The sequence below is a fragment of the Neotabrizicola shimadae genome (assembly GCF_019623905.1).
GTDB lineage: Bacteria > Pseudomonadota > Alphaproteobacteria > Rhodobacterales > Rhodobacteraceae > Neotabrizicola > Neotabrizicola shimadae.
In genome coordinates this window covers 1,737,273-1,793,396 of record NZ_CP069370.1, presented here as the reverse complement: position 1 = coordinate 1,793,396, position 56,124 = coordinate 1,737,273, and the positions used below count along the sequence as shown (strand labels likewise).

General features: G+C 67.9%; 49 protein-coding genes (1 of these 49 cut by a window edge). 22 read left to right on the top strand and 27 right to left on the bottom strand.

The annotated features are described in order from the left end of the window. The first annotated feature begins 53 nt into the window (after positions 1-53). A complete protein-coding gene (locus JO391_RS08600) occupies positions 54-563 on the top strand; it encodes a CarD family transcriptional regulator (protein ID WP_220664124.1) in 510 nt (169 codons plus the stop codon). 45 nt (positions 564-608) lie between these two features. Here JO391_RS08600 and cobS read toward each other — a convergent pair whose 3' ends face one another. After that, entirely contained in the window at positions 609-1,355 is a 747-nt protein-coding gene (cobS, locus tag JO391_RS08595) for an adenosylcobinamide-GDP ribazoletransferase (RefSeq protein ID WP_220664123.1), read from the bottom strand. 78 nt (positions 1,356-1,433) lie between these two features. Between cobS and cobT the strand changes: the two genes are divergently transcribed. Next, positions 1,434-2,453 carry a nicotinate-nucleotide--dimethylbenzimidazole phosphoribosyltransferase gene (gene cobT, locus JO391_RS08590; protein WP_220664122.1) on the top strand — a complete coding sequence of 340 codons (1,020 nt, stop codon included), beginning with the start codon at positions 1,434-1,436 and terminating at the stop codon, positions 2,451-2,453. A 1-nt stretch (position 2,454) separates the two neighbouring features. On the opposite strand, the gene JO391_RS08585 is transcribed toward cobT, so the two are convergent. Beyond that, on the bottom strand, positions 2,455-4,326 hold the full coding sequence (locus JO391_RS08585) for a cation:proton antiporter domain-containing protein (protein WP_220664121.1): 1,872 nt from the start codon (positions 4,324-4,326) through the stop codon (positions 2,455-2,457). 33 nt (positions 4,327-4,359) lie between these two features. Further along, positions 4,360-7,410, bottom strand: a complete 3,051-nt coding sequence (locus JO391_RS08580) for a translation initiation factor 2 (protein WP_220664120.1) — start codon at positions 7,408-7,410, stop codon at positions 4,360-4,362. A 261-nt stretch (positions 7,411-7,671) separates the two neighbouring features. Between JO391_RS08580 and JO391_RS08575 the strand changes: the two genes are divergently transcribed. Continuing rightward, entirely contained in the window at positions 7,672-8,358 is a 687-nt protein-coding gene (locus JO391_RS08575; RefSeq protein ID WP_220664118.1) for an SIMPL domain-containing protein, read from the top strand. Positions 8,359-8,403: 45 nt separating this feature from the next. On the opposite strand, the gene JO391_RS08570 is transcribed toward JO391_RS08575, so the two are convergent. Further along, entirely contained in the window at positions 8,404-9,693 is a 1,290-nt protein-coding gene (locus tag JO391_RS08570; protein WP_220664116.1) for an O-acetylhomoserine aminocarboxypropyltransferase/cysteine synthase family protein, read from the bottom strand. A 289-nt stretch (positions 9,694-9,982) separates the two neighbouring features. Continuing rightward, entirely contained in the window at positions 9,983-10,519 is a 537-nt protein-coding gene (locus JO391_RS08565) for a DUF2239 family protein (protein WP_220664114.1), read from the bottom strand. Between the two features lie 59 nt (positions 10,520-10,578). On the opposite strand from JO391_RS08565, the gene JO391_RS08560 reads away from it, so the two are divergent. After that, entirely contained in the window at positions 10,579-10,914 is a 336-nt protein-coding gene (locus JO391_RS08560) for a GIY-YIG nuclease family protein (RefSeq protein WP_220664112.1), read from the top strand. Positions 10,915-10,916: 2 nt separating this feature from the next. Here the strand turns inward: JO391_RS08560 and JO391_RS08555 are convergent, their stop codons facing one another. Beyond that, the gene (locus JO391_RS08555; protein WP_220664110.1) at positions 10,917-11,369 is read right to left on the bottom strand and encodes an Lrp/AsnC family transcriptional regulator; all 453 of its coding nucleotides are present in this window, start codon (positions 11,367-11,369) and stop codon (positions 10,917-10,919) included. 72 nt (positions 11,370-11,441) lie between these two features. On the opposite strand from JO391_RS08555, the gene JO391_RS08550 reads away from it, so the two are divergent. Beyond that, the gene (locus JO391_RS08550) at positions 11,442-12,050 is read left to right on the top strand and encodes a LysE family translocator (RefSeq protein WP_220664108.1); all 609 of its coding nucleotides are present in this window, start codon (positions 11,442-11,444) and stop codon (positions 12,048-12,050) included. Here the strand turns inward: JO391_RS08550 and JO391_RS08545 are convergent, their stop codons facing one another. The 4 genes from JO391_RS08545 to JO391_RS08530 are packed head-to-tail and all read right to left on the bottom strand — an operon-like array spanning position 12,051 to position 16,439. Beyond that, positions 12,051-13,040, bottom strand: a complete 990-nt coding sequence (locus JO391_RS08545) for a GT-B fold glycosyltransferase domain-containing protein (RefSeq protein ID WP_220664106.1) — start codon at positions 13,038-13,040, stop codon at positions 12,051-12,053. A gap of 38 nt (positions 13,041-13,078) precedes the next feature. Then, positions 13,079-14,050, bottom strand: coding sequence for a glucokinase (locus JO391_RS08540; RefSeq protein ID WP_220664104.1), 972 nt, complete (start codon positions 14,048-14,050; stop codon positions 13,079-13,081). Between the two features lie 25 nt (positions 14,051-14,075). Next, positions 14,076-15,404 (bottom strand): GH1 family beta-glucosidase, encoded by a 1,329-nt coding sequence (locus tag JO391_RS08535; protein ID WP_220664102.1) that lies wholly within the window; start codon positions 15,402-15,404, stop codon positions 14,076-14,078. Between the two features lie 3 nt (positions 15,405-15,407). Continuing rightward, complete coding sequence (locus JO391_RS08530; RefSeq protein ID WP_220664495.1) at positions 15,408-16,439, bottom strand: substrate-binding domain-containing protein; 1,032 nt, start codon at positions 16,437-16,439, stop codon at positions 15,408-15,410. A gap of 230 nt (positions 16,440-16,669) precedes the next feature. Here JO391_RS08530 and JO391_RS08525 point away from each other — a divergent pair, with 230 nt between their 5' ends. Beyond that, positions 16,670-18,298, top strand: coding sequence for an alpha-amylase family glycosyl hydrolase (locus JO391_RS08525; protein WP_259444862.1), 1,629 nt, complete (start codon positions 16,670-16,672; stop codon positions 18,296-18,298). Positions 18,299-18,304: 6 nt separating this feature from the next. Here JO391_RS08525 and JO391_RS08520 read toward each other — a convergent pair whose 3' ends face one another. The 6 genes from JO391_RS08520 to ssb form a co-directional block, all read right to left on the bottom strand. After that, entirely contained in the window at positions 18,305-19,486 is a 1,182-nt protein-coding gene (locus JO391_RS08520) for a cytochrome P450 (RefSeq protein ID WP_220664100.1), read from the bottom strand. Continuing rightward, positions 19,483-20,403 carry an EamA family transporter gene (locus JO391_RS08515; RefSeq protein WP_220664099.1) on the bottom strand — a complete coding sequence of 307 codons (921 nt, stop codon included), beginning with the start codon at positions 20,401-20,403 and terminating at the stop codon, positions 19,483-19,485. Before JO391_RS08515 ends, JO391_RS08520 begins: the two co-directional genes overlap by 4 nt. Positions 20,404-20,474: 71 nt before the next feature. Continuing rightward, the gene (tpiA, locus tag JO391_RS08510) at positions 20,475-21,221 is read right to left on the bottom strand and encodes a triose-phosphate isomerase (RefSeq protein ID WP_220664098.1); all 747 of its coding nucleotides are present in this window, start codon (positions 21,219-21,221) and stop codon (positions 20,475-20,477) included. A gap of 159 nt (positions 21,222-21,380) precedes the next feature. Continuing rightward, the gene (locus JO391_RS08505) at positions 21,381-21,740 is read right to left on the bottom strand and encodes a HesB/IscA family protein (RefSeq protein WP_220664096.1); all 360 of its coding nucleotides are present in this window, start codon (positions 21,738-21,740) and stop codon (positions 21,381-21,383) included. Between the two features lie 78 nt (positions 21,741-21,818). After that, positions 21,819-22,172: an SUF system Fe-S cluster assembly protein gene (locus JO391_RS08500; RefSeq protein WP_220664094.1), complete on the bottom strand. Its 354-nt coding sequence runs from the start codon at positions 22,170-22,172 to the stop codon at positions 21,819-21,821. Positions 22,173-22,308: 136 nt separating this feature from the next. After that, on the bottom strand, positions 22,309-22,860 hold the full coding sequence (gene ssb, locus JO391_RS08495; protein WP_220664092.1) for a single-stranded DNA-binding protein: 552 nt from the start codon (positions 22,858-22,860) through the stop codon (positions 22,309-22,311). Between the two features lie 235 nt (positions 22,861-23,095). On the opposite strand from ssb, the gene JO391_RS08490 reads away from it, so the two are divergent. The 3 genes from JO391_RS08490 to JO391_RS08480 all read left to right on the top strand — a co-directional run bounded on the left by JO391_RS08490 (position 23,096) and on the right by JO391_RS08480 (position 25,749). After that, positions 23,096-23,692, top strand: coding sequence for a lytic transglycosylase domain-containing protein (locus JO391_RS08490; RefSeq protein WP_220664090.1), 597 nt, complete (start codon positions 23,096-23,098; stop codon positions 23,690-23,692). A 113-nt stretch (positions 23,693-23,805) separates the two neighbouring features. Then, positions 23,806-24,246, top strand: a complete 441-nt coding sequence (locus JO391_RS08485) for a hypothetical protein (protein ID WP_220664089.1) — start codon at positions 23,806-23,808, stop codon at positions 24,244-24,246. A 57-nt stretch (positions 24,247-24,303) separates the two neighbouring features. After that, the gene (locus tag JO391_RS08480) at positions 24,304-25,749 is read left to right on the top strand and encodes a cobyric acid synthase (protein WP_220664088.1); all 1,446 of its coding nucleotides are present in this window, start codon (positions 24,304-24,306) and stop codon (positions 25,747-25,749) included. Between the two features lie 3 nt (positions 25,750-25,752). Here the strand turns inward: JO391_RS08480 and JO391_RS21450 are convergent, their stop codons facing one another. From JO391_RS21450 to miaA, 8 genes are all read right to left on the bottom strand, one after another. Further along, on the bottom strand, positions 25,753-27,225 hold the full coding sequence (locus JO391_RS21450) for a calcium-binding protein (RefSeq protein ID WP_259444861.1): 1,473 nt from the start codon (positions 27,223-27,225) through the stop codon (positions 25,753-25,755). A 110-nt stretch (positions 27,226-27,335) separates the two neighbouring features. Beyond that, entirely contained in the window at positions 27,336-28,805 is a 1,470-nt protein-coding gene (locus JO391_RS21705) for a calcium-binding protein (RefSeq protein WP_220664087.1), read from the bottom strand. A gap of 156 nt (positions 28,806-28,961) precedes the next feature. Further along, positions 28,962-31,043, bottom strand: coding sequence for a dipeptide ABC transporter ATP-binding protein (locus JO391_RS08465; RefSeq protein ID WP_220664086.1), 2,082 nt, complete (start codon positions 31,041-31,043; stop codon positions 28,962-28,964). Between the two features lie 102 nt (positions 31,044-31,145). Then, on the bottom strand, positions 31,146-32,300 hold the full coding sequence (locus tag JO391_RS08460; RefSeq protein ID WP_220664085.1) for an ABC transporter permease: 1,155 nt from the start codon (positions 32,298-32,300) through the stop codon (positions 31,146-31,148). A 7-nt stretch (positions 32,301-32,307) separates the two neighbouring features. Continuing rightward, positions 32,308-33,390 carry an ABC transporter permease gene (locus tag JO391_RS08455; protein WP_220664084.1) on the bottom strand — a complete coding sequence of 361 codons (1,083 nt, stop codon included), beginning with the start codon at positions 33,388-33,390 and terminating at the stop codon, positions 32,308-32,310. Positions 33,391-33,499: 109 nt separating this feature from the next. Further along, positions 33,500-35,200 carry an ABC transporter substrate-binding protein gene (locus tag JO391_RS08450; RefSeq protein WP_220664083.1) on the bottom strand — a complete coding sequence of 567 codons (1,701 nt, stop codon included), beginning with the start codon at positions 35,198-35,200 and terminating at the stop codon, positions 33,500-33,502. Between the two features lie 280 nt (positions 35,201-35,480). Further along, a complete protein-coding gene (locus tag JO391_RS08445) occupies positions 35,481-36,290 on the bottom strand; it encodes an AraC family transcriptional regulator (RefSeq protein ID WP_220664082.1) in 810 nt (269 codons plus the stop codon). A 146-nt stretch (positions 36,291-36,436) separates the two neighbouring features. Next, on the bottom strand, positions 36,437-37,303 hold the full coding sequence (gene miaA, locus JO391_RS08440; RefSeq protein ID WP_220664081.1) for a tRNA (adenosine(37)-N6)-dimethylallyltransferase MiaA: 867 nt from the start codon (positions 37,301-37,303) through the stop codon (positions 36,437-36,439). Between the two features lie 171 nt (positions 37,304-37,474). On the opposite strand from miaA, the gene pyrH reads away from it, so the two are divergent. The 13 genes from pyrH (at position 37,475) to lpxB (ending at position 49,726) form a co-directional block, all read left to right on the top strand. Then, positions 37,475-38,206: a UMP kinase gene (gene pyrH / locus JO391_RS08435; protein WP_220664080.1), complete on the top strand. Its 732-nt coding sequence runs from the start codon at positions 37,475-37,477 to the stop codon at positions 38,204-38,206. An 88-nt stretch (positions 38,207-38,294) separates the two neighbouring features. Then, entirely contained in the window at positions 38,295-38,858 is a 564-nt protein-coding gene (frr, locus tag JO391_RS08430; protein WP_220664079.1) for a ribosome recycling factor, read from the top strand. An 81-nt stretch (positions 38,859-38,939) separates the two neighbouring features. Further along, positions 38,940-39,617: a polyprenyl diphosphate synthase gene (gene uppS, locus JO391_RS08425; RefSeq protein ID WP_220664492.1), complete on the top strand. Its 678-nt coding sequence runs from the start codon at positions 38,940-38,942 to the stop codon at positions 39,615-39,617. Further along, complete coding sequence (locus tag JO391_RS08420) at positions 39,614-40,399, top strand: phosphatidate cytidylyltransferase (RefSeq protein WP_220664078.1); 786 nt, start codon at positions 39,614-39,616, stop codon at positions 40,397-40,399. Before uppS ends, JO391_RS08420 begins: the two co-directional genes overlap by 4 nt. A 1-nt stretch (position 40,400) precedes the next feature. Further along, on the top strand, positions 40,401-41,582 hold the full coding sequence (gene dxr, locus JO391_RS08415; protein WP_220664077.1) for a 1-deoxy-D-xylulose-5-phosphate reductoisomerase: 1,182 nt from the start codon (positions 40,401-40,403) through the stop codon (positions 41,580-41,582). Between the two features lie 128 nt (positions 41,583-41,710). Next, positions 41,711-43,045, top strand: coding sequence for an RIP metalloprotease RseP (rseP, locus tag JO391_RS08410; protein WP_259444859.1), 1,335 nt, complete (start codon positions 41,711-41,713; stop codon positions 43,043-43,045). A gap of 76 nt (positions 43,046-43,121) precedes the next feature. Then, positions 43,122-43,262: a hypothetical protein gene (locus JO391_RS08405; protein WP_220664076.1), complete on the top strand. Its 141-nt coding sequence runs from the start codon at positions 43,122-43,124 to the stop codon at positions 43,260-43,262. Positions 43,263-43,566: 304 nt separating this feature from the next. Then, a complete protein-coding gene (bamA, locus tag JO391_RS08400; RefSeq protein WP_375155692.1) occupies positions 43,567-45,726 on the top strand; it encodes an outer membrane protein assembly factor BamA in 2,160 nt (719 codons plus the stop codon). A gap of 6 nt (positions 45,727-45,732) precedes the next feature. Then, positions 45,733-46,449, top strand: coding sequence for an OmpH/Skp family outer membrane protein (locus tag JO391_RS08395; protein WP_220664072.1), 717 nt, complete (start codon positions 45,733-45,735; stop codon positions 46,447-46,449). Positions 46,450-46,540: 91 nt separating this feature from the next. Further along, on the top strand, positions 46,541-47,008 hold the full coding sequence (fabZ, locus tag JO391_RS08390; RefSeq protein ID WP_220664071.1) for a 3-hydroxyacyl-ACP dehydratase FabZ: 468 nt from the start codon (positions 46,541-46,543) through the stop codon (positions 47,006-47,008). Between the two features lie 5 nt (positions 47,009-47,013). Then, the gene (gene lpxA, locus JO391_RS08385) at positions 47,014-47,811 is read left to right on the top strand and encodes an acyl-ACP--UDP-N-acetylglucosamine O-acyltransferase (protein ID WP_220664070.1); all 798 of its coding nucleotides are present in this window, start codon (positions 47,014-47,016) and stop codon (positions 47,809-47,811) included. Next, positions 47,808-48,614, top strand: coding sequence for an LpxI family protein (locus JO391_RS08380; protein ID WP_220664069.1), 807 nt, complete (start codon positions 47,808-47,810; stop codon positions 48,612-48,614). The genes lpxA and JO391_RS08380 overlap by 4 nt, the downstream gene beginning before the upstream one ends. Continuing rightward, positions 48,611-49,726, top strand: a complete 1,116-nt coding sequence (gene lpxB, locus JO391_RS08375) for a lipid-A-disaccharide synthase (RefSeq protein WP_220664490.1) — start codon at positions 48,611-48,613, stop codon at positions 49,724-49,726. The genes JO391_RS08380 and lpxB overlap by 4 nt, the downstream gene beginning before the upstream one ends. Before the next feature lie 20 nt (positions 49,727-49,746). On the opposite strand, the gene recG is transcribed toward lpxB, so the two are convergent. From recG to ctrA, 3 genes are all read right to left on the bottom strand, one after another. Further along, positions 49,747-51,834, bottom strand: a complete 2,088-nt coding sequence (recG, locus tag JO391_RS08370) for an ATP-dependent DNA helicase RecG (protein WP_220664068.1) — start codon at positions 51,832-51,834, stop codon at positions 49,747-49,749. Continuing rightward, entirely contained in the window at positions 51,831-54,245 is a 2,415-nt protein-coding gene (gene ligA / locus JO391_RS08365) for an NAD-dependent DNA ligase LigA (protein ID WP_220664067.1), read from the bottom strand. Before ligA ends, recG begins: the two co-directional genes overlap by 4 nt. A gap of 1,646 nt (positions 54,246-55,891) precedes the next feature. Further along, positions 55,892-56,124 carry the 3' portion of a response regulator transcription factor CtrA gene (ctrA, locus tag JO391_RS08360; RefSeq protein WP_220664066.1) on the bottom strand. The gene runs 478 nt beyond the window's last position, so only the last 233 of its 711 coding nucleotides appear in the window; its start codon lies off the right edge, out of view — the gene reads right to left on this strand; the stop codon is at positions 55,892-55,894.

Here is a 56,124-nt window from a genome sequence, read left to right as displayed (position 1 = left end):
GCGGTCGGTGACTTGTCGTCTGACGTGGGCGCGGCCTGTGAGGAAGTCACTGAATGACGAAGACCAAGAAGCCCGAGTTCCGTCCGAATGAATTCATTGTCTATCCGGCGCATGGCGTCGGTCGGATCATGTCGATCGAGGAACAGGAGATTGCCGGGTTCAAGCTGGAACTGTTCGTCATCTCGTTCGAGAAGGACAAGATGACCCTGCGCGTGCCGACGCACAAGGCAGTGGAAGTGGGGATGCGCTCGCTGTCCACGCCGGATGTCGTGTCGAAGGCGCTGGACACGCTGAAGGGCAAGGCGCGGGTCAAGCGGGCGATGTGGTCGCGTCGTGCCCAGGAGTACGAGCAGAAGATCAACTCGGGCGACCTGATGGCGATTGCCGAGGTCGTGCGCGACCTTCACCGCACGGATGACCAGCGCGAGCAGTCCTATTCCGAGCGTCAGCTTTATGAAGCGGCGCTGGAGCGGCTGACCCGCGAAGTGGCGGCGGTGTCCGGCGTGGACGAGGCCGGCGCGCAGAAGAAGGTGGACGACGTGCTTCTGAGCCGCGCCGCCTGAGATTTCGGTTACCTCGTGGAAGCGGCGCCCCTCGGGGCGTCGTTTTCATTTCAGCAGGCTGAGAAGCGTCGCCTCGGCGATCTGCTGGCTGGCGCCCAGGATGTCGCCGGTCTGGCCGCCGATGCGGCTGCGGGCCGCGCGCGCGAGGCCCGCGCACAGGAGCGCGGCAATCAGCGCGGCGGGCAGGGCCTGCCAGCCGGTGAGGATCAGCGCAAGTGCGAGGGCCAGGCAGGCGGCCAGCGCCACGGTGGCCCCGGCAGGGCGGCCGGTGAGCCGCGACAGGCCGGTGTCGCGCGCATTGGGCAGGGCGGCCATGATCGCGGCCATCGGCACGCGCGACAGGGCGCCCGCGGCGACGAGCACGGCGGCAAAAGGCCCGCCAGCGCACAGTGCGGCGAGGGCGGACCAGCGGGCTAGCGTTACCAGGATCAGCGCCAGCGCGCCAAAGCTCCCGATGCGGCTGTCCTTCATGATCTCCAGCCGCCTTTCCCGCGTGCGACCGCCCAGAAGGCCATCGGCGGTGTCGGAAAGGCCGTCCTCGTGCAGCCCGCCGGTGGTGAGCGCCTGCGCCACCAAGGCGGCGGCGGCGGCGGCGCCGGGACCGGCGCCAACTGTCAGTGCGAGCCAGGCGGCGGCGGCGCCGATCAGGCCCACCACGGCGCCGGCCAGGGGCCAGGCCCAGGCGGCCTCGGCCCCGCGCGGGGCGTGGTCGGGCAGCGGCAGGCGGGTCAGAAGCCCGAGGGCAGAGAGGATGTCGGCCATCCGGGGCGCGGCAGTGTCGCGCGGGGGCATCGGGGTGTCCTTTCCGGGCTGGCGGATCTTCTGCCCCTTGGGTAGCCAAGCCGGGACCGCCATTCAACGAGGACCACGATGCCCGCGCCCACCTTTGATAGCCTTTCCGCCTTTCGTGCCCTGCTGGACGCGCTGCCTGCACCGGATGCGGAGGCGCTGAAGGCGGCGTCGGCGCGCAACGGCATGCTGACCAAGCCGCCGGGGGCGCTTGGGCGGCTGGAGGAACTGGCGATCTGGGTTGCCGGCTGGCAGGGGCGCGAGAAGCCGGTGTTGGAGCGGCCGCAGGTGCTGATCTTCGCGGGCAACCACGGCATTGCCGCGCGGGGTGTTTCGGCCTTTCCGGCGGAAGTGACGGTGCAGATGGTGGCGAATTTCCGGGCCGGTGGCGCGGCGATCAACCAGTTGGCCAAATGCTTTGGCGCGACCATGGCGGTTCACGCACTGGAATTGGACCGGCCCACGGCGGATTTCACGCAACAGCCCGCGATGAGCGAGGCCGAGGCGGTGGCGGCACTGCGCACCGGATGGGATGCGGTGGATCCGGCTGCCGATCTGGTGGTGGTGGGCGAGATGGGCATTGCCAATACCACGGCAGCGGCGGCGATTGCTGCGGCGCTGTTCGGCGGGGCGGCCGAGGATTGGGTGGGCCGGGGCACCGGCGTGGACAATCACGGGCTGAAGCGCAAGGCGCAGGTGGTGACCGAAGGGCTGGCGCGGCACACGGGCCTGCTGGGTGACCCGCTGCAGGTGCTGCGCTGTCTGGGTGGGCGCGAGATTGCGGCCATGTCGGGTGCGATGGCGCGGGCGCGGGCAGAGCGGATTCCGGTGGTCCTGGACGGGTTCATCGCTTGCGCGGCGGCGGCGGTGTTGCATCGCGCGGCGCCGGGGGCGCTGGATCATGCGGTGGCGGGCCACCAGAGCGCCGAAGGCGCGCATGGCAGGCTGCTGGCGGCACTGGGCAAGGAGCCGCTTCTGGCGCTTGGCCTGCGGCTTGGCGAAGGGTCGGGCGCCGCTCTGGCGATCGGCGTGCTGAAGGGCGCGGTGGCCTGCCATTCCGGCATGGCGACCTTTGCCGAGGCGGGCGTGTCCGAGGGCTGAGCTATTCGGCCGCTTCCGAGGGGCGGCGGCCGTCTTCCAGCGCCTCGATCAGGGCGGTTTCCAGATCGCGGTCCAGCTTGCGCGCGCGGGCGACATAGGCTTCGTTCAGGTGGACCGGCTGGCCGGGCACCCAAAGCTCGGCCAGGTCCTTCATCGCGGCGCGGTCCACCTTGTAGTAGGTCTGGCTGATCATCGCGGCCTCGTAGTCCGAGAAGCCCGTATTTTCCAACACATAGCGGCCAGCGCGCACCGAGCTGTCGAAGGTTTCGCGCACGATGTCGTTGGCCCCGGCCTGGTAGAGTTCATAGACATGCACCCTGTCGCGGGCGCGGGCGACGATGTGCAGGTCCGGCCTGCGGCGGCGGGCAAAGCTCACGATGCGGGTGGCGTTGTCGCGGTCGTCCACCGCGACCACCAGCACATCCGCCTGATCCAGCCCTGCCGCTTCCAGCAGTTCAGGGCGCGAGGGATCGCCGAAATAGCCCTTCACGCCAAAGCGGCGCATGGTCTCTATGGTGGCCATGTCCGCATCCAGCACCACGGTGGACAGGCCCGCGGACCGCACCAGCCGGTTGACCACCTGCCCGAACCGCCCGATTCCGGCGATGAGGACACGGCCCCGCTCCTCGACCTTGTCGGGGTCGCGGTCGGGTTCGGGTGCGCGGCGTCGGGCCAGCATGTCGGCCACCAGGAACAGAAGCGGCGTGACCAGCATCGACAGGCTGATGACCAGCGTGACAGTATGGGCCTCTGACGGCGTCAGCACCTGTTCGGACAGGGCGGTGGCGGCCAGGACAAAGCCGAACTCGCCGCCCTGGGCCAGACCGAAGGTGAAAAGCCAGCGGTCTCCGCCCTTCATTCGGGCGAAGAGGGCAATGCCGAAGAGCACGGCGGCCTTGATCGCCAGAAGCATCAGCGTCAGGCCAAGGATCTGCACCGGCCGGTCCACCAGACCGGACAGGTCGATGCCGATGCCCACGGTGATGAAGAAGATGCCCAGAAGGAGGCCCTTGAACGGGCGGATGTCGGCCTCGATCTGATGGCGGAATTCCGAGTTGGCCAGAACCACCCCGGCCAGAAAGGTGCCAAGCGCCGGGGAAAGGCCGACCAGCATCATCAAGAAGGCGATACCGGCCACCAGAAGAAGCGAGACGAAGGTGGACATCTCTGGCAGCCGCGAGGCGTGCACAAAGCGGAACACCGGGCGTGACAGAAAATGGCCGCCAAGGATGATCGCCGCGACGATGCCAAGCGTCAGAAGGGCCGCGCCCCAGGGCGGAAGCGATTGCACCAGCGTCATCAGCGGCTCGGCCGCGGTGTCGGCGGTGTCGTGGCTGGTGGCGGCGGCCTCGCGCGGCAGGCTGCGCGCCAGAAGCGGCAGGGCGGCAAGGATCGGGACCACCGCCATGTCCTGCGTCAGCAGCACCGCAAAGCTGGCCTTGCCGCCCGGAGTACGCATCAGGCGCTTTTCCGTCAGGGTCTGCAGTACGATGGCGGTCGAGGACATGGCCAGGATCAGCCCGATGCCGACGGCGCCGTGCCAGTCGAAGCCAAGCAGGATCAGCGCGGCCGACAGGGCGGTGGCGGAGAGGACGACCTGCGATAGGCCAAGCCCCACAAGCGAGGCGCGCATCAACCAAAGGCTGCGAGGATCAAGCTCCAGCCCGATGAGGAATAGCATCATCACCACGCCGAATTCGGCAACATGCTGAAGCTCGGTGGTTTCCGCCCCGGCAAGGCCCAGGACCGGCCCAAGGACGATGCCGGCGGCAAGGTAGCCCAGCACCGAACCCAGGCCCATCCGTACCGCAACGGGCACCACGATCACCGCGAGCCCGAGGTAGAGCGTGGCGAGAAACAGCGTGCTTTCCATGACCGTCCCGGTTAGCGGTGCCCGCCCGCCGGATCAGCTTTTCGGCATGGACAGGGTAAAGGAGCGGCTGCCCTTCTTGTAGGTCAACTCGCTTTGCGAGATCGCGGCGACCCGCCCGCCATCGAGGGAGTCGCCAACCTTGACCTTCTTGTAGCGCCCAGTGGACATGCGGACCAGCGCATAGCGCTTGGATGGCGTGCCGTAGACGCCGATCAGGCTGGTCTTGGACAGGTTCAACGCGTTCACGAAGGTGGCCTTCTTCGCCACAACGCCCTTCAGCGCGGGCGAGCGATCACGCGAGGTGTCCACCTCGGGCTCTTCGTCGGCTTCGGGCGCGGGCTGCGCCTTGGCCTTGGCAGGGGGCTTTTCCGGTTTGGCCGGGACCGGCTGTGCCGAGGCCACCTGAACCTCGGGCTGCGGCTCTGGTTCCGGCTCGGGTTGCGGTGCGGGCTGGCTGACGGCTGCGGCCACCGCGGCCTCGACCGCGCGCGACATGTCCTTGGGCCGGGCAGCGGGTTTCATCGAGACCTGAACCGCAAGTTGGCTGGTCGAGGCATTCACGAGCGAAGCGTCGGCAACGGAGCTGCTGGACGCCATAGCGGCATCAATGGCCGATTCGGTGCGGGCGCGCGGGCGCAGGCTGGCGAACCGGCTGTCGGCGGCGGGGGCGAGCGAGGCGTCGTCCCCGGCGGCGGCAGCCGGCGGCGTCAGGTTTTCGGGCCGTTGCTTCGGCTTGAACTCGGCCAGGGCCGGGTCGCTGACAATGGTTTCAGGTGCGGGCACGGCAGTCGCGCCAGAGGCGATGGCGCCCGGGGTGGCGGCAGCCTGAGCTGCAGCCTGCGCGGCGGCGACTTCGGCGGCAAGCGCGGCGGCAGCCGCGGTGGCGGCCTCGGTCACGGCGGCGGGCCGTTCAGGCGGCAGCTTGGAGGGGCGGCCCGCGATCAGCATCACGCCATCGGGCGATAGGATGCCTTCCTTCGTGGGGACCAGAAGGCCGTTCGCATCGAACTGATACACGGTGCCAAACGCGGGCGGCGGCATCTGGAACCCGGGCGCGGCATCGGCCGTTGCCGAGGGGCCAGGAAGGGCGACCGGATCGGGCGTCAGCGGTGGCTGATCCATCGCGGCCAGGAATATCTCGTCCTGTGGCTCGCTGGCGGGGCTGGGCGCCGCGTCGGCGGCATCGCCGATCGGCGTTGCGGGAGCGGGTTCGGCCACTGCGGTTTCCGTGGCGGCTTCGGCGGGGGATTCGGCCGGCAAGGCGGCGGGCGCCTCGGCCGGTACGGCCTCTGCGGCAACCGCGCTGTCCGGGGCAGGCGCTTCAGGGGCGGCGGCCGTTTCCGCGGCGGGCGGCGCAAGATCTTTCGGCGCCTGACCGTCTGCCTCGGCCTCGGCCTCGGCCTCGTTCATCGCCGCGATCTCTTCAGGCGTCAGCTCGGGCTCTGGCTCGGCGCTGGCCACGGCCACCGCCGGATCGGCCGTGGTGTCGTTTTGAGAGACGTAAAAGCTGGACCAGGCCGCGACCGCGATCAGCAGCGCCAGAAGAACCGCTGTCAGGATCAGGCCCAGATACTTCGGCTTGCCCCGCGTGGGCGGCATCGGCTTTGACCCGAGCCCGGTTTTCGAGGCCTTGGGCGGGCGCGGGGGCGGCGTCGCGCCCTCGGCCGGTGGCGGGATCTCGACGCGGCGGGGCTTGCCCGCGCCCGGAATGGTGGGCGAGGTCACCGGCGCGCCAAGGCCCTTGACCGTGGCATCGGCGCGGGCCGCCGGGCGGGGCGCCGGTGTCGCTTCGGGCTTTGCCGTGCCCGCCGGGCGGGCAGCGGGCCGCTCGACCGGCGGGCGGAAGCTGCTCGGGCCGTCCGACAGGATGCCCCGCGCCGGCGGTGTTACAGGCTTGGCCGGTGCATCCGCAGCACGCCGGCTGGCAAAGGCGGCCAGCGCGGCGGGCGACGGTTCGGGTGGCAATTCGTCCTCGTCGCCGGTGGCGGGACGCCGCCCGGCAAGACCCGAAGGCAGGGCCGGTTCGGCCACGGCGCGGCGGGCGGGTTCGGCAGGGCGGGGGGCTGCCGCAACAGGGCGCCGCCCGGCAAGACCTGCGGGCATCGGCGGCACATCATCGGCGGCAACAGCTGGAGGCGCAGGCTCTGGCTCCGGCGCCACGTCCAGCGCCATCGGCGCTTCTTCCGCGACGGGTTCGGCGGCATCAGGAAGGGGAGCCGGCGCTGGCTGGGCCACAGGCGCGGCGGAAACCGGCGCAGTGGCACCAGCGGCCTGGCGCACGTGGAACTCGGGGATCGGCCGCGGGGGCGCCCGGAATGACGGGGGTTCGGGCAGCTCGTCCGGGGCCGGTTCGGGCAGGTCCGGCTCGGGCGCAGGCAGTTCCGCCGGCGGGGATGGAGGCGCTTCGACAGGTTCTGCCGGAACCTCTGCCGGTGTGGGCGCGGGCACCTCGGGCACTTCGGGCGCGGGCGGCTTCGGCGCGGGCTCGGGCGGCGGGGCAGCCACCACGGGTTCGGCCGGTTCGCTACGCGGGATTTCCCGCGCCGAAAGCAGGATTGGGTCCTGGTCGCGTTCGACCTTTTCGCCGGCCGACAGGATCGTGCCGGACACTTTGGTCATGCCGAACCAAGGCTCGCCCTTGAACTTGCCCTCATCGGGAATCGCCACGAAGGACACCGGGTTGAACCGGTGTTCGTCCGCAAAGCCCTCGGCCTCTTCCAGCGTGCCCTTCCAGACCACGGCGACCTGCACCATCGGTCCCTTGCCCCAGCTGTCGAACACCAGTTCTTCCACCGGGTAGGGCGTCTTGTCCTTCAGCGCGGTGCGGATCTGGCGGCGGCGCGTGTTGGCATCGGCACCGGGGGCCTCGACCTCGAGGTAGAGGATTTCGGTGTTCGGGATCACCAGCTTGGTGGTGATGCCCTTGGGCGAGAGGCCAAGCGCGGTGGAACGCATGTATTCCAGCGAGGCGTCGAAGTCGGGACTGCCGAAGGCGCAGTCGCCGACCGGCATCCAGCCCTTCGGCGTGCGATGCAGGAGACCGACACGGTCGTTGCTGAGGGTCAGGGCAAAGCTAGGTTTCATGGGCTGGCATTAGCATGGCGCATTAGGCCGGCGGGAGGCCCGCCAGCGGGTGCCGTCTTCCTACAGCAGCTTTTCGCCCAAGGAAAGGAAAGCCGCCGGATTCCGGCGGTTCAACGACGATTTCTGCGCTATTTCGGGGCGGTTGCCGGGCGTGGTGCAGACCGACGCGGTCCGGCCAGAGAAATTTTCGGCTCGGCGCCAAGACTCGGGGCGCGGTCTGCGTCATATCGGACAGAACGCGACCACATGAGGAAGATTCCGATGCGTATCCTTTCCATTTTGCTGCTTTCGACCCTGCTGGCGACGCCGGCGCTGGCCGAAGCTCCCTCGCGGCTGGTTACGGTGACCGGCGAGGGCACTGTCCAGTCCAGCCCGGACCTTGCCACGCTGTCCATCGGCGTAACCACGCAAGGCGATACGGCGGCCTCGGCGCTTGGTGCCAATTCGGCGGCGCTGGCCCAGGTGATGGACCGTCTGCGCGCCGCCGGGATCGAGGACCGCGACCTGCAGACATCGGATTTGTCGCTGAACCCGAACTGGACCAGCGACGAATCGGGCAATTCGCGCATCACCGGCTATGTCGCCTCGAACCAGCTGATGGTGCGGGTGCGGGTGCTGGCCTCGCTTGGCGCGGTGCTGGACGCGGCCGTGGCGGATGGGGCCAACACGCTGAACGGGCTGAGCTTCGGCCTTTCGGACCCGAAGCCGCTTCAGGACGAGGCGCGCAAGGCGGCGGTGGCCGATGCCATCGCGCGGGCCACGCTTCTGGTTGAGGCCGCGGGCAGCAAGGTCGGCCCGGTGGTTTCGATCACCGAGATCTCGGGCTTTGCCCAACCCATGCCGATGTTCCGGGCCGACAAGGCGATGGCCGGCGCTCCGGTGCCCACGGCGGGCGGCGAGGTCGGCGTGACTTCGCAGGTTTCAGTGGTGCTGGAAATCACCGAGTGACTTAGGGGCCGTCCCCGCACTTCGCGGGGACGGCCAGACCGCCGGTCAGGCGTTGGCCGCGGTCAGGGCCTGGTGCAGGTCGGCGATGATGTCGGCCGGATCCTCGATGCCGATCGACACCCGTACGACATTCGGCGCCGCGCCTGCCTTCACCTGCTGTTCGGGCGTCAACTGACGGTGCGTCGTCGAGGCCGAGTGGATGATGAGGCTGCGCGTGTCGCCAAGGTTGGCGACGTGGCTGAAGAGCTTCACGTTGTCGATCAGCTTGACGCAGGCGTCATAGCCGCCCTTCAGCGCAAAGGTGAAGAGCGCGCCGGCGCCCTCGGGGCAGATCATCTGGGCTCGGTGGTAGTAGGGCGAAGACTTGAGGCCCGCATAGGTGACAAACTCCACGCGCGGGTCCTGCTCCAGCCATTCGGCGACCTGCACGGCGTTCTTGACGTGCTTCTGCATGCGCAGGGCCAGCGTCTCGATCCCCATCAGGGTATAGTGGGCGCCTTGGGGGTTCATTGTCATGCCCAGGTCGCGCAGGCCGATGGCGATGGAGTGGAAGGTGAAGGCCATCGAGCCGAGCGCCGGGTGGAAGGCGAGGCCGTGATAGGCGGGCTCGGGTTCCGACAGCGAGGGGAATTTGCCCGAGGCCGACCAGTCGAACTTTCCCGAGTCGACCACGATCCCGCCGGTCACGGTGCCGTTGCCGGTGAGGTACTTGGTGGCCGAATGGACCACGAGGGTGGCGCCGAACTCGATCGGACGGCAGAGATAGGGGCTGGCCGTCGTGTTGTCGACGATCAGGGGCACGCCCTTGAGGTTGGCGATGTTGGCCAGCGCCTGGATGTCGGTGATGTAGCCGCCGGGGTTGGCGATGGATTCGCAGAAGATCGCCCGGGTGTTGTCGTCGATGGCGGCCTCGACCGCGGCGAGGTCTTCGGTGTCGACGAACTTGGCCGACCAGCCGAACTTGCGGATGGTGTTGGTGAACTGCTGGATGGTGCCACCGTAGAGGCGGGTGGAGGCCACGATGTTCAGGCCGGGGCCCATCAGCGGGAAGAGGGCCATGATCTGTGCCGCGTGGCCCGAAGAGCAGCAGACCGCGCCGGCCCCGCCTTCAAGGGCGGCCACGCGGGCGCCCAGGGCCGAGACGGTCGGGTTGGTCAGGCGCGAGTAGATGTAGCCGACCTCCTGCAGGTTGAAGAGCTTGGCGGCGTGGTCGGCGTCGCGGAAGACATAGGCGGTGGTCTGGTAGATCGGCACCTGGCGGGCGCCGGTGGCCGGGTCGGGCGCGGTGCCGGCGTGGATGGCGAGGGTGTCGAAGCCGGGCTGGCGGTCGGTCATTGTCCTGGTCCTCCCTGGGATTGCCGGGGGGAGGTTAGGGGAGGATGGGCCCGCGGGCAACCGGGTGCCGCGGGGGCAGGCGGCGGGGCGTCCGAGCTCGGACGCTTTTCCGATTCAAGGAAAATCAATGCTTTGCGCGTGCACGTTAAGAAAACGTTCATACTTCAGCACCGTGCCGGCGGGGAAGGATGTTCCCGCGCAGCGATGGGCGGCGGAGCATGAGGCAGTCGGCCTGCAGGGCGGGCCTGGCACGAGCGGGGAAGGCACAGCGCGGCGGCCTGAGTCGCTCTCAGCCGTCCAGGCCTGCTTCGGCCAAGCGCAGGGCATGGGCGCCGATGTCCGCCGGCAGGGGCGCGAGCGCGGCCCGGAACCCCGCCCCATCGGCGCGGAACAGGGCGCGGAGTGCCTCTTCATAGCCGGGCAGGTCGCCCGCGATGGCCTGGAGGAAGTGATAGGCCGCCTCGCGCGCGGCGCGGGCGCGGGCCTCGGGCGAGGGCGGGGCGCTGCGGGCCGCGTCCACCAGCCGGCGCAGGGTCGCCGAGGCGCCGCCGGGCTGGCGCGACAGCCAGTGCCAGTGATCGGGCAGAAGCGTGACCTCGCGTGCGGCGACGCCAAGCCGGGGCCGACCGCGACCGCGCGGCGGCGGGTCCCCCGGCGCAGAATCGGGGCGCAGGTCAAGATCGGCCACGCGGCCCGTGTCGTCGGCAAAGGCCAGAAGTGGAGCGTCGCCGGCAAGGTGGCGGGCGGCGGCGGTGACTTCCGCGCGGCTGCCCCGCGCCACAAGGCGCACGCCCAGGAACAGGGTGAAACCGGGATTGTTGTCCATATGCCTTATTTAAATCCGGGTAAAAATATGTCAACAGCGCCCCGCAACCGGAGGCCGGAATGGACAGGACGAATCGGAAGGTGGCCCGCGAGGCCGCGAAGGATGCCAAGCGGGATGCAGGGGTCTTTGCCTTTCGCGATGCGACGGGCGGGCTCTGGGTGGGCAAAAGCCCGACCCTGGCCAGTGCCGAGAATCGGCTGCGGTTCACGCTGCGCCAAGGCGGGGGAATGCTGCCGGCCACACTGAAATCGGCCTGGGCCTCAGCCGGCGGCGAGGGCTTCACCTTCGAGGTGCTGGACCGGCTGGACCCCGAAACGCCCGACCTTCTGCTGGCGGATGAGCTGAAGGCGCGGGCGGCAGACTGGCGCAAAAGGCTGGGCGCGGCGGCGATCTGACGTCAGGCGCGGTCGTCCTTGGGGCTGCCCATCACGACATAGGTGGTGACGGACTGCACCTGCGGCAGCACCCCCAGCACATCGGTGTGCCAGCGCTTGTAGGCGGCAAGGTCCGAGGCCTCGACCCGCAGGAGGTATTCCACGGTGCCGGTCACGTTGTGGCATTCGCGGACCTCTGGCGCGCGGGAAATGCCGCGTTCGAACGCCTCTTGCGCGGCCTTGGTATGGGTGTTCAGCCCCACGGTGACATAGGCGGTGAAGCCGATGCCCAGCTTTTCGGGGTTCAGCACGGCGCGGTAGCCGGTGATGACGCCGCTGCGCTCCAGGTCCTGTACGCGGCGCAGGCAGGCCGAGGGGGACAGGCCGACACGATCCGCCAATTCCAGATTCGGCAGTCGGCCATGGCGCGAGAGTTCACGCAATATCCGGTGGTCTTTGTCGTCCAGCTTCGTCATGGATTGCAGAAATCACATGAAAGCAGGTCAGTTTGCAATCCGGAGGCGCGGGATATGCGCGATTGTTGCGCGATGAATGATCTGCTGACTCATCCCGACCTTCTGATTGCACTTGTGGCCTATGCCATTGTGACCTCGATCACGCCGGGGCCCAACAACCTGATGCTGATGGCTTCGGGGGCGAATTTCGGCCTGCGTCGGACGGTGCCGCACATGCTGGGCGTAACCATCGGGCAGGGGGCGATGACCGCGATCCTGGGGCTGGGGGTGGCGGCGGCCTTCCATGCCTGGCCGCCGGGGCTGGTGATCCTGAAGCTGGTCAGCACGGGTTACATGCTGTGGCTGGCCTGGAAGATCGCCCATGCCGCCGCGCCGGGCGAAGGGCGGGCGGCGGGCAGGCCGCTGACCTTCCTGCAGGCGGCGGGGTTCCAGTGGGTGAACCCCAAGGCGGTGGCGATGTCGCTGACGGCGCTTGCGCTTTATGCAGGCGACGGCGGCCTTGCGGCGGTGGCCGGCGTGGTGGCGGTCTTCGCGGTGGTGAACCTGCCCTCGATCTCGCTTTGGGCGGCGGCGGGACAGGGGCTGCGGCATTGGCTGGCCGATCCGGTGCGGCTGACCTGGTTCAACCGGGCGATGGCGGCGGGTCTGGTGGCAAGCCTGTGGCCCGTGCTGCGGATGTGATCAGCGGAACCAAAGCTCTTCGCGTTTCAACGTGTTGCGGATCGTCTGTTCCTGACGCGGCAGGTTGGCGCGGTCGAAAAGCGCGCGGGCCTTTCGGCCGCGGTTCTGATAGACCAGCCGCTTGAAACCTTCGTGATCCTTCAGCACCTTCTTCACCGGATTGGGCGCGCAGATGCGTTCAAGGAAATCCACCACCGTGTCGCTTTCGCGGGCGTACAAGAGCGACAGGCTGCGCCAGTGGCAGGTGACATCGCCATCCAGCCCCGCAAGGCCCGGGCCGGGGCGGGTGCCGCCGAAGGAATGGATCACCAGTGGCAACACCACCTGGTCAAGCCATGGGTCCAGCGACTGAAGCACCAGTTCCGACGGCGGGTCGTCGCGGACCGTCACCGCCCAGTCAAGGAAACGTTGGCCGAAGGCGCGCGGGCTTTCGTGGAAGAACCAGCCCGCGTTGAAGTAGAGGTAGCGCCGCCAGTACTCGTCGGGCCAGTTGCGGTCGAGCGAGCTGTCGAAGTCCAGCCCGAAGCGGTCGTAAAGCGATTTCCAGATCTGGCTGTAGCCAGGGCCGTAAAGCTCGATCTGCGGCCAGGTGCACTCGCGCCGCATCGAGGCGGAGGGGCGGGCGAAGTCGATGTCCAGACTGTCCAGAGGGCCGTGGATCAGCGTGTCGGTGTCGAGGAAGAGAAAGGGTTCCTCGGGCAGAGTGGCGATGGCCTCGATCTTGTTGCCATAGGGGTAGCGGGCGCCGAAGGCGCGCGACGCGAAGGGGCGGATCTCGGCGCCCAGATCGGCCAGCAGGTCTCGGGTGGCCTGGGATCGGATGCGCGGATCCTCGGGCCAGAGCGGGCCGGGCTGCGGCTCGGCCAGGATGAGCCTGCCCCGGAAATCCGGGTTCGAGGCGGCGAGGGAGGCGGCGAGCAGGACGGCCTCGGCTTCGAGGCGGCCGCCCTGCACGACGGCGAGAATGTTGAAGGGGCGCGGGTCCGGCATGGGGGGAGCCTTGCAGGAAACGGCGGCGGGGGGAAGGGTCAGGCGCTTTCGGCCAGGAAGGCGGCGCATCCGGTCAGCGCGGCGAAGTCGTCTTCCACCACGGTGATGGAGAAATCCTTCACCAGAAGATCCACCCGGCGGTTTTCGCGGAAGGTTTGGGCCAGGCCGAAGCGGGCGAAATGCGGGGTCATGGCGCGGGACATGCCGCCGATCAGGAAGATGCCGCCATAGGGCAGGTGGATCAGCGCCTGGTCGGCCAGCACCTGGCCCAGGATGCGGGTGTAAAGCCGGGCGGCATGGGTGGCGATCGGGTCGCCCTCGGCAAGGGCGGCCAGGACTTCGGCAGAGGTCTTGGTCTGCGGCTGGCCAGCCTCGGCTGCGGCGAAGGCATGGAGATTGGCAAGGCCGCGGCCGGCGAGCACTTCCTCGACGCCGGCATGAGGCACCTCGCCACGGGAGGCGAGGAGGGATTCGATGAAGCGCAGGAGGCGGAAGTCCTCCTCGGTACGGACGGGCAGGTTGACGTGGCCGCATTCCGAGGGCGGCACGAGGCGGCCGGCGCGCGAGGGATGGTTGGGCGCGGCGTTGACGCCGGTGCCAAGGCCCACGACCAGCATCGAGGCGCCGGGGACGGCGGGGCCGGGGACGACGGTGCGCAGGTTTTCCGGCGCTACGTGGCCAAGGGCATGGCCCTGGGCCTGCAGGTCGTTCAGGAGCGCGACCTTCGTGGCGCCGGTGGCGGCAGAGAGCTTGGCCGCGTCCATCACCCAGTCGAGGTTGGTCATGGTGGCGACGCCGTCCTGCACGGGGCCCGCCGCGGCGACGCAGACGCCGTCCACCTTCGCGCCGGTGCGGTCGAGGTAGTCGCGCAGGATATGGGCGATGTCCTGGCCGCGGGCCTTGTACTCGGCGTTGGAAAAGCGCGCCACGCTGTCGGGCCGGACGCTGGTGCCTTCGGCCAGCGCAACGCGGGTGTTGGTGCCGCCGATGTCGGCGAGGATGGCGAGCATGGTGGCCTCCGGTGTCAGCTTGTCGTCAGTCGTTGCGCGCGATGGCCCGCGCGAGGGCGTGATAGGAGGATTTGGGTGTGCGGGCCAGCGTCTGGAAATCGACATGGACGAGGCCGAAGCGCTTTTCATAGCCCTCGGCCCATTCGTAATTGTCCAGCAGCGACCAGTAGAAGAAGCCCTTCACATTCGCGCCCTCGGCGATGGCCTGTTTCGTGGCGGCGAGGTGGGCGAAGAGGTAGTCCTCGCGCACCGCATCGGTCACGGCGCCGTCGTGCAGCTGGTCGGCGTTGGCCATGCCGTTTTCGGTGACATAGATCGGCAGGCGGCCCACCTGGTCGCGGGCGAGCCAGGTGAGGAAATGGCGCAGGCCGTCGGGGTAGATTTCCCAGCCCATCTGGGTCTTCGGCAGGTCGCCCGGCACGTCGCGGGTGGCGGGCCAGGGGGCGCCGGGGGCGGCGGCGACGCGGTGGCGGGTGTAGTAGTTCACCCCCAGCCAGTCGAGCGGCTGGCCGATGGTGGCCATGTCGTCCTGCCAGCCCGCGGGCATGTGGGGGGCGAGGCCCTCCAGCGCCTCGGCCGGATAGGCCCGCCGTGCGATGCCTTCGATGAACCAGCGGTTGAAGATCGCGTCCCAGCGGGCGGCGGCGGCCACGTCTTCGGGCGCGGGGCTGGCGGGCGTGGTGTGGTCGAAGTTCAATACTATGCCCAGGTTGGGTTGTCCCATCTCGCGCAGCGCCTGCACGGCCTGGCCGTGCGCCAGGAGGATGTGGTGCATCGCCCGGGCGGCGGCCCGGATGTCGCGCAGGCCCGGCGCGTGGATGCCCATGAAATGGCTGAGCCAGGCCACGCACCAGGGCTCGTTGATGGTAGCAATGGCCTGGACGCGGTCGCCCAGAGTCTTGGTGATCGTTGCGGCGAAATCGGCGAAGCGCTGCGCGGTGTCGCGGTTGGCCCAGCCCCCCTTGTCGGCCAGAGCCGAGGGCAGTTCCCAGTGATAAAGCGTCTGGAAGGGCTTGAGGCCGCGCTCCAGCATCCCGTCGACCAGCCGGTCGTAGAAGGCCACACCCTCGGGGTTGACCGTCACGCCATCGGGCATGACGCGCGCCCATGAGGTGGAGAAGCGGTAGGCGTCGAAATGGCCCTGCGACAGCAGGTCCAGGTCCTGCGGCCAGCGGTGGTAATGGTCGCAGGCGACGGCGCCATCCTCGGCGCGCACGACATTGCCGGGCGTTGCGGCAAAGCTGTCCCAGTGGCAGGGGCCGCAACCGCCGAAGGACGTGCCCTCGATCTGGTAGGCGGCGGTCGCGGCTCCGAACAGGAAGCCCTCGGGGAAGTCGAAGCGCGAAAGGGTCAAGTGTCAGTCCTTGCGGGGGGCCGGTCCGGTGGACTGGCCGATGATGAGTTCGGCTTCAAGCAGGTGTTCCTGCGGGCCGGACCCTTGGCGCGCGATGAGCGACAGGAGCATTTCGGCCGACAGGCGGCCCGCCTCGCGCACCGAAGAGCGCGTCGCGGTGAAGAGGGGCACCTCGCCGCCGTTGGGCAGGTAGCTGAGTTCGTCGTCGTGGATGATGATCGATACATCGCGGCCGACCACGAGGCCGAGGGATTCGACCGCGCGGCGCACGCCCATGCCCGAGATCATCGAGGCGACGAGGAAGCCGGTCGGCGGCACGGCCAAGGCCAGCATGGCCCGTGCAGCCGAGAAACCCGCGAGTTCCGTCATCTGGTCCTGGAACATCAACTGCGGATCGGGCGCGATGCCGCGCGCCGAGAGCGCATCGAGATAGCCGGTGCGGCGGCGAATGGCGAAATCCATGAACTCTAGCCCGTTCACGAGGCCAATGCGGCTGTGACCAAGGTCCAGGAGGAATTCGGCCGCGCGCTGGAAGGCGCGGCGGTTGTTCACGTCTACCCAGGAATAGGGCAGCGTCGTGCCGGTGGCGCGGCCATGCACGACGAAGGGCAGGCCGATGTCGTTCAGCAGCGGAATGCGCGGGTCGTTCAGGCGCGGGGCGTGGACGATCACGCCATCCACCGTGCCCCGCGTCTTGAGCGCGCGGTAGGTCTGTTCCTCCTGGTCGTCGGGCACGACCGACAGCACCATGTCATAGCCGTTGCGCGAATAGACCTCTCCCGCACCTGCAATGAAATCGGCAAAGATCGGGTTGACGATCTCGTGCCGGGTGGCGACGGGAATCACATGGCCCACGGCAAGCGCGCGGCCGGTGGCCAGGCGAATGGCGCGGGTGTTGGGCTGATAGTTATAGCGCCGCGCCGCGGCGAGAACCTTCTCGCGCGTCGTCTCGTTGACCTCGGGATAACCGTTCAGCGCGCGGCTGACGGTCGTGGGCGATAGCCCGAGCTTGGTCGCGAGTTCCTTCAGGTTCATTGTCACGGTTCAAACCGATTTGGCGTGCCGGGGCCCTGTGCTGGGCTTTCACGGGTCAAAAGGGGTTTGAAGATGTCTCTTCCTCCCGATGACTGGCGTAAACGTTATAGATCGGGCTGGCAATCGAAGAATCGGCACCTGCACCGGCAGAGGTTGATCCCGGCTGCCTGATCTGCGACCTTTAGCCAAAGCGGTTTGGAAAAGCCGCGCTGCGGGAGGAGCGGCAAGTCATGACCCAGGTGATGCAGAAATCCGCCGACTGGTGGCGGGGTGCGGTGATCTATCAGATCTACCCGCGCAGCTTCATGGATTCGAACGGCGATGGCGTCGGCGACCTGGCCGGTATCACCGAACGGCTGGACCACATCGCCGGGCTGGGGGCCGATGCCATCTGGATCAGCCCGTTCTTCACCTCGCCGATGAAGGACTTCGGCTATGACGTAAGCGACTATTGCGACGTCGATCCGCTGTTCGGTAGCCTGGCCGACTTTGACCGGCTGGTGGCGCGGGCGCATGAACTGGGCCTGATGGTGATGATCGACCTGGTGCTGTCGCATACCTCGGACAAGCACCCCTGGTTCGCCGAATCACGGCGCAGCCGGACGGGGCCGAAAGCGGATTGGTATGTCTGGGCCGACCCGAAGCCCGATGGCACGCCGCCCAACAACTGGCTTTCGGTGTTTGGCGGCTCCGCCTGGGCCTGGGATGCGCGGCGCGAGCAGTATTATCTGCATAACTTCCTGACCTCGCAGCCCGACCTGAACCTGCATCACATGCCGGTGCAGGATGCGCTGCTCGACGTGGCACGGTTCTGGCTGGCGCGGGGCGTGGACGGGTTCCGGCTGGACACGATCAACTTCTACTTCGCCGACAAGTACCTGCGCGACAACCCTTCGCTGCCCGAGCCGCTGCGCAACGATTCCATCGCGCCGAAGGTGAACCCCTACAACCACCAGATCCACCTGTTCTCCAAGAACCAGCCCGAGAACCTGGAGTTCCTGAAGCGGTTCCGCGCGGTCTTGAACCCGACCAATGCCGCCGCCGTGGGCGAGGTGGGCGATGCGCAGCGCGGGTTGGAGATCATGGCCGAGTATACGAGCGGCGGCGACAAGGTGCAGATGTGCTATCCGTTCGAGCTGTTGCAGCCCAAGCGCGCGACGGCCGAGGTGGTGGGCGAGACCTTCGCGCGTCTGGCGAAGACCGCTCCGGATGCCTGGCCCTGCTGGTCCTATTCCAACCACGACACGGTGCGACACGTCACGCGGTGGGGTCTTTCTGACGCAGGGGCAAGGGCTTACACCACGTTGCTCATGTGCCTGCGCGGGTCGGTCTGCCTGTACCAGGGCGAAGAACTGGGCCTGCCCGAGGCAGAGCTGGCCTATGAGGATCTGCAGGATCCCTATGGCATTGAGTTCTGGCCCGAGTTCAAGGGCCGCGACGGGGCGCGTACGCCGATGCCCTGGGCGGGCGACAATGCGCTGGCCGGGTTCTCGGCGGGCGAGAAGGCCTGGCTGCCGGTGACGGCGCCGCACCGGGCGCTGTCGGTGGCGGCCGAGGCGGGCGATCCGGGCTCGATGCTGGCGCACTACCGCCGCGCGCTGGCCTTTCGGCGCGCCCATCCGGCCTTGCGCGACGGTGCGCAGGAGGCGATGGCCGTCTCGGGCGATGTCGTCAGCTTCCGGCGGGCCAGGGGCGACGAAGAGCTGTTCTGCGCCTTCAACCTGGGCGATGGCCCGGCCGAGGTGGCGCTTCCTGCCGGGGACTGGCGGGTGGTGGGGACAGAGCTTGGATCGGCAACGCCCGAAGGGGGGCGCGCTCGGCTGGCGGGCTGGGGCTGTTGCCTGGCGCGGCGGGTCTGAGGCGCCTCAGGCGCTGACCAGAAGCCGCTTCAGCCCGTGGAAGTGGTAGACATCGGCATATTCCGGTGCCTCGGCCAGGCTCAGGTTCGGCAGGCGGGCAAAGAGGATCGGCAGGGCGATCTGCAGTTCCAGCCGGGCGAGCGGCGCACCGACGCAGAAGTGCAGCCCCGCGCCGAAGGTGGCGTTTGGCTTGGCCGGCCGGTCGGGGCGGAAGCGGGCGGGGTCTTCCCATTGACCGGGGTCGCGGTTGGCGGCGGCCAGCAGAAGGCCCACCTGCTCGCCCCGGCTGAAGGTCTGGCCCATGACCTCGACATCTTCATAGGCCCACCGGGTGAAGAGATGCAGGGCCGGGTCGAAGCGGAGGATCTCCTCGACCGTGGGTTCGATCGTGTCGGGCGAGATCAGGGCGCGGGGCGTGGCGGTTTGCAGAAGCGTCTTCACACCGTTGCCGATGGTGTGCACGGTCGCCTCGTGCCCGGCGTTCAACAGAAGAATGCAGGTGGTGATCAGCTCGTCGGTGGTGAGGCGGTCGCCGGCTTCTTCGGCGGCGATGAGGTGGGTGATGAGGTCGTCGGCCGGCCTTGCCCGGCGTTCCTCGACATAAGACCGCATGAAGGCGACGAAAGCCTCGGTCGCGGCGACGGCGCGGTCCTCGGTCGCGCGGGTGCGGCCGGCCATGTACATGCCGACCATGGCGTTGGACCAGGACAGAAGGTCCGGCGCCATCGCCTCGGGCACGCCCAGAAGGCGGGCGATGATGATGACGGGCAGCTTCTGGCCGAAGTGTTGGAGCAGGTCGACCTTCCCCGCGGGGAAGGTTTCGATGAGCTCATGGCTCAGCGTCTCGATCTCGGGCGCAAGCGCGGCGATGCGGCGCGAGGTAAAGGCGCGCAGCACCAGGCTGCGCAGGCGGGTGTGGCGCGGCGGCTCCAGCTCCAGCATGGAATGGGCTTCGACCGCGTAGAACGGCGCCAAGTGGTCTGGGATGGCCGGTGCCTTCTCCGGCGGGGCCTCGCGGCCGAAGCGGCGGTCGCGCAGGATGGCGTTCACCGCGGCCCAGTTGCCGGTGCAGGCCATCCCGTATTCGGCCCAGTGGAAGAAGGGGCCGGCGGCGCGCGCGGATTCGTAGAACGGATAGGGGTTCTGGACGAAGGCGGGTTCGGTGGCGGATTGGGAAAGGGTCTTCATGCGCGGCGTCCAAGCGGAATGATGCCTTGGGCAAGAAGGACGCCCAGGCCGACAAGGGCGGCGGCCCCGGCCTGCGGCCAGTTCCAGGGCGCGCCGAAAGCAAAGAGGATGATCATGACATAGAAGGGGGCGGCGTTGATGTGCAGGGCCGAAAGCCCGATGCCAAGGCGCTCGACCGACATGATCCACATGAGCTGGCTGAGGCCAAGCGAGCCGACCGAGAACAGAAGAAGCGCGCCCGCCTCCTGCCAGCCCCAGCCCGAAAGATCAGGCGCAGGGGTGCCAAGCGCGATGCCGGCCAGCGCCACGGCACAGGTGGCCAGCGCCGCGCCGGTGATGGTCAGCGCGGTGCGGCCCGTGGGGGTGAGGGCGGGAAAGGCGGTGACCGTCAGGCGCGAACCCACGGCGAAGGAGACGACCGAGCCGAAGCACAGAAGCGCGCCCATGCCCATCGACATGCCGCCCTTGAAATCCAGCGCCATCATGCCGCCGATCAGCGACAGCACCAGGCCGACGATCAGCCCGGCGGTGACGCGGCGGCCATCCAGCGCAACCTCCAGCGCGATGCCGACCACCGGCAGGGTGGACGAGATCACGGCGGCCGTCACGGCGCCGCCGCGGGCCTGGCCCAGGATCAGAAGCCAGGCGCCGAAGCCGATCATCGCGCCGACCGCTATTCCCTTGACCCAGTTCACTCGGAACAGCGCGCCCGGCCCGTCCAGCAGCGCCCAAAGCGGCAGCAGCGCCAGCGCGGCCAGCCCCATGCGCAGAGCGGTCAGCTGGTCGCCGGGCATAAGCGGGATGATGAGGTCGGCGGCGGGCAGACCGGCAGCCCAGATCAGCATGGAGCCCATGCAGATCAGGTTTGCGGCGAGCAGGCCGTTCGCCGGGGCGGAGGGGGTCAGTTGTGCGGTCATGGGTGCGACCATGGCAGGCGGCGCGGGCGGCATCTGTTCCGCCCGCGACAGCCCCCGGTCCGGGCGCGGCGTCAGGCGGCGGCGGACAGAGCGGCGACGATCTTGCCGAAATCCTCGGCCTTGAGGCTGGCCCCGCCGACCAGCGCGCCATCGACATTCGGCACCGCGAAGATCTCGGTCGCGTTCGAGGGCTTCACCGAACCGCCATAGAGCAGGCGCACCCCCGCCGCGTCTGCCCCCATGTGGCGCGTCAACCGGTCGCGGATGAAGGCGTGGACCTTGGCGATTTCGGCGATTGTGGGGGTGCGGCCCGTGCCGATGGCCCAGACGGGTTCATACGCGATGACGAGGTTGGCGGCGGTTGCGCCTTCGGGAAGCGAGCCGTCGATCTGCGCGCCCACCACATCCAGCGTGGTGCCGGCATCGCGCTGCGCTTCGGTCTCGCCCACGCAGACGATGGCGATGAGGCCCGCGGCCAGGGCGGCTTCGGCCTTGGCCTTCACCAGCGCGTCGGTTTCACCGTGGTCCGTGCGGCGTTCGGAATGGCCCAGGATCACCGCGCTGGCCCCGGCATCCTTCAGCATGGCGGCCGAGATGTCGCCGGTATGCGCGCCGGAAACCTTGGTATGGCAGTCCTGGCCGCCGACCTTCACCGGCGAACCCTGCACCGTCCAGACCATCTGGGCGATCAGCGTGGCGGGAGGGCAGATCAGGATATCGCAGGCCGGGCTGGGGAACATGCGGCCCAGGTCGCGGGCCTCGGGCAGGGACAGGGCGAGCCCGTTCATCTTCCAGTTCCCGGCGGCGAGCTTGCGCATGGTTCCCTCCCTTGGTCTGCGACGGGTCAGGGGTAAACCGACCGGGGCGCGGAAGGAAGGGGGCAGGGGAGCCGAAGGCGGCAAAAGCTGTGGCCCGGCATGGTGCTGCCGGTTTGGCAGGCGATGGCCGGGGCGTGCGTTGGCGAAGGCGGGCGCCGGTCAGGCGGCCGGCTGGTCCTTGAACTTGATCGACTCGCCGCAGCCGCAGGCTTCGGCCACGTTCGGGTTGCGGAAGGTGAACTTCGATTCCAGGAGCGTCGTCTCGTAGTCGATCTCGGTCCCGATGAGGAACATCTGCGCCATGGGCGCGATCAGCACACGAGCGCCATCCTGTTCCACCACCTCGTCCAGCGGGTTCACCTCGGACACATAGTCCATGGTGTATTCCATGCCGGCACAGCCGCCCTTCTTCACGCCGATGCGCAGGCCCTGCCGGCCATCGCGCGCCATCAGGCGGGCGATCTGCTTTGCCGCGGACGGGGTAAGGGTCACGGCCTGCTTGCCGGGAATGCCGAACATGGGATGCTCCTTTCCATCGAAGGTAGGCCCGTTGGCCCCCTGCTTCAAGCCCCGCGCGGCGCGGGGCCGGAGCGCCGGTTACATGAAGCCCAGTTCCAGACGGGCTTCGTCGGACATCATGTCCATGCCCCAGGGCGGATCGAAGGTCATCTGGACATCGACCTCCTTCACACCGGGGATCGGTTCCACCGCGCTTGCAACCCAGCCAGGCATTTCGCCGGCCACGGGGCAGCCCGGCGCGGTCAGGGTCATGGTGATTTCGACGGCATTCTCGGGGCTGATGTCGATGGTATAGACAAGGCCGAGGTCATAGATGTTGACCGGGATTTCGGGGTCGAACACCGTGCGGCAGGCTTCGACCACACTGTCGTAAAGCGGATGATCGGTGGAGGAGGGCCGGATCAGCGGCGCGCCTTCGACAGTGGTATCCATTGTATCGGTCCTGCAGCGGCGGATGCCTGGGGAAGTTGACCGATTATATAGGAATTTATCGCGTCAAGGTCCAGAGCGGGCGCGAGACTGCCGTGGCAGCCCCGCGCGCCCGGACGGTGCCATATGTTTTGCCGGATCAGAACGGGATTTCGTCGTCCATGTCGCTGGCGCGGCCACCGCCCGCGCCGCCGCCGAAGCCGCCCGAGGACGAGCCACCCGAAGAGGACCCGCCGCCGTAACCGCCGCGCGACCCGCCGCCGCCCGAGGGGCCGCTGCCATAGTCGTCATAGCCGCCGCGGTCGTCCATGCCGCCGCCACCGCCGCCGCCGCCGCCGTCACGGCCATCAAGCAGGGTGAGTTCCCCCCGGTAGGGGCGCAGCACGATTTCCGTGGTGTAGCGGTCCTGGCCCGACTGATCCTGCCACTTGCGGGTTTCCAGGGCGCCTTCGATGTAGACCTTGGATCCCTTCTTCAGATACTGCTCGGCGATCTTCGCCAGCGGTTCCGAGAAGATGGCGACCGAGTGCCATTCGGTGCGTTCCTTGCGCTCGCCCGAGTTGCGGTCGCGCCAGGTTTCCGAGGTGGCGATGCGCAGGTTCACCACCTTGCCGCCGTTCTGGAAGCTTCGGACCTCCGGGTCGCGGCCGAGGTTGCCCACGATGATGACCTTGTTGACCGAGCCTGCCATGTCTTCCCCCGTTCTGCGGCCTTGCCCGATGCTTGGCAGGCCTTGGTTAAGAAAGCCTATACTCGCGCGGGTCGGGCGCCGCAACCGAGGCGGCGGGCAACGTGAAGGCGCCGTATCGGCAGTCTTCTGCCGAAGCGCCTTTAATCGCTGCGCGATTTGGCTTCGGCGAGACTGGAACATGGCGGGGTTTTGCTTATACTGCCGGCCTACAGGCAAGAACGGATACGGGCGCATAATGCGGAAAGCATGGGGTGTGGTCTGCGCTGTGGCAGTCGCGGTCGGTGGGCCGTCTGTTGCCATGGCAGAGGGGATCACGCTCTCGGGCTCTTCCTCGCGCGCGGCACTGTTCAAGAGCCAGACCAAGCTGCTGGATGGCCGGCTTTCGGTGCAATACGAAGGTTCTGTGCGGCTGAAGCCCGTGACGGAAAAGTCGGCGGCGGATGGCAAGTTGCCGACGTACCGCGGCAACTACAAGGGCGAGTACCTGGAGGTTGCCAAGTCGGCGGCGCGCAAGCATGGCGTGCCGGAAGATCTGTTCCTTCGGCTGGTGCAGCAGGAAAGCGGCTGGAATCCGGGGGCGGTCTCGGTGAAGGGCGCCACGGGTCTGGCGCAGCTGATGCCGGGGACGGCCGATCTCTTGGGCGTGGACGAGACCAACCCGCACGAGAACCTGGACGGCGGGGCGCGCTATCTGCGCATGATGTACGACAAGTTCGGGTCGTGGAGGCTGGCGCTGGCCGCCTACAATGCCGGGCCGCAGGCCGTGGAAAACGCGGGCGGCGTGCCGGACTACGAAGAAACCATCACCTACGTAGCCGCCATCCTGGAGTGAGGGGGCGGGCTTTGCGCCTTTGCCTGGCAGCCCTGGCTTTTTGGCCGGGGGCCTCGGGGGCGCAAGCTACCGATCCGGGGCGCGCGGCCGAACTGCCCTCGCATGAGCTGCTGATGACCGTGATCGACCGGAACCCGATTCCGGTGCCCTTTACCACCGATGGCTGTTCGGGTGGCATGTCGGCGACCTGGGGACTGGTCGCCGCGACCTTTCCCGAATTTGCCGCGCGTCACGAGGCGCGGCCGCCCTGGGAGGCGTGCTGCATCGCCCATGATCGCGCCTATCACGATGCCGGCGGGGCGCGGACGGCCGAGGCGAGCTGGCGGGCGCGGCTGGCGGCGGACGAACGGCTGCGCGCCTGTGTGCAGGAGACGGGCGCCGCGCGCCGGGCGGCGCTGGCGGTCGAGTTCGGGGTCGGCGAGGACCGGGTGGATGCGGCCTATGCCGCGCTGGCCGAGGCGATCTTTGCTGCCGTCCGCCTCGGGGGCGCGCCCTGTTCGGGCCTGCCCTGGCGATGGGGCTATGGCTTTGACAATTGCCTGCGCCTGCCCTGAGCGGGCTTGCGCTTTGCCGCGCCCGCCGCGACAACCGCGGCAAAGACCGGAGGATGCATGCCCGCGCTGATGATCCAGGGGGCCGGCTCGAATGTCGGCAAGTCGCTGATCGTGGCGGGGCTTTGCCGCCTTGCGCTGCGGCGGGGCCTGTCGGTGGCGCCGTTCAAGCCGCAGAACATGTCGAACAATGCTGCCGTGACGGTGGACGGGGGCGAGATCGGCCGGGCGCAGGCGTTGCAGGCGCGGGCGGCGGGGCTGGAGCCCGTGGTGGACATGAACCCGGTGCTGCTGAAGCCGGAATCCGAGGTGGGCAGCCAGGTCATCGTGCAGGGGCGGCGGCTGACCACGGTGAAGGCGCGCGACTATGCGGCTCTGAAGTCCAGTCTGATGGCGCCGGTGCTGGAGAGTTTCCACCGCCTGAAGGCCGCGCATGACCTGGTGATCGTGGAGGGTGCGGGCAGTCCGGCCGAGGTGAACCTGCGCGCGGGCGACATTGCCAACATGGGCTTTGCAAGGGCGGCGGATGTGCCCGTGGTGTTGGTGGGCGACATCGACCGTGGCGGTGTGATCGCGCAGCTTGTGGGGACGCAGGCCGTTCTTTACCCGGATGACACTGCGATGGTGAAGGGATTTCTGATCAACAAGTTCCGGGGCGATCCTCGCCTGTTCGATGAAGGATACCGTCTGATCGCTGACCGCACCGGATGGCCTGGCTTCGGCGTGCTGCCGTGGTTTGCTGGCGCGTCGCGCCTGCCGGCCGAGGACGGGCTGGACCTGGCCTCGCGCCGGCGCGAGGGGGCGGCCAAGGTGGTCTGCCTCGCCTTCCCGCGCATCGCCAATTTCGACGACCTCGATCCGCTGGCGGCCGAACCGGGGGTGGATCTTGTGATGCTGCGGCCGGGCGAGCCCATTCCGGGCGATGCGCGGCTGGTGATCCTGCCGGGGTCGAAATCCACCCGTGCCGACCTGTCTGCCTTGCGTGCGGCCGGCTGGGACATCGACCTTGCCGCCCATCTGCGCCGGGGCGGGCATGTGCTGGGGCTGTGTGGCGGGTATCAGATGCTGGGGACAGTGATCGACGACCCCGAGGGGATCGAGGGCCCTGCAGGCATGACGCCGGGGCTGGGGCTGCTGGACGTGCAGACGGTGATGAGCCCCGACAAGCGGCTGGCGCGGGTGCAGGCGACCCATGCGGCCAGCGGGCTGGCGGTGGAGGGCTACGAGATTCACATCGGGCGCACCGAGGGGCCGGACCGAGCGCGCCCCTTTGCCCATGTCGCGGGCCAGCCCGAGGGCGCGGTATCGGTGGATGGCCGGGTGACGGGCAGCTATCTGCACGGCATGTTCGCCGCCGATGCCTTCCGCGCAGCCTTTCTGGCCAGGCTGGAGATTGCCGGCGGCAATACCGCCTTCGAGGCGGGAGTCGAGGCGGCGCTGGATGATCTTGCGGATCATCTGGCCGCCCACGCGGATGTGGACGGCCTCCTTGCCCTGGCGCGATAGCCGTCAGGCGAAGTCGAACAGCTTGTCCGTCAGGTCGGCCGCCGTGACGCCATGGAGGTTCAGGACCTCACCGCCCAGGGTGAGGCGGGTGAAATCCGCGAACTCCTGCACGATGGCCTGGGTGTGCAGGGTGGCGGCATCGGTCAGCCCGGCAAAGCCGGTCAGAACGATGACATCTTCGCCCACGACCGCGTCGCGGATGGTGAAGGTGCCCTCGCCCTTGACGAATTCGAACACATCGGCCCCGGCGCCGCCGGTGGCCTGGTCCTTGCCTGCTCCGCCGCGCAGATAATCGCTGCCCATGTCGCCGAAAAGCTGGTCGTCGCCATCGCCGCCGAGAAGCCAGTCGTCCCCTTCGCCGCCGTAAAGCTTGTCATTGCCCGTGCCGCCATCGAGGGAATCGTTGCCGGCCGCGCCGAAGAGCTGGTCGTTGCCGGCAAGGGCGTCGATGCGGTCATTGCCGCTGCTGGCGGTGACATAGTTGTCCAGCTTGTTGCCTGTCAGGCTGACATGGGCCAGGCCGCGCAGCGTGAGAACGCGCGCCGCATCGCCGAGCGAAAGGCTTGCGTGGATCTCGGACTGGGCGTTCAGCGTCAGGTTGTCGGCGAGGACGGTGTGATTGCCGCCGCCGACGGCGCTTTGGTCGCGGATGTCGATGGCGCGCGACCGGGCCACCATGGCCAGCGCGTCGTCCAGCGTTTCCGCCGTTCCGAGGACGGTCTTGAGGTCGGCGGACATCAGGCGGGTGCCCGCCTCGGTATCCTTGACCTCGACCGAGATCTTGTGCGCGGCCTCGGTTGTGCCGTCGCTGGCGTACAGGACGAAATCATGGGTGCCCGCCGCCGCAGAGCCGGGTGCCAGGCGCAGGATTCCGTCTTCGCCGATGCTCCACTCCAGCCGGTCGCCGCCGCCTTCGACGCGGTAGGTCAGCCCATCGCCATCGGCATCGGAAAAGAGCTTGTACAGGGCGAGGTCCAGAACCATGCCTTCGGCGAGGTGAAAAAGGGTGGGGGCGCCGTCGGTGACCTCGGGCGCGTGCCCGTCCTGGCCGAGGGATGCAAAGTCCTCCATCAGCAGATGGCCCAGCTTGCCCGGATCGGCGCCATCGAACCCGCCGCCGTAGAAGAACTTGGGCGTGAGCCCGGCAGCACCGAAGACGGACAGGACAGGATCCGTGACGAAGGCGTCCTTCAGGAAGGCATAGGAGGCGCGGTCCGAAGGCGCGAGGGGATGTTCGGACAGGATCCAGAGGAACTTTGCGAAATGATCCTGGGTCCATTCGCCGGAGACCGCGGCCTTGGTGAGGATCGTGGCCATTGGTCCGAAGCCCTTGCCATCCCACAGCGTGGAGATCGGATCCTTCACCTCGCCCAGGAGCCCCATGTCGCGCAGGGCCGAAGCGAAGATCGACGACAGTTCCCTGACTGTACCTTCGGGATAGGCGGCCGGATCAGTGGGAAGGGCGGAAAGGACCATGGAAACCTCTGCAAGCAATGGATCGGCGCTGTGATGCCGGATGATTCGGGCCGCAATTGGGGCGCCTGGCGCCCGCCCCGCGGCGGGATCGGGGCAGCCGCGGCCCCAGGTCAGGCGAAGACGAACATGTCCGCCGTCAGTTGGGCATTGGTGTAGCCATGAAGCACCAACTGGTCGGTGCCGACGGTCAGGCGGACCTGACCCTCGATTTCCTGAACCACGGCCTGCGCCTGGAACTCGGACAGGCTGGTGATTCCGGCCAGTCCTTCGACGCGGATCAGGTCCGTGCCAGCCAGCATGTCGCGGATTTGCAGCTGGCCGTCGCCCGCGCGGAAGTCGAAGACATCGGCGCCGGCGCCACCGAAGGCCTGATCGCGGCCGCCGCCGGCGCGCAGGTAGTCGTCGCCCTCGCCGCCATAAAGCTGATCGTCGCCCGTGCCGCCGTACAGGCTGTCCTGTCCGGCGCCGCCCCAGAGCTTGTCGGCATCCGCGCCACCGTAAAGCACATCCTGCCCGGATTCGCCGTAAAGCTGGTCGTTGGCCGTGCCGCCATACATGGTTTCGTGCCCGCCGCCGCCATAGATCACGTTCGCCGCGGCGTTGCCGGTGACGGTGAAGTCGCCCTGGCCGCGCAGGGTAAGGACGCGGGCGGGCTCGGCCAGAGTGAAACTGCCGGTGATGCCCGCGCCGGCGCGCAGCGCGAGGTTGTCCACGGCGATGGTGTGGCTGCCGGTCCCGAGTGCGGTCTGGTCGAGGATGTCGATGCCGCGGGACTTCGGTGTGAGGGTAAGAGCTTCGGCGAAGGTTTCGGCCTGGCCGAGGGTCCGGGTGAAATCCATGGACATGAGCCGCGTGGCGGCGCCGGCTTCGGTGACGTTGACATCCAGCGCCAGCGTCGTGGTGGTTTCGCCGTCGCTGGCCGTCAGCATCAGACCATGGAAGCCGGCAGAGGCGAAGCCGGGGTCCAGCACAAGGTCGCCGGTTTCCGACAGCTGGAAGGGCAGGGCGCCCATCGCCGTGGTCACCGTGAAGGTCAGCGCGTCGTCGTCGCTGTCGGTGAAATATTCCGCAAGGTGCAGCGTCAGGCCGGTGCCCTCGGCAAGCGTGACGGTCGCGGGGGCAAGGTCCGTGGATTCGGGCGCATGGTTTTCCGGCAGGCTCAGCCAGGCGGTCAAGGCATCGGCGGCGGAGGTCAGCGCCTCGGGGGCGATGCGCGTGCCAGAGAAAGAGCCGGCGGTGAGACCGGACTGGGCGAGGACCAAGAGAAGCGGATCGCGCGCCAGACCCTCGGTCAGCGCGGCGAGGTTGGCTCCGCTGCTGCGGATGAAGTCGTTGAGATCCAGCGTGTCGAGGAAGGCGCGCAACTGGGTGGCGCCCCAGGCGCCGCTGTCCACCGCCTCATCCAGCAGGGCCAGCGACCCGGCAAGACTTGTGCCGTCCCATTGGCCGTTCAGGATTTGTGATGAGGTGAAGGGCATCCCTCCCACCCGGATCATCGCGAAGGCAATCGCCTGCCCGAGAGAGGCACCCAGCCCGGAAGAGGCGAGAAGCGGGCTCGTATCGGTCGTGGTCGTTGGCATCGTCGGTCCACCCGTGTCCAGAATGACCGCGGGCGGATTGTGCCACACCGGCCTGATGGACGCGGTATGGCAGTCGAATTTGGCTCAACTTCGATACAATGCCGGCCCATAAGGGGCATTTGCGAGCCCCGGTCGACCGGCGTTGCCACAATCGCGCTATTCCGCGGCGATCTTGATGACCGGTTCCATTCTGGAAAGTATGTCGCGGGACAGGTGGCATTTGATCTGGTGGCCCCCGTCCAGCACCTGCACCTCTGGCATCTGTGTGTCGCACAGGTTGCCGGGCACCTGGCTCTTCCAACGGCAGCGGGTCTGGAACGGGCAACCCGGCGGTGGGTTCACCGCCGAGGGGATGTCGCCTTCCAGAACGATGCGCTTCTTCTCGACATGGGTGTCGGCGATGGGAACCGCCGAGAGGAGCGCCTCGGTATAGGGGTGGTAGGGCGGCGAGAAGACCTGATCGGTCGTGCCCATCTCGACCACGTGACCGAGATACATGACCATCACCCGGTCGCTCAGGTAGCGCACGATGGAAAGGTCGTGGCTGATGAACAGAAGCGTGGTGCGGTTCTCGCGCTGGATGTCCATCAGAAGGTCGGTCACGGCGGCCTGCACCGAGACGTCGAGCGCCGAGACGGGCTCGTCCGCCACCACGACCTTGGCACCGCCGGCAAAGGCGCGGGCGATGCCCACGCGCTGTTTCTGCCCGCCCGACAGCTGACGCGGCATCCGTTCGGCGAAGGCGCGCGGCAGCTTCACCAGATCCAGCAGCTCCAGCATCTTCTGTTCGCGTTCGTCATCGGACTTGCCCCAGCGGAAGATCTCCAGCGCACGGATGATCTGCCGGCCCACGGTCATCGACGGATTCAGCGTGTCGAAGGGGTTCTGGAACACCATCTGCACGCGGCTGACCGTATCGGTGTTGCGCTTCTGGATCGGTGTGGACTGCACGTTCTCGTCGAACAGCATGATCGAGCCGCTGGTCGCGGTTTCCAGCCCCATCAGCACCTTGGCGAAGGTGGACTTGCCGCAGCCGGATTCGCCCACGATGGCCAGCGTCTCGCCCTCACGCGCCTCGAAGCTGAGGGTTTCGTTGGCCTTTACCACCTTCTTGGCGCCGCGCCCGAAGGCATTGCCGGCGATCGAGTAGTATTTCTTCAGGTCGTCCATCTTGAGGACGACCTTGCCCGGCGGCACGCGCGGCTTCTCGACGCGCTTGGCGGGGGGCGCGTCCCAGTCGATCTCGGCCCATTTCACGCAGCGGCTTTCGTGTCGGACGCCTTCCGGCACTGGCGACATCGGCACATCGGCGGCGTCGCAGCGGCCTTTCTGGAAATAATCGCAGCGTGGGCCGAAGTTGCAGCCGGGCGGGCGTTCGTGGGGCAGGGGGAAGTTGCCGGGGATCGAGATCAGGGGGCGCGCGTTCTTGTCGGCGCCGGGCAGCGGGATCGAGCGGAACAGCGCCTGAGTATAGGGGTGGCGCATGTGGTCGAAGACATCCTCGATACGGCCCGTTTCCACCGCCTCGCCGGAATACATCACGCAGATGCGGTCGCAGACATCCAGCACGAGGCCGAGGTTGTGGCTGATGAACAGCATCGAGGTGCCGTATTTTTCGCCCAGGTCCCTGACCAGATCGACGATCCCCGCTTCGACGGTCACGTCCAGTGCGGTGGTGGGTTCGTCCAGGATCAGAAGCGCAGGCTTCGACATCAGCGCCATGGCGATGACGATGCGCTGCTGCTGGCCGCCCGAAAGCTGGTGCGGATAGGCGTTGATGATGCGGTCGGGGTCCGGCAGGCGCACATCGGCCACGATCTGCCGGGCCAGTTTCCAGGCCTCGTCCTTGCCCATGCCCTGGTGGATCATCGGCACTTCGGCCAGTTGCGCACCGATCTTCATCGCCGGGTTCAGCGAGGCCATCGGCTCCTGGTAGATCATCGCGATTTCGCTGCCGCGAATGTGGCGAAGCTCTTCCTGGCTCATGTTGGTCAGGTCGCGGCCCTTGAAGAGGATGCGCCCCCCGGTGATGCGGCCGTTCTTGCCCAGATCGCGCATCACGGCCAAAGCCACGGTGGACTTGCCGCAGCCGGATTCGCCCACCAGTCCCATCGCCTCGCCGGCCATGACGGTGCAGGAGAAATCCATCACCGCAGGGATTTCGCGAAGGCGTGTGAAGAACGAGATCGAAAGGTTCTCGATCTGAAGGATCGGTTGCGAGGGGTCCCAGTCTGACATGTCGGGCCTTTCCGCGAGGGGCTGGCGGTGGACCGGGGGCACATCCCTGGTCCACCGTAGGGTACTTTCAGACAGAAGATGACAGGGTGCGGGTCATCGGCATCAGTCCTTGAGGCTTTCTTCGCGCAACCCGTCGGCCAGGAGGTTCAGGCCGAGGACCAGGCTCATGAGCGCCAGGGCGGGCACCACTGCGGCATGAGGATAGACCGACAGGAGCCGGCGTCCGGCATTGATGGTCGAGCCCCAGTCCGGGCTTTCCGGCGTGACGCCCAGGCCGAAGAAGCCGAGCGTGCCGAGCAGGATCGTGGTGTAGCCGATGCGCAGGCAGAAATCGACGATCAGCGGGCCGCGGGCATTTGGCAGAATCTCCCACAGCATGATGTAGCTGGATTTCTCGCCCCGCGTCTGCGCGGCCGAGACATAGTCGCGTGCCTTCAGGTCCATCGTCAGGCCGCGCACGATTCGGAACACCGTGGGCGAGTTCACGAAGACCACCGAGACGAAGACGTTCAGCAGGTTCGGGTCCATCGACCAGAGACCGGTCGGATCGGCGTTGAAGGCGAGGCCCGAATAGGCCCAGAGGCCGATGGCAAGCGACAGGCCGACATAGAGGTTCCGCTTGCCGGGGCTGGTGAAGTAGCGGCTGTTCCACAGCGTGCAGAGAAAGATCACCGGGAACAGGAACAGCACGGCCGCCATGTACATCGGGATCCCGGTCTGCACCATTTCCGGCGTGACCAGCAGGTAGAACAACAAGATCACCGGGAAGGCGAGCACGAGGTTGGACAGGAAGGACAGAAGCGTGTCGAGCCGCCCGCCGAAATAGCCGGCGGGCAGGCCGAGCGTGATGCCCACCATGAAGGCGAAGACCGTGGCGGCGGGGGCGATCTTCAGCACCTCGCGCGCGCCCATCACCATGCGGCTGAACACGTCGCGGGCAAGATTGTCGCCGCCCAGCAGGAACCAGCCGTAGTCGCTGTCGGGAACCGCCGTGCCGGGCAGGGCGTTCTTCAGGCCCCGGAACTGCGTGAGCGGGTCATAGGTGATGATCTGGTCGGCGAAGATCGCCGTGAAGGTCCAGAACATCACCAGCGCAAAGCCCACCATGCCGATCGGGCTGTCGAAGAGCTTGCCGTAAAGCCCGAGCCGCCGCTTGAAGGCGATGGAGAGGGCGAAGGTGACGACAAGCGCGATCCAGACCGGCCAGAACCGCGCCGCCATCATCGAAAGGATCGAACCCCAGCCAAGCGTGTCCATTGTCACCTCACGCGAGCCGGATACGGGGATTGAGGAAGACATAGCCGATGTCGGAAATCAGCTGTGTCACCAGAACGACGAAGACGGCCACGACCGAACAGCCCAGCAGCAGGTCGATGTCGTTGTTGCCGGCGGCCTGGACCAGGGTCCAGCCGAAGCCCTTGTAGTTGAACAGCGTCTCGACGATGACCACGCCGTTCAGAAGCCAGGGGAACTGCAGCATGATCACCGTGAAGGGGGCGATCAGCGCGTTCCTGAGCGCGTGTTTCAGCACGACATGGCTGAAACTCGCGCCCTTCAGCCGGGCGGTACGGATGTATTGCTGTGTCATCACCTCGGTCATCGAGGCGCGGGTCATGCGGGCGATGTAGCCGATGCCGTAAAGCGCGATGGTCATCACGGGCAGGGTGAAGTTCCAGAAGGTGATCTTGTCCATCGCGCTGGTGGCCGTGCCCTGGAACAGGGTCTTGCCGCTGATCCAGCCCTGTTCGGCCAGCCAGGGCGAGACGCCGGCGGTGGCCGAGGCGAACACGGCGACGAGAATGACGCCCGAGACATATTCCGGCGTGGCCGTGGTGGCGATGGCAAAGGTGGACAGCACACGGTCCAGCCGCGAGCCTTCGCGCATGCCCGACAGCACGCCGATGATCAGCGAGGAGGGCACCATGACGATCATCACCCACAGCATGAGCCAGCCGGTGTGGCCTAGGCTGCGGCCCAGCACATCCAGCACGGGCTGCTTGAACACCGTGGAGAAGCCCCAGTTGCCCTGAAGCACGCCGCAATAGCGCGGCGCATCCTGCACGGTCATGCCCTTGGCGATGCAGCGACCGGTGACGGTGCCGTTTTCTTCGAAGGTCCAGCCCGGCAGCACGCCCAGCCACTGGCCATAACGGGCGATCATCGGGCCGGTATGGCCGTTCTTCTGCAGCCAGCTTGCCACTGCCTCGTCCGACATGCGGACCGAGCCTTCGGACTTGGCCAGTTTTTCAAGGTTGGGCGGCAGGTTGGTCAGGGTGAAGACGACGAAGGTCAAGACCAGCGCTGTCAGCACCATGACGGCAAGGCGCCGGATCACGAAGTTCAACATGCCTAGTCCTTTCCCGGAAGGCTGCGGGCGGCACGGTCAAGCCGTCGGGGATGGGAAGGGCGGAGGCGCGCCGAACTGGCGCGCCTCCTTCCGGTCTGTCACGGCCGGATCAGGCGTTGATCCACCACTTGTAGTGGTGATGCTCGAAGGTGGCGTGCATCTCGCAGCCCATGACCTTGGCATCGGCATTGCGGTAGATGGAGCGCCAGTAGGGCTGCACCATGACGCCCTGTTCCTGCATGATCTGCTCGATCCGCTCCATCACCTTGGACCGTTCGCCGGCATCGGCGATCGACATGGCCTTGGTCAGCAGCTCGTCGAACTCGGGGTTGGCGAAGGCACTTTCGTTCCAGGCCACACCCGACTTGTAGGCCAGGGCAAGAACCTGCACGCCAAGCGGGCGCATGTTCCATTCGGTCGCCGAGAACGGGTACTTCAGCCAGTCGTTCCAGAAGGTCGAGCCCGGCAGCACGGTGCGCTTGATCTTGATGCCGGCGTCGCGGATCTGGGCGGCCACGGCGTCGCAGGTTGCCGCCTGCCAGGCGTCATCCAGCGAAATCAGCTCGAACTCGAAATCGCCCTTGCCGGCATCCTGCACCATCTTCAGGCCGGCGGCCGGATCGGGGGTCAGGGGCGGCAGAGGGAAGTATTCCGGGTGGATCGGCGCGACATGGTGGTTTTCCGCCGGGGTGCCCAGGTTGTTGTAACCGAGTTCCAGCACGACCTTGTTGTCCACGCATTTCACGAGGCCCACGCGGACGTTCACGTCCTTGTATTCCTCGGCTTGCTGGTTGAACCGCACGGCCAGGGTGGCGGCGGTCACGGCTTCCGAGGTCGGCCATCCCAGGGCTTCCAGTTGCGGAATGAAGTCGCCGACCGACTGGTAGACGGCGTCGATCTCGCCCGAACCGGCCGCGGCCACTTCGGCCGAGGGGTCGGTGCCAAGGTCGATGTATTCCACACGGTCCAGATAGGGGCCGCCATAGACGGCGGTGCCCCACCAGGGCTGGTCGGATTTCTTCAGCGCGGCCTTCACGCCGACCTCGAAGCCGTCGGGCATGTATGGGCCGGTGCCGATGGCGTTGGCGACGGGATCGCCGTTGTCATAGGACTTGTGCACCACGGCGGCCGGATAGTCGGCCATGCCGACGATGATGGTGATGTCGGGCGCCTTCAGCTTCAGCAGAACGGTCATCGGATCGACCACCGTCACCGCGCCCTCACGGGGCTTCAGGATCGAGGCCTCGATCGTCTTGGTCGCATCGGCGGGGTCGGGCTTGGTTACCGTCACCGGGTCGCACAGCGATTCCATGCGCGACGCCATCGAGTTGCCCTCGACCGAGCCGTCGCACCAGCGCAGGATATTGTTGGCCACGTCATCGGCAGTGAAGTCATCGCCATTCGACCACTTCACGCCCGGACGAACCTTCAGCGTGTATTCGGTCGCATCGGCATTGGCCGACCAGCTTTCGATCAGCATCCCGCGGACCGAGCCATCGTTGTTGTACTCGACCAGGTATTCCAGCCAGCCGCGGGTGTAATTGGCGATCTGGCTCCAGTCCGCGGTGCGCGGATCCTTCAGCGCCTTCAGCTCCATCGACATGCGCAGCGTGCCGCCTTCTTTCGGCGTCTCCTGCGCGGCGGCGGGCATCGGTGCGCCGATCAGCGCATAGGCCGCAGCAGCCGAGACGCCCAGAGCAGTAGTGCGGGCAAGGAATTCGCGCCGGCTAAGTTCGCCCCGGGCGACTTCGTCGGCATACATGTGGGCGGCGGGATGCAGGCCCTGATCCACCCGTGTCATCTTGGTCATCGTCTTCTCCCTGGAAGGTTGTCCTTGTTGTGTGACTTTCCCGGCGTCGCGGCCTTCCGTCCCGAAGCGCCATGCCATTCGGGGACGGGGTCAAACCGCTTTCACCAGCAACCTCTGCCCTTCATAACGCATCGCTTTTCTCGTTGCGTCAACGTCAGCTTTCGTCGCCCGGTGGTCGGTTTGCGACATGGGCTGTCCGAAACATGCTTTCTCTGGCCGCCAGCCTGACGCAAAGCGTCTCCGCCTGGCGCCGCGCAGCAGATTCCTTCAAGAGGCAGGGTCAGGGCGCGCGGCGGAAGGCGGTGGGCGACTTGCCGGTGTAGGCCTGGAAGGCGCGGGTGAAATAGGCGGGCGACGAGAAGCCGAGCGACTCGCCCACCTTCTTCACCGGCAGCCGCGTCTCGGCCAGAAGCTTGCGCGCCTCAAACAGCTTGCGGTCCTGCAGCAGGACCGAGGCCGGGTGACCATTGGCGATGCGGCAGCAACGCGAAAGATGGGTGGGCGTCACGCCCAGGGCGGCGGCGAAGTCGCCCACGCCCATGCCGGTGCGGAAATCCCGCTCCAGCAGCGCGGCATAGCGCGCCACAAGCCGGCGCGCCGCATCCGGCTGCACTGCTTCCGAGGCCGCCTTGGCCGCCTGGCGTTCCAGCCATACGACCAGAAGACCCAGGTGATGGCGCGCCGCGCGTTCGGCACCGGGGGCGTTGCCCTCTAGCTCTTTCTGCGCGGCTTCGAGGATCTGGTTCATTTCCTGTTGGGCATGAACCTCGCGGATGCGCAGATGCATCGGTGTGGCGGGCAGGACCTTCTCTGCCTCTCGTCCACCATCGCGCCCGAAGAATACAGCCTGGCCAAAGACCGAAGGCCCGACCTCGAACCCGTGCATCACCCCGGCGGGGATATAGATCGCGTTGTGCGCGGTGTAGCCCTTCGTGGTGCCTGCCAGCGTAATGCGGCCCTGGCCCTTGGTGAACCACAGAAGGCAGGGCTCGGAAATCGACCGCATGGCTTCAACCCGCCAGCGGCCGGCGGCGGCAAGACGCGGCAGCGCGACGATGCGCGGGGGCGAGGGCGCAGCGGGAATGGACATGGGCGGCGGGATCCGGTGGCAGCTTCTGGCGCCAGATAAACAGGCCCCGCGCCAATCCCCAAGCGGAAAGATCACGAGTCCGCGATTGTGTCGCCGGACTGCATCAGGGAACAGGTGAGGAACAGCGGCAAATTGCTTGTTTCCGCTCAGGAAACGGCGAATTCCCGCCACAGCTTCATGCGGCTGCGAAACCAGGTGCGCTGCCGCTTGGCATATTGCCGGCTCGCCAGTTTCGCCGCAGCAACCGCCGCGTCCAGCCCGGTCTCGCCGCGCAGGAAGGCCACCAGCTCCGGCGCCCCGATCGCGCGCGACGAAGGGCGCGCGGGGTCCCAGTACGGCAGTTCCGCCCGAACCTCCTCCAGCGCACCCTCCGCCATCATCATGTCGAACCGCGAGTCGATGCGTGCGTTCAGCCAGTCCACATCCGGCCGGATCACCAAAACCTCGGCTCGCGCCAAGGGAACCATCGGCGCTCCCGTATCCGCCTGCCAGTCGGCCAGACCCCGCCCGGTGGCGCGCAGTACCTCCCAGGCGCGCTGCACCCGCGCGCCGTTGGCCCGGTCGATCCGCGCCTTGGTGGCCGAATCCAGTTCGGCCAGCATTCCGGCAAACCCCTCGGCCGCGCGCCGGGCATCCGCCTCGGCCCTCACCTCTGGCGGCACCTCGGGCACCTCGGCCAGCCCCTCGGTCAGGGCGCTGAAATAAAGGCCCGTGCCGCCGACAATCACCAAGGGCCGGTCCAGAAGGCCCGACACCGCCCGCAGCCAATGGCCCACCGACCAGGGCGCATCCCGCTGGACCATTCCATAAAGCGCGTGGGGCAGGGTGGCCTCATCTGCAATCGAGGGCCGCGCCGTCAGAATGCGCCAGCAGTCATAGACCTGCAGCGCATCGGCATTGACGACAACCCGTCCGTCGCGCACCGCAAGGTCCATCGCCAGCGCCGACTTGCCGCTGGCCGTAGGTCCGGCGATCAGCACCGGCGCCTCGCGCGATATGCCAGAAAGCGCCATCCGGCTTCCTCTTTTCCTGGACCTGTCCCGGCTTGCCGGCGGCGTGAAACGCCACCCCTTCCCGATCCTTGCCACGATCCGCCGGGGGATCGGAACCCCGGTTGAACCTGCCCTCGTTTTCCGACATCTTGCGCGCCAGTCAATTGCCAACACGAACTGCGGGGTCCGCCCATGCCCGATGCCACCTCAACCGGCGTCACCCATCGCCGCGTCATGCTGAAGATCTCGGGCGAGGCGCTGATGGGCGACCAGGGCTATGGCCTGCATCCGCCGACCGTCGCCCGCATCGCGCAAGAGGTGAAGTCGGTCCACGATCTTGGCGTGGAAATCTGCATGGTGATCGGCGGCGGCAACATCTTCCGGGGCTTGCAAGGCTCTGCCCAGGGCATGGAGCGCGCCACGGCCGACTATATGGGGATGCTGGCCACCGTGATGAACGCGCTGGCCATGCAGGCCGCGCTCGAATCGCTGAACGTCTTCACCCGCGTGATCAGCGCCATACCCATGGACCAGGTCTGCGAGCCCTACATCCGCCGCCGCGCCGTGCGCCACCTGGAAAAGAAGCGGGTGGTGGTCTTTGCCGCAGGCACCGGCAACCCTTACTTCACCACCGACACCGCCGCCACGCTGCGTGCAAACGAGATGGGCTGCGAGGCGGTGTTCAAGGGCACCAAGGTCGATGGCGTCTATGACAAGGACCCCAAGAAGTTCCCCGACGCCCGGCGCTATGACCGCGTCACCTATGACGAGGTTCTGGAAAAGAACCTTGGCGTGATGGACGCCACCGCCATCGCTCTGGCCCGCGACAACAACCTGCCGATCATCGTCTTCTCGCTGGACGAACCCGGCGGTTTCCGCGGCATCCTGGCGGGCAAGGGCACCTATACCCGCGTGCAGGACTGAGCGGACCCTGTTCCGCACCGCCCCGCCTCTGCTATAGAGGCCGCTAACCGCCCGGACCGAAACGCGAGGCGGAGAAGGATGGATGACGATGAGCGACGAATTCGAACTCGACACCGATGATCTGGCCCGCCGCATGGATGGTGCCCTGTCCGCGCTTCGCACCGAATTCGCTTCGCTTCGCACCGGACGCGCCTCGGGCTCGATGCTGGAACCGGTCCAGGTGGAGGCCTATGGCCAGATGACACCCATCAACCAGCTGGGCACGGTAAACGTGCCCGAACCGCGCATGGTCACCATCAATGTCTGGGACAAGGCCATGGTGTCCAAGGTGGAAAAGGCCATCCGCGATTCCGGTCTGGGCATCAATCCCCAGACCAACGGCACGATCATCATGCTGCCGATCCCGGAACTGAACGAACAGCGCCGCAAGGAACTGACCAAGGTGGCGGCGCAATATGCCGAACACGCCCGCGTTGCCATCCGCAACCTGCGCCGCGACGGCATGGACCAGATCAAGAAGGCCAAGGCCAAGCATCTTTCGGAAGACGACGCAAAGTTCTGGGAAGACGAAGTGCAGGACCTGACCGACAAGCACATCAAGCTGGTCGATCAGGCGCTTGAATCGAAGAGCCACGAGATCATGCAGGTCTGAGCGACCACCGGAGGGGGCGAATTGTCCACCGATAAGCCGAACGGCAAAGCCCCCCGCCCGGCGGAGCATGTCGCCATCATCATGGACGGCAATGGCCGATGGGCCACCAACCGCGGCTGGCCGCGGCTTGTCGGCCACCGCAAGGGCGCCGAACGGGTGAAGGAAATCGTGCGCTGCGCGCCCGACATCGGCATCCGCTGGCTCACGCTCTATGCCTTCTCGACCGAGAACTGGAAGCGGTCCACCGAGGAAGTGATCGGCCTCATGTCGATCTTTGCCCGCTACATCGAACGCGAGGCCGACCGACTGGCGGCGGAATCGGTGCGGATGCGCTTCATCGGCGACCGCTCGCGTCTGGATCCAAAGCTGCAGAAGCTCATGGCCGGGATCGAAGCGCGCACCGCGCCCTATTCCCGGCTGAACCTGACCGTGGCCATCAACTACGGCGGCCGCGACGAGATCCTGCGCGCCGTGCGCCGCGCCGCGGCCGAGGCGGCGGCGGGAAGGCTCGATCCGGCCGCGCTGACCGACGAGGGCTTTTCGGGCTTTCTGGACACCGCCGCGCTGCCCGACCCTGACCTGGTGATCCGCACGAGCGGCGAGACCCGGACTTCGAACTTCCTGCCCTGGCAGGCGGCCTATGCCGAATACGAGTTCACCCCCACGCTCTGGCCAGATTTCACGCCGGCCGAACTGGCGCAGATTGTGTCGCGCTTCGGCAACCGCGAACGCCGCTTCGGCGGGGTAGCCACCGCATGAGCATGGCCGACCGCTGGGGCGACCTGCGCAAGCGCGTGATGTCGGCGGTTGTCCTTCTGGCGCTTGGGGCCGTGGAGGTCTGGCTGGGCGGCATCCCCTTCCTGCTGCTCGTGACCCTCATCACCACGCTGATGATCTGGGAACTGGGCAACATGACCCTGCCTCCGGGGCTTTGGCCCGCGGTTGCGGCGGGCCTTGCTGCGCTTGCCCTGCTGGCAGATGAGGGCTGGCCCTCGATCCCGGCCTGGACGGTCTTTCCCGTCGTCGCCCTGGTCTTCCTGCTGCGCGCCCGGATCCACCCGGCGATTTCCGCTCTCATGGCGCTGGCGATCCTCACGTCGGGCCACGGCCTCTTTGTCCTGCGCGACGAGGAAGGCACCGCCGCCGTGATCTGGCTTCTGGGCGTCGTCATCGTTTCGGATGTTGCCGGCTATTTCGTCGGCCGCACCGTCGGCGGGCCGAAGTTCTGGCCGGCGATCAGCCCCAAGAAAACCTGGTCCGGAACCATCGCCGGCTGGGTCGGTGCCGCTCTGCTGGGGCTGGGGTTCAAGCTCGCAGGGCAGGGGGGCTGGGCCCTGGTGATCCTGTCGCCCTTCGTGGCCTTTGCCGGCCAGATGGGCGACATTGCCGAAAGCTGGATCAAGCGCCGCGCCGGTGTGAAGGACAGCTCCAAACTGATCCCCGGCCACGGCGGCGTGATGGACCGATTCGACGCGCTGACCGGCGCCATGGTCGTCACCATGGTTCTGGCCTGGGCCTTCGACATCCCGGTGGGCCGCTGACATGCGCCGCATCTCGGTCTTCGGAGCCACCGGCTCGATCGGTGAAAGCACCTTCGATCTGGTTATGCGCGCGGGCGGCGCCGCGGCATTTCACACCGTCGCCCTGACCGGCGGCCGCAACATCGCCCGCCTTGCCGAAATGGCGCGCGCCCTGGATGCCGACCTTGCCGTCAGCGCCGATGAGGCCGACCTTCCGGCCCTGCGCGCCGCGCTGGCCGGCACGCGCACCGAATGTGCCGCCGGTCCCGCCGCATTGGTCGAGGCCGCGTCCCGCCCGGCCGACTGGGTGATGAGCGCCATCGTCGGCGCCGCGGGCCTTGCCCCCGGCCTAAAGGCGCTGGAACAGGGCACGACACTGGCGCTTGCCAACAAGGAAACGTTGGTCGCCGCCGGCCCTCTGGTCATGGCCACCGCCGCCGCCCACCGAGCGACCCTTCTGCCGGTGGACAGCGAACACTCCGCCATCTTCCAGGCGCTGAAGGGCGAGGACATCGCCGCCGTAAAGAAGATCACCGTCACCGCTTCGGGCGGGGCGCTGCGCGACTGGCCCCTGGAGCGGCTGGCCAGCGCCACGGTCGAACAGGCCCTCGCCCATCCCAACTGGGCCATGGGCAAACGCATCACCATCGATTCCGCCTCGATGTTCAACAAGGCGCTGGAACTGATCGAAACGCGCGAATATTTCGGCATCGCGCCCGACCGGATCGAGGCGATCATCCACCCCGAAAGCATCGTCCATTCCATGGTCGCCTTTCGCGACGGCGCGGTCATGGCGCATCTTGGCACCCCCGACATGCGCCATGCCATCGGACATGCGCTGAACTGGCCCGACCGCGCGGCCCTGCCGGTCGCGCCCCTCGACCTTGCGCGCATTGGCCAGCTGACCTTCCGCGCCCCGGACGAGGCGCGATGGCCCGCCCTGCGCCTCGCGCGTGATGTGATGGCGGTGCACGGTCTGGCCGGGGCGGCCTTCAACGCCGCCAAGGAGCGCGCGCTGGATCTGTTCCTGGATGGCCGCATCGGCTTCATGGACATGGCCCGCGTGGTCGAGGCCACGCTGGACCGCCTGTCCGGCGAGTGCTCGCTGGCGCGTGATCCGCAGGGCCTTGCGGATGTGATGCAGATGGACAATCTCGCCCGTATCCGGGCGGACGAAGCGGCGGCCCGATTGCCTGCGGCCTGACCTCGCCCCGACCCGCCGGGGGCCCTGCCCGACAGCCATCGGCTCCTTGTCCGAGGGCAACCCGATGCCTGTCCCCCCAGGATGTTTGGGCCAACACGAAGCCGGGGGAAGGAAGAGGACCAAGCGACGTGCTATCCCTGATCCCGAGCTTTGGCAGCGCCGCCCTGACGCTGATCGCCTTTGTCGCGGCCCTTTCCGTCATCGTCTTCGTGCATGAATACGGCCACTACATCGTCGGCCGCTGGTCGGGCATCCATGCCGAGGTGTTTTCCCTGGGCTTCGGCCCGGTGCTCTGGTCGCGGATGGACAAGCGCGGCACGCGCTGGCAACTCGCGGCGCTGCCCTTCGGCGGATATGTGAAATTCCTGGGCGATTCCAACGCCGCTTCGGGCAAGGACGCGGAGGCGATCTCGCGGCTCGCCCCCGAAGAACAGCGCCATACCATGCACGGTGCGCCGCTTTGGGCGCGCGCGGCTACCGTGGCCGCGGGGCCGATGGCGAACTTCCTGTTCTCGACGCTGGTCTTTCTGGTCTTCGCCATGGCCTGGGGCGTGCCCACCACCGCCCCCGTTGTGGGCGCGGTCAAACCCATGCCGGCCTTTGCCGATTCCCTGCAGGCCGGCGACCGCATCACGGCGCTGGCCGGCACCGAAACCCCCGACCTCGCCGCCTTCATCGCCGCAGCCCAGACACTGCCGCCGGCGCCATCCGCCGAATATGCGATCGAGCGCGACGGCAACGCGCTCACCGTGCAGGGGCCCTATCCCTTCCCGCCGGTTGTGGATGGCGTGCAGCCGCAATCGGCGGCGATGGATGCCGGCATCCAGGTGGGCGACGTGGTGACGCAGATCGACGGCGCACCGATCTGGGCCTTCGAACAGTTGCGCAGTGCCATCGGCGCATCCGAGGGCCAGACGGTCACCCTGACCGTCTGGCGCAACGGCGCAACGCAGGAGCTCGATCTCACGCCCCGCCGCGCCGACCTGCCAACGGCCGATGGCGGATTCGAGACGCGCTGGCTGATCGGCCTGACCGGCGGCCTCGTGATCGAGCCCGAAACGCGCACCCCGAACCCGTGGGAAGCCCTCAAGCTGGGTGTCAGTCAGACCTGGGCCCTCATCACCACAACGCTGTCGGGCCTGTGGCACATGGTGACCGGCGCGATTTCCACCTGCAACCTTCAAGGTCCGATCGGAATCGCCGAAACCTCGGCCGATGCGGCCAGCCAGGGCGGCGCCAGCTTTGTCTGGTTCATCGCCATGCTCTCCACCGCCGTCGGGCTGATGAACCTGTTCCCGATTCCCGTTCTGGACGGCGGGCACCTCGTCTTTCACGCCTGGGAGGCGGTGACAGGTCATCCGCCCACCGAACGCGCGCTGCGCGTGCTTATGACGCTGGGGCTGTCGATCCTTCTGACGCTCATGCTGTTCGCCATCGGCAACGACCTGCTCTTCTGCGCCTGAGGCCCGCGCCACCCCGGCCAGACGCCCGAATTCCGCCGCAATCGGATCGCATACCGCCGCCAAACAGGAGGCAGTCATGCATGTGATCAATGACGGCTATCGCGGATTGCAGCTTCTGGTCAGCATCAATGCCGACCGGCTCTTTTTCGTCGCGGCGGTTGCCGCGGGGCTTGTGCTCGGCACGCTCGGTGCCTCTTTCCTCACCTCGCTCAACTGAGGAACGGCGCCTCCCCGCCGGGACGGCAGTCGTTTGCCGCACCCGGTTCGGGGCCTTTTGACAAGGTCCGCCATCCCGGCTAACCAGACGGACGGGTTGCTAAGGACGAGGCGGACGGATGCGCGAAGCGGACAAGGGTTTTCCATCGCGCGGTGCTGGTTTGCCGATCGGTTTGGTCCTGCAAGTGCTCGCCGTTATTGCGTTTGCACTGGTTCTTTCGCTTCCAGGCCGGTCTGCGCTGGCACAGACCTTCTCTTTTACCACGGTCCGCGTCGAAGGCAGCACCCGGGTTGATGTCCCGACCGTGCTCTCCTACGCGGGAATCAAGTCGGGCCAGGAACTGACACCCGGCGCCTTGAACGACGCGACGCAGCGCATCGTCGAATCCGGCCTGTTCGCCACGGTCGAACTTGTGCCCGAGGGCAGCACCCTGGTCATCAAGGTGACCGAGAACCCGATGATCGACGTCATCAATTTCGAGGGCAACAAGCGCATCAAGGACGAGGATCTCTCGGCCATCATCAAGTCGAAGCAGCGCACCGTCTATTCCGCCGGCCTGGCCCAGGCCGATGCCCAGGCCATCGCCGAAACCTATCGGATGCGTGGCCGCTTCGCCGCCACGGTGACGCCGCAGATCATCCCCAAGGGCGACAACCGCGTCGACCTCGTGTTCGAGATCACCGAGGGCAAGGTCACCGAAGTCGAACGGCTCACCTTCAACGGCAACCGCGCCTTCTCGGACCGCGCCCTGCGCCAAGTGCTGGAAACCAAGCAGGCCGGCCTCCTGCGCCAGGTCATCCAGCGCGACACCTACATCGCCGAGCGCCTGGAACTCGACAAGCAACTGCTGACCGATTTCTACAACTCGCGCGGCTACATCGACTTCCAGGTTCTGGATGCCAGCGCCGATGTCGTACGCGAGCGGGACGGCGTCTTTGTGACCTTCACCATCCAGGAAGGCCAGCAGTACCGCATCGGCTCGGTCGATGCCGTGTCCGAAATCGAAGGCGTCGATATCGCCGACTTTGCTAATGTGCTGAAGCTGCGGCCCGGCGCGGTCTATTCACCCGCGCTGATCGACAACAACGTGACCCGGCTGGAAACCCTGGCCGTGCGCAAGGGGCTGAACTTCGTGCGTGTCGATCCGCGCATCGTGCGCGATTCTGCCAACCAGACGCTTGGCGTGACCTTTGCCTTGGTGAAAGGGCCGCGCATCTTTGTCGAACGCATCGACATCGAGGGCAATACGACGACGCTGGACGAGGTGGTGCGCCGCCAGTTCCGCACGGCCGAAGGCGACCCCTTCTCCCCGCGCGAAATCAAGCAAGCCTCTGAACGTATCCGCGCGCTTGGCTATTTCGAGGACGCCCAGGTGGAATCGCGTCCCGGCTCGACACCCGACCAGGTGATCGTGAACGTGGACGTTATCGAAAAGCCCACCGGTTCGCTCAGCTTCGGCGCAAGCTACTCCACCAACTCGGGTGTCGGGATCACCATCGGCTTCTCGGAAGACAACTTCCTTGGCCGTGGACAGGCGCTGTCATTCGACATCGAGGCCGGGACCGACAACACGAACGTCAACTTCAGCTTTGCCGAACCTGCCTTCCTGGGCAAGGATCTGCGCTTCGGCTTTGACGCGTGGTGGAACACGTCCGACTATTACGACGCCTACTACAACACCTCCGATGCCGGCGTTCGCCTTTCGGTGGGCTTCCCGATCAGCACGATCACCCGGCTGAACTTCAACTACTCCCTGTCGCAAAGCGAGATTACCGACGTCAGCGAAGACTCCTCCGTCATCCTGCAAGAGGAAGAGGCGATGGGGATGCTGACCAGCTCGGCCTTCGGCTATGCCCTCAACCTCGATACCCGCCGCGAAGGGCTGGACCCGGTCACCGCCTATGTGATGCGGTGGGACCAGTCCTATGCCGGCATCGGCGGCGACACGAACTTCGTGGACAGCAACTTCTATGGCGCCGTGCAGACCAAACTGTTCCAGGATGATGTGACCGTCCGCGCCATCGCGCAATCGGGCGTGTTCACCGCACTTGGCGACTATACCTCGCGCGTGACCGACCGCTATTTTGCCAACGGCAAGATCCGCGGCTTCGAACGCAACGGCATCGGCCCGCGCGACCTGGCCGCGATCAACCAGGACGCCCTGGGCGGCAACTACTACGGCGTGGTCAGCCTCGAAGCCGACTTCCCCGTGGGCCTGCCCGAGGAATACGGCGTCGGCGGCGGCCTGTTCCTCGACGTGGGCTCGGTCTGGGGTCTTGACAACAACATCGGCACCGATGGGGTCCCGGTGGATGACGACATGTACCTGCGTGTGACCACGGGTGTGATCGTCTATTGGACGACCCCGCTCGGACCGCTGAAGTTCACCTTCTCGAAGGCGCTCCAGAAGGAATCCTACGACAAGACGCAGCCGTTCGACTTCTCCATCGCAACCTCGTTCTGAACCGCCATGCGCGCGGACCGTCCTGCACGCGCTCTCTGTCCCGCGCTTCTGGCGCTGGTGCTTGCCAGTGCGGGCGCCGCCACGGGGCAAGAGGCGGCCGAACCCCCGGCCGCCGCGCCCCCGGCCGCTGCTGCGCCGGCGCAGGCCGAGACTTTGCGCGTCCTGACGCTGGACCGCGAGCGGCTCTTTTCCGGCACAGGCTTCGGCCAGGCCGTGATCGCCCGGTTCGAGGCCGAGGCCAAGGCGCTCCAGGCCGAGAACCGCCGCATCGACGCCGCGCTGGAGGCCGAGGAACGCACCCTCACCGAGCGCCGGGCCACAGTGTCGCCCGAAGAGTTCCGCGCCCTCGCTGCGGATTTCGATTCCCGTGTGGAAAAGCTCCGCTCGGCGCAAGAGGCGAAGTCCCGCGACCTGAGCCGCCAGCGCGACGAAGCACGCCAGCAGTTCTACGACACCGCACTTCCCGTTCTGGGCAAGCTCATGACCGAGCGCGGCGCCGTCGCCATCATCGACCGCACGGCGCTGGTCATCTCCTTCGAGCGGATCGACATCACGGACGAGGCCATCGCCCGCATCGACGAGGTTCTGGGCAACGGCGGCCAGGCCCCCCCCCCGGCCGAGGACAGCGCACCGCCCACCGAGCCGGCGCAGGGGCCCATGCCGGCCCCCGGCCCGGAAGAAGCGGCCACGCCCGACCCGACCCCGCCTGCCAGCCAGCCCTGACCGGGGCAGGGGCCGCAGGTCTTGTTTCGACCGGCGCCACTTGCTAGTCGTGCCCCAATATCCTGATAGACCAGGGACCGAAGGAGAGGACATGACCGAAGCCCGGACCGTGAAAGAGGTCGATCTCGCCCTGATCCAGCGGATCATTCCGCACCGCTATCCCTTCCTCTTGGTGGACAAGGTGCGCGACGTGGTGATCGGCGAAAGCGCGGTGGGCATCAAGAACGTCACCTTCAACGAACCCCAGTTCCAGGGCCATTTCCCCGGCATGCCGATCTTCCCCGGCGTGATGATCATCGAGGCCATGGCCCAGACCTCCGGCATCCTCGTGGGCCTGACCGCCGACCTGGTGGACAAGAACGCCAACGTCTTCTTCATGGGCGTCGATGGCGTGAAGTTCCGCCGCAAGGTTGTCCCCGGCGACGTGCTGGAACTGCATGTGAAAGCGCTGCGCGGCGGCGGCCGCGTCTGGAAGTTCGAGGGGCGTGGCATCGTCGCGGGCGAGCTTGCCTGCGAGGCCACCTTCATGGCGATGTTCGACACGCCGAAGAAGGGCTGAGCCGCATGACCGTCTCGCCGGACGCGCGCATCCACCCCACCGCCATCGTCGAGGACGGCGCAACCATCGCCGCCGGTTGCACGGTCGGCCCGTTCTGCATCGTCGGCCCCGAGGTGACGCTGCACGAAGGTGTGACGCTCAAATCCCATGTCGTCGTGACCGGCTGGACGGAAATCGGCGCCGGAACCACCGTCTGGCAATTCGCCTCGGTCGGCGACGTGCCGCAGGATTTGAAATATGCGGGCGAACGTACCCGCACCGAGATCGGCCGCAACTGCCGCATCCGCGAGGGCGTGACGGTCAACGCCGGCACCGCCCATGGCGGCGGCGTCACCCGCGTCGGCGACAACTGCCTGCTGATGGGCACCGTCCACATCGGCCACGATTGCCAGATCGGCAACGGCGTGATCCTTGGCAACTGCACCGGCATCGCGGGCCACGTCCGCATCGAGGACGAGGTGATCATCGGCGGCCTTGGCGGCGTGCACCAATGGGTGCGCATCGGCCGCGGCGCGATGATCGGCGGCATGTCCCGTGTCACGCATGACGTCATGCCCTATGCGCTGGTCGCGGGGCCCGATGCCACGCTGGAAGGGCTGAACCTCATCGGTCTGAAACGCCGCAACCTCGACCGCGCCGACATCTCTGCCATGCGCGCCACCTTCAAGGCGCTGGCCGAAGGTGAGGGCAGCTTTGCCGAACGTGCGCGCGTCCTGCGCGAAGGCGCCACCGCGCCCCAGGTGATCGAGATGCTGGATTTCATCCTCGCCGGGTCCGACCGCCAGTTCCTGGTGCCGAAGTGACCCGCCTTGCAATCCTGGCCGGTCGTGGCGCGCTGCCCGCGCTGGTGGCCGCGGCGCAGACGGAAAAGCCCCTCATCGCCTGCCTTGACGGTTTCACCCCCGAAGGCGTGACCCCGGACATCACCTTCCGCATCGAACGGCTGGTGCCCTTCCTGCGCCACCTGGCCGATCAGGGCATCACCACCGTCACCTTCGCCGGCGCCGCCCACCGGCCCCGCCTCGACCCCTCCATGTTCGACGCCGACACCGCCCAGATGGTGCCGCGCTTCCTGTCGGCCATGCAGGGCGGCGACGATGCCACCCTGCGTGTCGTCATCGACATCTTCTCCGAGGCCGGTTTCGCCGTCGAAGGCGTGGCCCAGGTCGCGCCGTCGCTGGTTCCCGGCGCAGGCGTGCTGACCGGTGAGCCAACCGCCCGCGACAAGGCCGACGCCGACCGCGCCGCCGCCATCGTCACCGCGCTTGGCGCGGTGGATGTGGGGCAGGGGGCCGTGGTCGCGCAGGGCCTGTGCCTCGCCGCCGAGGCGCTGCCCGGCACCGATGCCATGCTTGCTGCCGTCGCCGCGCTGCCCGCCCATCTGCGCCCCGATCCGGCGCGGGGCAGGGGGCTTCTGTACAAGGCGCCCAAGCCCGCGCAAGACCGCCGCATCGACCTGCCCGCGCTTGGCCCCGCCACGGTGGAGGCTGCGGCGCAAGCCGGTCTTGGCGGCATTGCCTGGGAAGCGGGCGGCGTGATCTGCCTCGACCTGGCCGCCATGCAGGCCGCCGCCGCGCGGCTCGGCCTCTTCCTGTGGGCGCGCTGACCTTCTTCCTGATCGCGGGAGAGCCCTCGGGCGACAGCCTTGGCGCCGCGCTGATGGCGGGGCTGCGCGAGTTGTCGCCCGGTGTCCGGTTCCTGGGCGTGGGCGGCCCGCTGATGCAGGCCGAGGGGCTGAAAAGCCTCTTTCCCATGCAAGAACTGTCCCTCATGGGCGTGGCAGAGGTGCTGCCCAAGGCCCCGCAGCTCTTGCGCCGGGTGCGCGAGACGGCGCAGGCCGTGCTGGCCGCCAACCCTGCCGCGCTCATCTCCATCGACAGCCCCGATTTCTGCCTGCGCGTGGCGAAAAAGGTGAAGGCCGCAAAGCCCAACCTCCGCACCATCCACTACGTCGCCCCCTCGGTCTGGGCCTGGCGCCCCGGTCGCGCCGTCAAGATGGCGCGCGTCATCGACCATGTGCTGGCACTTCTTCCCTTCGAGCCGCCCTACATGACCGCCGCCGGCATGACCTGCGATTTCGTCGGTCACCCGGTCGTGGCCGAACCGCTCGCAAGCCCGGCAGAGCGCGCGGCATGGGACGGATCGCGCCCTCTCGTCCTGGCGCTTCCCGGTTCGCGCCGCGGCGAGATCACGCGGCTTTCCCCCCGCTTCGGCGCGGCGCTCGGTCTGGTCGCGCTAGATATGCCGGGCCTGCGTGTGGCGCTTCCCACCCTCGCCAGCGTCGAGCCGCTGGTGCGCGAGATCACCGCCGACTGGCCGGTGCAGCCGCAGATCGTCACCGACCCTGCCGCCCGTCGCGGCGCCTTCGCCGCCGCCGATGTCGCGTTGGCCGCTTCGGGCACCGTCTCGCTGCAACTGGCGGCCAATGGCGTGCCCATGGTCATCGGCTATGACATGAACCCCATCTCGATGTGGCTTGCCCGCCGGCTGGTGAAATCCGGCACGGTGACGCTGGTGAACCTCGTCAGCGACACCCGCGCTGTGCCCGAGCTTCTGGGCCGCGACTGCACGCCCGAGGCGCTGGCGCAAACCCTGCGCGCCACGCTCGCCGACCCGCAGTCGCAACGCGCCGCCATGGACCTGACCATGACCCGCCTCGGTCGCGGCGGCGAGCCCCCCGGTCTGCGCGCCGCCCGCTCGGTGCTGAACCACCTGTAGGATGGGCAATATTGCCCATCCTACCCCACTGACAACAACCTGATCGCCCGGTCCTGATCCAAGAGCCACAGCAGCACCCGCACCGCTCGCCCGCGCGGCGTCTCCAGCGCCGGGTCATCCCCCTGGAGCCGCCGCGCATCGGTCTGCGCTATCGCCATCAGCCCCGCCTGACGCTCCATGTCCGCAATGCGGAATCGCGGCAGGCCGGATTGTGCCGTGCCGATCAGGTCGCCCGCTCCCCGCATCGCCAGATCCTCCTCGGCAATGCGGAACCCGTCCTCGGTGTCGCGCAGGATCGAAAGCCGACGCCGCCCCGCTTCCGACAAGGGCGCCTGGAACATCAAGAGGCAGGTGGACTCCGCCGTCCCCCGCCCGACCCGCCCGCGCAGCTGGTGCAGCTGCGCCAGGCCAAAGGTCTCGGCCCGCTCCACCACCATGATCGAGGCATTGGGCACATTCACCCCCACCTCGATCACCGTTGTGGCGACCAGCACCTTCGTCTCGCCCGCCACGAACCGCGCCATCGCCGCGTCCTTTTCGGATGGCGGCATCTGGCCATGCACCAGCCCAACCACGCCCTCACCCAGCACGGCGCGCAGATGGGCAAAGCGCGTCTCGGCGCTGGCGTAGTCGACGACCTCGCTTTCCTCGACCAAGGGGCAGACCCAATAGGCTTGCCGCCCCTCGGCCACGGCGCGGCCCAGATGCGCCAGCACCTCGTCCATCCGCCCGTCCGACACCAGCGCCGTGCGGATGGGCTTCCGCCCCGCGGGCTTTTCATCCAGCACCGAGACATCCATGTCGCCATGCGTGGCCAGCGCCAGGCTGCGCGGAATGGGCGTCGCCGTCATCACCAGCACGTCCACCGCCGCACCCTTTGCGCCCAGCTCCATCCGCTGCGCCACGCCGAACCGGTGCTGCTCGTCCACCACCGCCAGCCGCAGGTCGTGGAATACCACGTCCTTCTGGAACACCGCATGTGTCCCCACCAGCATCTGAATCCGCCCCTCTGCCAGATCGGCCAGCTTCGCCTGCCGCTCGCTCCCCTTGTCGCGCCCTGTCAGAAGCTCCAGCCGCACCCCCGCCGCTGCGGCCAGGGGCGCCAGGCTCTCCAGATGCTGCCGCGCGAGGATCTCGGTCGGCGCCATCATCACGCCTTGGCCACCCGCCTCCACCGCGACCAGCAGCGCCATGAAGGCCACCAGTGTCTTGCCCGACCCGACATCGCCCTGCAAAAGCCGGTTCATCCGAACCGGCGCCTCCAGGTCTCCGGCAATCTCGGCCATCGCGCGCAATTGCGCCCCGGTCGGCTGATAGGGCAGCCCCGCCAGCACCTGCGCCTGCAACACCCCCGTGCCCCGCGTCGCCACGCCCTTGGCCTTGCGCATCGAGGCCCGCGCCAGTGCCAGCGTCACCTGATGCGCAAACAGCTCGTCATAGGCCAGCCGCTGCCGCGCCGGCGCCTCGGGCGCCAGGGCCGCCGGTCCCTCCGGCGCATGAACCGCCGCCACGGCCTCGCGCCAGCCCGGCCAGCCCTCGCGCGCCAGCAGCGGCCCGTCGATCCATTCCGGCAACACCGGACAGCGCGCCAGCGCCCCCGCCACCGCCTTCGCCACCATCCGCTGCGTCAGCCCCGCGGTCAGCGGATAGACCGGCTCGAACACCGGCAACTCCCGCGCCTCCTCGGGCCGCAGCACATGATCGGGATGCACGATCTGCGCCACCCCGTCGAACAGCTCCAGCTTGCCCGAAACCACGCGCCGCTGCCCGGTCGGCAACAGCTTCTGCAACTGGTCCCCCCGCGCGTGAAAGAACACCAGCGCAAACTCCGTCTGCGCATCCCGCGCCATCACCCGGTAGGGTCCGCCCTTGCGCCGCGGCGGGAAATGCGCGCCCACCTCGATTTCCACCGTCACCACCACGGGCGGCACCACCGCCCGGATCGAGCTCACGCGCGACCGGTCCAGCCCCGAATGCGGCAGCAGGAACAACAGGTCGCGCGGCCGCGTCACCTCCAGCACCTCGAAAGACTTGGCGCTGCGCGGCCCCACGCCAGGCAGCGTCTCCAAGTCCGCAAACAGCGGATAGAGGATCTCCGGCCGGCTCATGCGCCCGCGATCAGCTCAAGCCAGGCGTCCTCGTCGATCATCCGCACCCCCAGACGCTCCGCATCCTTGGCCTTGCTGCCCGCGCCCGGCCCGGCCACCACCAGATCGGTCTTGGCACTGACCGAGCCCGAGACCTTGGCCCCCAGGGCCTCGGCCCGCGCCTTGGCCTCGGCCCGCGTCATCTTCTCCAGCGTGCCGGTGAAGACCACGGTCATCCCCGCCACCGGCGAGGCCGTGGCGCGCGCCTCCGGCGGCAGCACCTCCAGCAGCGCGGCCAGCCGGTCGATCGCCGCGCGCTCATGCGCATTGGCCATGGCATCCGACAGGGACAGCGCCAGCACCGGCCCGATACCATCGGTCGTCACCAGATCGGTCCAGGCCGCCAGCGCCGCGCCATCCTGACCCGCCAGCGCCGCCTTGCGTACCTCGCTCACCTTCGGTCGCCGGCCCTCGGCCGCCGCCACCCGCCGCTCGGCCTCTTCCGCCGCATCCGCCGCGCGATGCGCCAGCGCGGCGGGCCGCGCCAGATCGACCGCCGCCACCAGCGCGTCCCAGCTTCCGAAATGCCGCGCCAGATCCGCCGCTGCAACCTCGCCCACGTGACGGATGCCAAGCGCGAAGATCAGCCGCGCCAGGCCGATCCGCCGCCGCTCCTGGATCGCGCGGAACAGGTTGGCCACCGAGGTCTCGCCCCAGCCCTTCACCTGCGCCAGCGGCGTGGCCGACAGCCGCGCCAACGCTCCCGCCACGGCGGGAAGGTCCGGCCCCACCTCGAACCCCATCGGCGCCAGCACCTCGCGCCAGGTCGACAGCCCGCTCGCCTCGGGATCTTCCTCCGCCGCGCCAAGGCGCAGCTGCCCGGCCAGGAAGGCCCCGGCATCGGTGCCCAGCATCTTGGCCCCCGCAGCATCCCGCGCCTGCAGGGTGAAGATGTCCGCAGGCTCCGCGATCCAGTTCAGCCGGTGGAACAACTCCACCTGCTTTGCCCCCAGCCCCTCGATGTCAAAGGCGGCGCGGCTGACGAAATGCTTCAGCTTCTCGATGGCCTGCGCCGCGCAGGACAGCCCGCCGGTGCAGCGCCGCACCGCGTCACCCGGCTCGCGCACCGCCAAAGAGCCGCAGACCGGGCAGGTCTCGGGGAACCGGTAGGGCAGGGCGCCCTCCGGCCGCTTGCCCAGGTCCACATCGGCCACCTTGGGGATCACATCCCCCGCGCGATAGACCTGCACCCAGTCGCCCACGCGAATGTCCTTGCCGCCGCGGATCGCCTCGCCCCTCGCATCGCGCCCGGCGATGTAATCCTCGTTGTGAAGCGTGGCATTCGACACCACCACGCCGCCCACCGTAACCGGCTTAAGTCGCGCCACCGGCGATAGTGCTCCGGTGCGGCCGACCTGGATGTCGATGGCCTCCAGCCGCGTCCAGGCCAGCTCGGCCGGGAACTTGTGCGCGATCGCCCAGCGCGGGGTAGAGGAACGAAAGCCAAGCCGCGCCTGCAACCCAAGGTCGTTCACCTTGTAGACCACGCCGTCGATGTCATAGCCCAGGGTCGCCCGCGCCGCCTCGATGGCGCGGTACTGCGCCAGCATGGCCTCAGGCCCCTCGCACAGCACGGTCCGGTCGTTGGTCTGAAAGCCCAGCCCGTGCAGGCGCTCGATCGCGCCCTTCTGCGTGGCAGCCAGCGGTTCCGACAGCGCCCCCCAGGCATAGGCAAAGAACCGCAGGGGCCGCGCCAGGGTGATGGCGGGGTCCAGCTGCCGCAGGCTGCCCGCCGCCGCATTGCGCGGGTTGGCAAACAGCCGCTCGCCCGCCTCGGCCTGCCGGGCGTTCAGCGCGGCAAAGTCCGCGTGGCTCATGTAGACCTCGCCCCTGACCTCCAGAACCTCGGGCACCGGCCCGGTCAGGGTGTCAGGGATGTCCCCGATCGTCAGGGCATTGGCCGTGACATTCTCGCCCACCTCGCCATCGCCGCGCGTCGCCGCCTGCACCAGCCGCCCGGCCTCATAGCGCAAGGACAGCGACAACCCGTCGATCTTCGGCTCGGCGGTATAGGCGATCACGCCCTCCAGGTTCAGATACCGCCGCACCCGTTCGTCGAAGTCAAAGACCTCCTGGTCCTCGAAGGCATTTTCCAGGCTCAGCATCGGCACGGCATGACGGATCTTGCCGAATCCGTCTGCCACCTCGCCGCCCACCCGGTCCGAGGGGCTGTCGGCCCGCTTCAGCCCCGGAAACCGCGCCTCGATGGCGGCATTGCGCCGCTTCATCGCATCGTAGTCGGCGTCGGAAATCTCGGGCGCGTCCAGCGTGTGATAGGCCCGGTTCGCCGCCCCGATCAGCCCGGCCAGCCGCGCCAGCTCCGCCGCAGCTTCCGCCTCGCTCAGGTCCTCGACAGGCTTCTGCGCGGCCATCCCGCCCTCCCCGGTTGCTGCCCCCGGTTTAGGCGGCGCATCCCCCGCCGGCAAGTCCGGCGCGCCGGCGTAAGAAGGGGCGAGGTTCCGCCCCGCGCCCGGCCAGCTACGCCCCACCCGCGACGGGGGACTTTCCCACTGGGATGCCCAGTCATCCGGGCCGGCCCCGCACCCCCTGCGCCGCAATGCAGGCGAACGGCCGAGGCGAAAACGCATCGGCGCGCCGTCGGTCTCGTGGCAAGGCCTCCACACCGCCCACCGCAGGGACACGGCGCGCACCGCATCTCCAAGTCCACGCGAACGTGCCCGCGTTTCCGGCGAAAGACGCGACCATCGCCAGCGATCCACCGCCGCGTTCGCCCGCCCCCCGCGCACCCCGCTCGAGCGGCGCCCCCAGGCGAAGCGCATCAGCGCGCCGTCGGTCTCGTGCAAAGCCTCCGCGCCACCCACTGCAGGGACACGGCGAGCACCACATCGGTCGCCCAGCTCCGCGCCCACGCGAACGTGTCCGCCTTTCCGGCGAAAGACGAAACCATCGCCAGCGATCTACCGCCGCGTTCGCCCGCCCCCTCGCACCCCGCTCGAGCGGCGCCCCCAGGCGAAGCGCATCGGCGCGCCGCCGGTCTTGTGGCAAGACCTCCATGCCGCCGACCGCAGGGACACGGCGCGCACCGCATCGGTCGCCCAGCTCCACGTCCGCGCGAACGTGACCGCGTTTCCGGCGAAGTAAGCGACCATCACCAGCCAACCACAGCCGCGTTCACGCGACCCCGCGCACCCCGCCCGCCGGAGCGCCATTTCCAACCGAAGCATGTCGCGCCGCCACCGTTCCGCGGCAAAACCTCCAGACCGCCTGCCACGGGATCTCAGAGCGCTGCGCGCCACTCCCTCGCATCCTCAACCAGGCGAAGTCACCTGCCTCCGCCGCCGCAAGACGCCACTCGCCCACGTCCCGTCGCGTACGAAGCTGCCCGCCACCTCTGCCGCAGGCCAGGCCCATCGCCCGCAAACCGCCGTCGTGTCCGCCCGCCCCCGCCCACTCCGCCCGCCGGAGCGCCATCTACATCCGAAGCATGTCGCAAGGTCACCGTTCCGCGGCAAAACCTCCACACCGCCTGCCACGGGATCTCAGAGCGCTGCGCGCCACTCCCTCGCTTCCTCAACCAGGCGAAGTCATCCGCCTCCGCCGCCGCAAGGCGCACCACTCCCCCGCTTTCCGCTGCGCACGAAGCTGCCCGCCTCCTCTGCCGCAGGTCACGCCCATCGCCCGCAAACCGCCGTCGTGTCCGCCCGCCCCCGCCCACTCCGCCCGCCGGAGCGCCATCTCCAACCGAAGCGTGTCGCGACGCCACCTTTCCGCGGCAAAACCTCCACATCGGTCCCCGCGCGACCCTGCCCACCCCGCGCGCCGAGGCGCCGCGATGCAAGGCGCATCGGGACGCCACCGGCGACCTGCCCTGATCTCAAGATCGACCAGAGAGGGGTGGCTGCGCTGACAAAGCCGGCGACGTGTAGCCGAATCTGCGGACACCACATCCTCGTGGTCCCGCCTGGCACATCCATCCGCGCTGCCTACCAGGCACGATGCTCCCGGCATCGCGCCCAGCCTGTTGCGTATCCCAGGTTCAACCGACGCAGCGCCGCCCTCAGGCCGTCGCGGCCAGTCGCGCCGTGTCGCCCGGCCCCGGATCGCGCAGCACATAGCCCCGGCCCCAGACCGTGTCGATGTAGTTCTGCCCGCCCGTGGCCTCGGCCAGCTTCTTGCGCAGCTTGCAGATGAACACGTCGATGATCTTCAGCTCCGGCTCGTCCATGCCGCCGTAGAGGTGGTTCAGGAACATCTCCTTCGTCAGCGTCGTGCCCTTGCGCAGGCTCAGAA

What these genes read in the sequence shown, in the direction of transcription:
- JO391_RS08490 (WP_220664090.1), top strand. Translation starts at nt 23,096, where the DNA reads ATGCGGAAAGCATGGGGTGTGGTCTGCGCTGTGGCAGTCGCGGTCGGT.
- JO391_RS08445 (WP_220664082.1), bottom strand. Translation starts at nt 36,290, where the DNA reads ATGTCCATTCCCGCTGCGCCCTCGCCCCCGCGCATCGTCGCGCTGCCG.
- JO391_RS08530 (WP_220664495.1), bottom strand. Translation starts at nt 16,439, where the DNA reads ATGAACCTGAAGGAACTCGCGACCAAGCTCGGGCTATCGCCCACGACC.
- JO391_RS08525 (WP_259444862.1), top strand. Translation starts at nt 16,670, where the DNA reads ATGACCCAGGTGATGCAGAAATCCGCCGACTGGTGGCGGGGTGCGGTG.
- miaA (WP_220664081.1), bottom strand. Translation starts at nt 37,303, where the DNA reads ATGGCGCTTTCTGGCATATCGCGCGAGGCGCCGGTGCTGATCGCCGGA.
- JO391_RS21705 (WP_220664087.1), bottom strand. Translation starts at nt 28,805, where the DNA reads ATGCCAACGACCACGACCGATACGAGCCCGCTTCTCGCCTCTTCCGGG.
- cobT (WP_220664122.1), top strand. Translation starts at nt 1,434, where the DNA reads ATGCCCGCGCCCACCTTTGATAGCCTTTCCGCCTTTCGTGCCCTGCTG.
- JO391_RS08565 (WP_220664114.1), bottom strand. Translation starts at nt 10,519, where the DNA reads ATGGACAACAATCCCGGTTTCACCCTGTTCCTGGGCGTGCGCCTTGTG.
- dxr (WP_220664077.1), top strand. Translation starts at nt 40,401, where the DNA reads ATGCGCCGCATCTCGGTCTTCGGAGCCACCGGCTCGATCGGTGAAAGC.
- frr (WP_220664079.1), top strand. Translation starts at nt 38,295, where the DNA reads ATGAGCGACGAATTCGAACTCGACACCGATGATCTGGCCCGCCGCATG.
- JO391_RS08465 (WP_220664086.1), bottom strand. Translation starts at nt 31,043, where the DNA reads ATGTCAGACTGGGACCCCTCGCAACCGATCCTTCAGATCGAGAACCTT.
- JO391_RS08500 (WP_220664094.1), bottom strand. Translation starts at nt 22,172, where the DNA reads ATGGATACCACTGTCGAAGGCGCGCCGCTGATCCGGCCCTCCTCCACC.
- JO391_RS08580 (WP_220664120.1), bottom strand. Translation starts at nt 7,410, where the DNA reads ATGAAACCTAGCTTTGCCCTGACCCTCAGCAACGACCGTGTCGGTCTC.
- JO391_RS21450 (WP_259444861.1), bottom strand. Translation starts at nt 27,225, where the DNA reads ATGGTCCTTTCCGCCCTTCCCACTGATCCGGCCGCCTATCCCGAAGGT.
- JO391_RS08540 (WP_220664104.1), bottom strand. Translation starts at nt 14,050, where the DNA reads ATGCTCGCCATCCTCGCCGACATCGGCGGCACCAACACCCGCGTTGCG.
- JO391_RS08555 (WP_220664110.1), bottom strand. Translation starts at nt 11,369, where the DNA reads ATGACGAAGCTGGACGACAAAGACCACCGGATATTGCGTGAACTCTCG.
- JO391_RS08480 (WP_220664088.1), top strand. Translation starts at nt 24,304, where the DNA reads ATGCCCGCGCTGATGATCCAGGGGGCCGGCTCGAATGTCGGCAAGTCG.
- JO391_RS08515 (WP_220664099.1), bottom strand. Translation starts at nt 20,403, where the DNA reads ATGACCGCACAACTGACCCCCTCCGCCCCGGCGAACGGCCTGCTCGCC.
- JO391_RS08520 (WP_220664100.1), bottom strand. Translation starts at nt 19,486, where the DNA reads ATGAAGACCCTTTCCCAATCCGCCACCGAACCCGCCTTCGTCCAGAAC.
- JO391_RS08450 (WP_220664083.1), bottom strand. Translation starts at nt 35,200, where the DNA reads ATGACCAAGATGACACGGGTGGATCAGGGCCTGCATCCCGCCGCCCAC.
- JO391_RS08545 (WP_220664106.1), bottom strand. Translation starts at nt 13,040, where the DNA reads ATGCCGGACCCGCGCCCCTTCAACATTCTCGCCGTCGTGCAGGGCGGC.
- JO391_RS08505 (WP_220664096.1), bottom strand. Translation starts at nt 21,740, where the DNA reads ATGTTCGGCATTCCCGGCAAGCAGGCCGTGACCCTTACCCCGTCCGCG.
- JO391_RS08420 (WP_220664078.1), top strand. Translation starts at nt 39,614, where the DNA reads ATGAGCATGGCCGACCGCTGGGGCGACCTGCGCAAGCGCGTGATGTCG.
- tpiA (WP_220664098.1), bottom strand. Translation starts at nt 21,221, where the DNA reads ATGCGCAAGCTCGCCGCCGGGAACTGGAAGATGAACGGGCTCGCCCTG.
- JO391_RS08560 (WP_220664112.1), top strand. Translation starts at nt 10,579, where the DNA reads ATGGACAGGACGAATCGGAAGGTGGCCCGCGAGGCCGCGAAGGATGCC.
- JO391_RS08575 (WP_220664118.1), top strand. Translation starts at nt 7,672, where the DNA reads ATGCGTATCCTTTCCATTTTGCTGCTTTCGACCCTGCTGGCGACGCCG.
- JO391_RS08585 (WP_220664121.1), bottom strand. Translation starts at nt 4,326, where the DNA reads ATGGAAAGCACGCTGTTTCTCGCCACGCTCTACCTCGGGCTCGCGGTG.
- JO391_RS08550 (WP_220664108.1), top strand. Translation starts at nt 11,442, where the DNA reads ATGAATGATCTGCTGACTCATCCCGACCTTCTGATTGCACTTGTGGCC.
- JO391_RS08455 (WP_220664084.1), bottom strand. Translation starts at nt 33,390, where the DNA reads ATGTTGAACTTCGTGATCCGGCGCCTTGCCGTCATGGTGCTGACAGCG.
- uppS (WP_220664492.1), top strand. Translation starts at nt 38,940, where the DNA reads ATGGACGGCAATGGCCGATGGGCCACCAACCGCGGCTGGCCGCGGCTT.
- JO391_RS08405 (WP_220664076.1), top strand. Translation starts at nt 43,122, where the DNA reads ATGCATGTGATCAATGACGGCTATCGCGGATTGCAGCTTCTGGTCAGC.
- JO391_RS08395 (WP_220664072.1), top strand. Translation starts at nt 45,733, where the DNA reads ATGCGCGCGGACCGTCCTGCACGCGCTCTCTGTCCCGCGCTTCTGGCG.
- pyrH (WP_220664080.1), top strand. Translation starts at nt 37,475, where the DNA reads ATGCCCGATGCCACCTCAACCGGCGTCACCCATCGCCGCGTCATGCTG.
- ligA (WP_220664067.1), bottom strand. Translation starts at nt 54,245, where the DNA reads ATGGCCGCGCAGAAGCCTGTCGAGGACCTGAGCGAGGCGGAAGCTGCG.
- JO391_RS08485 (WP_220664089.1), top strand. Translation starts at nt 23,806, where the DNA reads ATGACCGTGATCGACCGGAACCCGATTCCGGTGCCCTTTACCACCGAT.
- cobS (WP_220664123.1), bottom strand. Translation starts at nt 1,355, where the DNA reads ATGCCCCCGCGCGACACTGCCGCGCCCCGGATGGCCGACATCCTCTCT.
- JO391_RS08570 (WP_220664116.1), bottom strand. Translation starts at nt 9,693, where the DNA reads ATGACCGACCGCCAGCCCGGCTTCGACACCCTCGCCATCCACGCCGGC.
- recG (WP_220664068.1), bottom strand. Translation starts at nt 51,834, where the DNA reads ATGAGCCGGCCGGAGATCCTCTATCCGCTGTTTGCGGACTTGGAGACG.
- JO391_RS08460 (WP_220664085.1), bottom strand. Translation starts at nt 32,300, where the DNA reads ATGGACACGCTTGGCTGGGGTTCGATCCTTTCGATGATGGCGGCGCGG.
- JO391_RS08600 (WP_220664124.1), top strand. Translation starts at nt 54, where the DNA reads ATGACGAAGACCAAGAAGCCCGAGTTCCGTCCGAATGAATTCATTGTC.
- fabZ (WP_220664071.1), top strand. Translation starts at nt 46,541, where the DNA reads ATGACCGAAGCCCGGACCGTGAAAGAGGTCGATCTCGCCCTGATCCAG.
- ssb (WP_220664092.1), bottom strand. Translation starts at nt 22,860, where the DNA reads ATGGCAGGCTCGGTCAACAAGGTCATCATCGTGGGCAACCTCGGCCGC.
- lpxA (WP_220664070.1), top strand. Translation starts at nt 47,014, where the DNA reads ATGACCGTCTCGCCGGACGCGCGCATCCACCCCACCGCCATCGTCGAG.